This window comes from Actinoallomurus sp. CA-142502, from assembly GCF_050936355.1.
Classification (GTDB): Bacteria; Actinomycetota; Actinomycetes; order Streptosporangiales; family Streptosporangiaceae; genus Actinoallomurus; species Actinoallomurus iriomotensis.
Genome location: NZ_JBNJMY010000001.1, coordinates 4905104 through 4960685, shown reverse-complemented (window position 1 = coordinate 4960685; position 55582 = coordinate 4905104). Strand labels below are relative to the sequence as shown.

Sequence of the window (55582 nt, the reverse complement as noted above, 5' to 3'; positions counted from 1 at the left end):
CTGTCCGGCGGGCAGCAGCAGCGCGCCGCCATCGCCCGCGCGCTGGTGACCCGGCCCGCGGTCGTGTTCGGCGACGAACCGACCGGCGCGCTGGACCTGAAGACCGCGCGTGAGGTGCTCGGCCTGCTGCGGGACCTCGTCTCGGGCCTGGGTCAGACCGTCGTGATGGTGACCCACGACCCGGCCGCCGCCGCCCGCGCCGACCAGGTCCTGGTCATGGCGGACGGACGCCTGCGAGAGACGCTGCACCGGCCCACCGCCACCGAGCTGGCACACCGCATCACCACCCTGGAATCGGAGTAAGCGATGCTGCACCTGGCGTTGCGCATGGCCCGCCACCGGATCGCCGCGTTGGCGGCGATCGCCTGCGCCGCCCTCGGCGGCGCGGCCTTCGTCACCGGCATCGGGGTGCTGGCCGAGTCGGGGTTCCGCTCGCACGCCCCGGTCGAGCGGCTCGCCGGGGCCGATGTCGTCGTCTCGGCCGCCCAGACGTACCGCCCGAAGGGCGACCTGGCCGTCGGGCTGCCCGAGCGCGCCCGGGTGCCGCGTGAGCTGACCGCGCGGCTGGCGCGGCTGCCCGGCGTGACCGCGGCGGTCGGCGACGTGAGCTTCCCGGCCGCCGTCCTCGACCGGCGCGGCGCGGTCCTGCCCGCCGCGGTCACCGGGGACCCGGCCACCGCCGGGCACGGATGGTCCTCGACCGGGCTGCCGGACCGCCTTCGGGTGTCCGGCGCGGCCCCGGCGGGTCCCGGTGACGTCGCCCTGGACGCGCGCACCGCGGCCGCCGCGGGCGTGGCGCCGGGTGGCCGGGTGTCCGTGGTCGCGGCCGGTCACCGCGCGACGTACCGGGTCTCGGCCGTGGTCGGCGGCTCCGGCGGCGGGATCTTCTTCACCGACGCGACCGCGGCGAGCCTGGGCGGGCGGGGCCGGGTCGACCTGGTCGCGCTGCGGACCGCCCCCGGCGCCCGCGACTCCGTCGCGGAGCGGGCCCGTGCCATCGCGGGGCCGGCCGGGCTGGTCGTGTCCACCGGGGCGGCGCGGGGCGACGTCGAGGCCCCCGACGCGATGGCCGGGCGCGGCGCCCTGCCGCTGTTCGCCGGTTCGCTCGCCGGGGTCACCCTGCTCGTCGTCGGGTTCATCGTGGGCGGCTCGCTGGCCGTCTCGATCGGCGCCCAGCGACGGGACCTCGCCCTCCTCCGCGCCGTCGGCGCGACGCCCCGCCAGGTCCGCCGTCTCGCCGCCGCGCAGGCCGTCGTCGTCGCGGCCGCCGCGCTGGTCCCCGGCATCCCCCTCGGGTACCTGCTGGCCGACCGGCTCCGGGCGCTGCTGGTGTTCGCCGGCATGGTCCCCTCCTCGCTGCCGCTGACCTTCAGCCCGCTGCCCGCGGTCGCCGCCGCCCTCCTGCTGCTCCTCGTCGTACGGGCCTCGGCCTGGTGCGCGGCGCTGCGCACGTCGCGGATGGCGGCCACCGAGGCGGTCGCCGAGTCGCGCAGCGAGCCCCGTACGCCGTCCCGTGGCCGTGCCCTCGCCGGGTTCCTGCTGATGGCCGCGGCCACCGTCATGTCCGTCGCCCCCCTGCTGACGCGGACGGAGCAGGGCGCCGCCGTGACCGCCTTCGCCGGCATCGTCGCGACGATCGGCCTCGGGCTCGCCGGGCCGGTGGTGGTCGGCCGGATCAGCCGGACGCTCGCGCGGAGGCTGCCCGCCGGGGTGTCCGCGCCGACGTGGCTGGCCGTGGCGAACAGCCGCGGGTACGCCCTGCGCGTCGCGAGCGCCGTCACCACACTCGCCATGGCGGTGGTGTTCACGCTGACCTACGCGCTGACCCAGACGACGATGCTCAAGGCCACGTCGAACGACGTCGCGTCCGCCACCCGCGCCCAGTTCACGATGACCGCGCCCGGGCTGGGCGGGCTGCCCGACGACCTGGCGGCCGCCGTACGGGCCACGCCTGGCGTGCGGGCCGTCGCCCCGGTCAGCGGCACCACGGTCATCTGGACCTACAAGATGCTGGGCGACGACGAGACCGACTACCACTCCGCGCCGATCCTGTCCCCGGCCGCGTCGTCGGTCCTCGACCTCGGCGTACGGTCCGGCGACCTGGCGCATCTCACCGGCGCGACGGTCGCCGTGGACGCCGGGGCCGCCAGGTCGCGGAACGCGTCGCTGGGCGGCACGGTGAACCTGGTGCTCGGCGACGGCGCCCCGGTCACCGCCCGCGTCGTGGCGATCTACTCGCGCGGCCTGGGATTCGGCCCGGTGGTGATCTCCCGTGACCTCGCCGCCGGGCACACCACCACGGGGCTCGACCAGAGCCTGCTGATCCGCACCGACGGCTCGGACGCGGCCGCGCGCGGCCTGACCGCCCTCGCCTCCGGGCGCCCGGGGCTGGCGCTCGGCCGGGCGTACGGCGCGCCGGACGGCGCGTACGGGGTGCCGCCGGAGCTGTGGATCAACATCGCGATCCTCGCGGTGCTGCTCGGCTACCTCCTCCTCGGCATCGCCAACAAGCTGATCGCGAGTACCGTCCAGCGCCGTCACGAGATCGCCGCGCTGCAGCTGATCGGCGCGACGCCCGGGCAGATCCGCTCGATGATGCGCCGGGAGGCGACGCTGATCTGCGTCGTCGCGCTCGGCACGGGACTGCTGCTGTCCGTCGTACCGCTCGTGCTCCTGGCCGCCGGATTCCTGCACCGCCCGTGGCCGGCCGGGCCGCTGTGGCTGTTCCCCGCCATCGCGGCCGTGGTCGCCGCGCTGGCCTTCCTCACGATGGAGGTGCCCACCCGCCGCGCCCTGCGCACCCCACCGGCCCAGGCGCTCACCCGCGCCTGATGATTAGAACGCCTGCTCGGAGGCAGAAAGGGGCGAGGGCCGGAAACGGGTGTTCCGTGCCCGTACGGGATGTTCGCGGAACGGGAGGAACAGATGCTGATCATCACGCACGGCGGTGCCGGGCGCTTCGACTCCGGGACGCTGGAGCGTGTGCGCGAGCGTCTGCGGGCCGGAGGCGAGGAGCCCGTGACCGTCTGCGAGTGCGATTCGGCCGACGAGCTCGAACGGGCGCTGGACCGGCGAGAGCCCGGTGACGAGACCGTCGTCGCGGCCGGCGGCGACGGGTCGATCAACCGGCTCGTCGCCACCCTCTACGCGCGGGGCGAACTGGACCGGCGGACCGTCGGCCTGCTGCCGCTCGGCACCGGCAACGACCTCGCCCGCAACCTCCGCATCCCCCTGGACCCGGACGAGGCGGCGCGCGTGCTCCGCGAAGGACGCACCCGTGAGCTCGACCTCCTCGCCGACGACGAGAGCGGCGTGGTGCTCAACGCCGTCCACGCCGGAGTGGGCGCCGTCGCCGCGACCCAGGCCGCCCGGTTCAAGCCCTGGCTCAAGTCCGCCGCCTTCCCGGTGGGCGCCGTCCTGGCGGGGGCGCGAGCCGGGGGCTGGCGGCTCAAGGTCGAGGCCGACGGCGAGATCGTCGCCGAGGACAAGCTGCTCATGGTTGGGCTGAGCAACGCGCCGGGCATCGCCGGCGGCAGCGCGCTGCTCGCCCCGGACGCCTCCCCCGGCGACGGCCGCGTCGAACTGGTGGTCTCGGCCGCCACCGGCCCGCTGGCCAGGGTCCGGTACGCGCTCGGCCTGCGCAGTGGCGCGCACAAGCACCACGACGACGTCGTGTACACCGCGGCGACGTGCGCGACCATCAGCGGAGAGGAGTTCCTCGTCAACAGCGACGGCGAGGTGTCCGGGCCGTTCACCGAGCGCTCCTGGCGCGTCGTCCCCAAGGCGTGGCGGATCATCGCCCCACCGGACCGCGACTGAGCGACGAGGCGGGGACGACGCCCATCCGTCGCTCCCCTACGCTGCCCGTATGTGCGACACGACGGCCGGACCGGACGAGCCGGCGGCCTCCCTTCCACGCCCGGCGCCGGGCACGGCGGTCGACCCGATCACGCTGGAGCCGGTCGACGAGGTCGAGATCGTCACTCTGGTGGACAACGTCTTCGACGGGCTGCTGACCGGTGACGAGCGCACCCGCCGGCCTCCGATGGGGATGGGCATGGTGGCCGCGCCGCAGTTCGAGGGCGGCCGCACGCCCGCCGGGATGATCGCCGAGCACGGTTTCTCCGCGCTCGTCCGGGTCCGCCGGGCCGGCCGGGTCACCACGCTGCTGTTCGACACCGGCCTGTCGCCCGACGCGATGGTCGTCAACGCGAGCCGTCTCGGCGTCGCGCTCGACGACATCCACGGCGTCGTGCTCAGCCACGGCCACTTCGACCACGCGGGCGGGCTGGCGGGGCTGGCCGGCCGGCGCGGCGTCCGCTCGCTGCCGATGGTGGTGCATCCGGGAGTGTGGACCCGGCGCCGGCTCGCGGTACCCGGACGCCCGGCGGAGGAGCTGCCGACCCTGAGTCGCCGGTCACTGGACGCGGAGGGCTTCGAGGTCATCGAACGGCGCGACCCCTCACTGCTCGTGGACGGATCCGTGCTGATCACCGGTGAGGTGGACCGCACCACCGAGTTCGAACGCGGCATGCCTCCGCCGCACCAGGCCTGGACCGGCACCGAGTGGGTCCACGACCCGGCCGTAGCCGACGACCAGGCGCTGGTCGTGCACGTCCGCGGCCGTGGCCTGGTGGTCTTGACGGGCTGCGGCCACGCCGGCGCGATCAACATCGTGCGCCACGCCCAGCGGCTGACGGGCGTCGACCGGCTGCACGCGCTGGCCGGCGGCCTCCACCTGGGCGGACCGGCTTTCGAGCCGGTCATCGCGCCCACCGTCGAGGCACTGACCGGACTCGCGCCGGACCTGGTGGTACCGGGCCACTGCACCGGCTGGCGCGCCCAGCACGCGCTCGCGGCGGCGCTGCCCGGCGCCTGGGTGGCGAGCAGCTCGGGCACGACCTATCACCTCACCGCCGCCTGACCCACCCGGCGCGGGTACCGACGTCTCGGGGAGCGGTGCGTCCGGTCCCGCACAGGGGGGTGTCGTCGCGGGGTCTCAGGCGACCCGCGGCGTGGGCCCCTTGCCGCCCAGCGGATCCAGTTCGATCATCTCCGCCGCCTCGACGAGCTTCATCGCGGCGGCCGTCTCGGGACTGCCCTTGATCGCCTCGAGTACGGCGTCCAGCGCGTCCTGGTCGCGCCACAGCTCGGTCACCCAGATGGTGTCGGGCGCGTCCGCCTGCCGGTTGACGAGGTACAGCTCACAGCCCGGCTCCCCCTCCAGACCGGCGGCGGCCGTCAGGAGCAGCTCCGCGGGTTCCGCCCCGCGCCCCTCGTGAGCGACCAACTTCCCGTATCGCGCGATCCGGCTCATGACCGGCAACGCTACCGGGTCCCCCATGCGACGCAGGCGGTCTCACGGCACCTTCGGGGTGGCGCGGCCGGCGAGGTGCAGGTACCGCTCGCCGGTCGGCAGGGCGTAGAAGGTCACGGGCAGCCACATCCCCGTCCGCGGGGCGCGGACGGCGAACAGGTCCTCCTCCACCGGTACCAGGTCGTGCTCCTGCTCCCGCTCGCTCTCGGGGAGGAGCGCGGCCGGCGCTCGGGTGGCGGTCCTTCGCAGGCGCGGGCGCTCGCCTCCGACCATCTCCAGGCGCTCACCCGCCCGTTCGTACGTGCCCGCGTGCCGGTCCACGTCGGCGGAGGCCGGCTCGGCCGGTGCCGCGAACGGCTCGGGCTCCGCCAGCGCCTCGGCGTACTTCGCCAGGCAGTCGTCGCCCCGCCCGGTGTCGGTGAACACGTCGCCGTCGACACCGGTCGTGTGGGTGAGCAGATGACGCATGGTCAGCTTCGCGACGGTCTCCGCGCCGGCCAGCCTCAGCTCGGGGCCGCCCCTCGTCGACGAGTTGCAGGACGAGGGTGGTCGTCCAGACCTTCGAGACCGATCCGATCTGGAACAGCGAGTCGGCGGTCACCGCCACGCCGGTCTCCGGTTGAGGACGCCCGTGGCCGCCTCGGCGACCTCGTCGCCGCCGGGCGTCAGGCGCAGGATGCCGAGTGCGGCCCCGGGGATGCCGTGCCGTTCGTGGTACGGGCCGGAGCCCGGTATCCGTCACGTTACCCCGCGCTGGGGTAGGTGCCGCGGCGGTGTATTCGCACGACCGCCACGTCAAAGTGGAGGCCGGGCTCCGCGCGGTGCGGCGTGTTCGGCGGTGGCGGCGAGGCGGACGGCCGTGGCGGGCACCACGCCCAGCTGCACGAGCTGGCGAGACAGCAGCACGTCGAGCAGCCAGTCGCAGGAGATGCGCAGCCGGTTGTGCGGGACGGCCAGTAGATGGTAGCCGCGGGTGACGGCCTTGGCGGGCACGCCCGCCAGCGACAGCCCCGTCACGTGCGCCGCGGCCTTGGCGCCGCCGAGGTCGACGACGAAGCCCAGATCGTGGTGGCGGTAGGGCCGGCGGTGGCCGTGGCCGTAGGAGGCGGCGACGTTCCTGCCCGCGGTGACGCCCTGTCTGTGCGCGTGCTGCGCCGTCATCGCGGTGATCCGGCCGGGGCGCGTGAGGTCCGGCACGGCCGCGGCGTCGCCGCAGGCGTACACCTCGGGATGGCCCGGCACGCTCAGATACTCGTCCACCACGAGTCGGCCCTGGACGGTGGGCAGGCCCAGCGCCTCGACCAGGGGGTCGGGGCGGACACCGACGCACCAGATCAGCGTGCGGGTCGCCACGAACTCCCCGTCCGACAGGCGCACTCCCTCGTGGGAGGCCTCCTCCACCGTGGTCCGCGTACGGATCTCCACGCCCCGGCGAGTCAGGACATGGTGGGCGGTGGCCGACAGCCGTAGGTCCAGCTCCGGCAACACGCGCTCGGCGAGGTCGACGAGCAGCCATCGGATCGGCCGGCCCCGGAGGTTCGGCCAGCGCCCGGCTGCCTGTTCGGTGAGCAGCTGGCCGTGCGCGGCGACCTCGGTCCCGGTGTATCCCGCGCCCACGACGACGAACGTGCAGCGTGCCCTGCGTTCGGCGGCGTCGTCGGTCGTGCCCGCCAGCTCGATGTCGCGCAGGATGGCGTCGCGCAGGTAGATCGCCTCGGCCAGGCTGCGGAAACCGTACGCGTGCTCGGCGATGCCCGGGATGGGAAGGAGCTTGTTGACGCTGCCCACGGCCAGGATCAGCCGGTCATAGTCCAGCCGACGCCGGCTCCCGTCCGGCGCTGTGCAGACGACCCGGCGACCCGCGATGTCGATGCCGCCCACAGCGCCCAGCACGAGCCGGACACCGGCGTGACATCCGCTGAGCGGGACGGCCACCCGCCGGGGCTCCAGGATCCCGGCGGCGACCTCGGGGAGCAGCGGAAGGTAAAGGAAGTAGTCGGCCGGGTTGATCAACACGACCTCGACCAGATGTCCGGCCAGGCGAGACAAGGTCCGCGCGGCGTGGAACCCGGCGAAACCGGCTCCGACGATCACGACCCGGCCTCTGGACATTCCGTTCTCCTGCCGTTCGCGGCTACGCCTTGTTACGGATATGCCCACCCACGGCCCGACGAGCAGTTCTTTGCCAAGATTGAACCGGCCCTGACCCGGCGCGGCCTCCGTCCACGTAACGCTGGAGGGACACGGCGGTAGCCGATGTGGAAGGGAACCGGCATGGCCGAAGGCAGACCACCATCTCCGTCCGACCTGACGGCGGTCAGGAAACGACTGGGCCGGATCGGCGTCTGGTTCATGACGACCGTCGCGGAGATCTCGGCGGAAGAGGAACAGCAAGGGGCGGCGACCATCGAGGAGCTGGGCTACTCGACGTTCTGGTTCGGTGAGGGCCCGGACACCAGGGAGTCCTTCACGCACGCGGCCGTGCTGCTGTCCGGCACGGAGCGGCTGAACGTCGCCACGGGCATCGCCAACATCTTCGGCCGGGACGCGATCGCGGCGGCCAACGGAGCCAACACGCTGGCCGACGCGTGGCCCGGCCGGTTCACGCTGGGCATGGGGGTGAGCCACGCACCGCTGGTCAACCCTCGGGGCCACGACTACACCAGACCTGTGTCCACCATGCGTGCCTACCTCGACGCCATGGACGCCACCAAGTTCGGGCCACCGCTGCCCGAGGCGCCGCCGCGGCTGCTGGCCGCGCTCCGCCGCTCGATGCTGGAGCTTGCGGCGAGCCGGGCCCAGGGCGCGCACACCTACTTCGTCCCGCCCGAGCACACCAGGCGGGCCCGCGAAATCCTCGGCCCGGAGCCGCTCCTGGTGCCCGAACAGGCCGTCGTGCTCGACACCGACGCGGACCGGGCGCGGGCCGCCGCCCGCGACTACGCGGCCTTCTATCTCGCGCTGCCCAACTACCTCAACAACCTGCGCGAGCTAGGCTTCTCCGACGCCGACTTCAAGAACGGCGGCAGCGACGCGCTCATCGATGCCATCGTGTGCCACGGTGATCCGGACGCCATCACCGAACGTGTCCGCGCCCACCACGACGCCGGCGCCGACCATGTCTGCGTGCAGCCGATCGCCCGGACCTTCGCCGAGCAGGTCGAGCACCTGCGGACCCTCGCACCCGTCCTGGTCGGCTGACCGTGCCGGCCCCGGTCTACGTGACGGTGAGACCATGACCAGGGCGATCGGCCTCGCCGGTACCGGCCGCTCGGCCGCCGAGATCTACGCGCCGTCGCTGGCATCGTGGCCGAAGACCGCGTTCGCGGGCGTGTGGTCGCCGTCTCCCGACGCCACCCGCGCTCTCGCCGAACGCCACTCCGTGCCCGCGTACGACCGGTTCGCCGAGTTGCTCGACCACTGCGACGCCGTCGCGTTCGCCGTGCCGCCGGCCGCGCAGTCGCCCCTGGCCGTGATCGCGGCGGGACGGCACAAGCACGTGCTGCTGAGACCGCCGATCGCCGGTGAGCTGGCCGGTGCCGAGGAGCTGGCGGACGTGGTCGCCGCCACCGATGTGATCTCTCAGATCGCGTTGACCTGGCGTTACTCTCCGACCGTGCGCTCGTTTCTGTCGTCCCAGGTCGAGCGGACGCACCCGCAAGGCGGCACCGGACGGCTCATCTCCGCCGCTCTGGCCGGCGACACTCCAGCCCGGCCCTGGCGGCCCGACCGCGGCGTGCTCATGGACATGGGGGTCGACGTCCTGGACCTGCTCGACGCCGCACTCGGCCACACGGCGTCGATCCGCGCACACGGCGAGCCGTGGGGGTGGGTCGGATTGCTGCTCGAACACGAGGGCGGTCGCTTCAGCGAGGTCTCGCTGTACGCGACCGCGTCGGCGGACGAACCGGCCCGCGCGGAGGTCGAGGTCTTCGGCTCGGGCGGCTCCGCCGTGATCGACGGTGCGGAGGTCACCGGACCGGAGGCGTACGCGACGATGGTCGAAGAGTTCGCGGACGCGATCGAGAGGCATGCGCCGCACCCGCTGGACGTCCGGCACGGCCTCCATCTCCAGCGGCTGCTCGACGCCGCGACCACCGACCTGCTCACCGGCCGCTGACGACCCGCCGCCATCACCCGGCCGCGGCCGTCAGTGGCGGAAGGCTCCTCGATCCGTCCGGCGAGATACGTCGCCACCTCCCGCAGCGCCGCCTGGACCGCGCCGTAACCCTCGTGGCAGAGCCGTAGGAAGGTGTGATGCTGAGCGATGACCTGGGAACAGGCCGGGAGAATGAGGGTGAAGGTCGGCAGATCGCCGCCGAGGTAGTTGACCCGCTCCGGCGACCATGCCGATCGCGTTCTCGTCGCACGCCTCGACGGCCTCCTCGGCGCCGAGGTGGAACCGGTCGCCCTCCATGGGCACGAGGCGGGGTTCGATCTCCCAGTAGTCGCAGAACTTCTTCCAGCACACCTGGACGTTGACGCCCATCACGAGGTTGGGCCGGGCGCCGGCGCCATACCGGCCGGCGTTGCGTCGCGCCCAGCGGCGCTTGAGCGCCAGCCCGCCGAGCATGCACGCCGCTGGAACCGACGGTTGAGGTGCCGATCGGTGCGCTCGCGGATCAGCCGCGCGACGGTCGCCGGCGTCATCGGGCGTCGGGCGGTTCGTGCCGAGGAAGGACCGTCGTGGTGCCGGACGCCGGATCTGCGGCCCCGAACAGCGGGCTCACCTGGAGCGGCCGATGCCGGTGCCGCTCCCGGTCGTTACTCCTCAGCGCCATCTTCGCTCCCCTGGCAGCCGCGCCGAAAAGTCGGTCTCGCAGGCGGCCGTTCGAGTGCGGGCCGACGACGGTCAAAACCCGGGTCTGGAGACGCGCGCCTCCTGCCGCGTCGGGGGCTCGCCGGCCCGAGTCCACAGGCGGCGGTTCCGGCTCGCCCGGGTGAAGGTGGGTCCCGCCTCGCGCGGGTGAACAGGACGATCGGTGAAATCTGCGCGCGATCCCGCTTTCGCGCCGTTCGTCTGGCTCGGGCGTGAGGCCGGAATGGCGCGGGAAGTGGCGCATCGGGCGTGAAGCGCGCCTAGATCTTCCCCAAAACCAGTACACAACCTGGGCGAAGGCCGGATCCGCGGGTAATCAGCGAAACGCGTGGCGATGCCGGTAGCAAGGCACTGGCCTGCACCTACTCACATCTAAGGGGAGACATGGGACTCAAGACAATGGTCCTGGCCGGCACCACGCTGGCGACCATGACCATCGGATTCGCGGCGCCCGCCTTCGCCGCGGCGGCCCCGGCCGCGCAGCCCGGCCGGACGATCGCGGCCCTTCAGACGGGGGGCGACGACGGAAACGACAGCGGCGTCTCGGGCCTCAGCGGGGACTCCCCCGTCTGTTCCGCTCTGGACGCCGAGACCGTTCCGACCGGAGACGTCGTGGGCCGGTGCCTGGCGGGGACGACCCTCGTGTGACCTCTCACCGGTGACGGTCCGCCGTGGCCCGGAGCACGCCTCCCGGACACGACACGGATCGCGGTGCGGGCCGCCTCCCCGGCGGGGCGGCCCGTACGTTCTTCCGGCAGGGCGCGGGAGCCTCGACGGCCGTCACCCGCCCGCCGGATCCGCGCCGCTCACCGCCGCCCCGTGACGCCCGGTGACCGGACCGGGCAGTCCGGCATCGCCTCCAGCAGCTCGGTGAGCCGGCGCGCGCTGCGCGGGGCGTGGTCGCGGTAGGCGTTCTTCATGATCACGTGCGTGCTCGACGTCTCCCGGGCGAGCTCACAGATGCGCGGCGCCCACTCCGCCAGCTCCCGGGTGGAGTACAGGTATCCGTAGCGCTCGTACCGGTCGTCGCCGGTCCACCGGCCACGGCCGTGGAAGCGGACCTCCGCCAGGCCCGCGGTGGCGGCCGTCACGGGCGGAATGGACCAGGGACGGCCCTGGGGCATGTCGACGCACACGTACGCGATGGCGTGCGAGCGGAGGAAGCCGAGCGTCTCCTCCCGGTTCTCCTCGCTCATCCAGGTCCGGTTGCGGAACTCCGCCGCGATCGGCAGCGGTTCGCAGCGCCGCCCGCACTCCACGACGTAGTCCTTGTTGTGCCGGCCGATGGGGAACCAGCGCGGGAAGGAGAACAGCACCGCCCCGAACCGGCCGGCCTCGCGGAGCGGCGTCAGCGCGGTCACGAAGCGCCGCCAGACCTGCTCGACGACCTCCGGGTCGAGGTCGCGGAGGTAGAGGTTCCCCTCCTTGGGCGGCAGCGCCGTGCGCAGGTCCTTCGGGAACGCCGCGGCGCGGGTGGGATGACAGGTGAGCAGGGAGAACGCCTTGACGTCGAATGTGAAGCCGGCCGGCGTCCGCCGCGCCCACAGCCGCGTGGTCCGTTCGCCGGGCAGCGCGTAGTAGGTCGAGTCGACCTCCACCACCGGGAACCGGCTCGCGTAGTAGCGCAGGCGCTCGGCCGGCGTACGGGCCCCGGGCGGATACCACCCCGAGGTGAGCAGTGTCTCGTCGGTCCATGACGCCGTGCCGACCAGCACGTCACCCACGTTCCCACGATAGGCGGATCGCCGGCGTCGCCGCCCGGTTGATCCGTGAGAAACGGCAGTTCATCCCGTTCATCACGATTAGGACGGGAAGACGGGGGAATCCGAAGCATCCCAAAGGAGGGACGCGGATGGACGGAACACCGGTACTGGTCGGGGGCGGGAGTGCGGTCCTGCCGGCAGACGTACTCCCGCTGGCACCCGGGGATCCGGTCACGGTCGGAGGCCACACGCTGATCGGGCGGCTCGGCGCCGGGGGCATGGGCGTGGTGTACCTCGGCCGCGACGAGAACGGCCGCCTGGCGGCGGTCAAGGTCGCGCACACGGGAACGGTCGGCGAGGAGGAGGCGCGGGCCCGGTTCCGGGACGAGGTGGCGTCCCTGATCCGGGTCCCCTCGCACTACACGGCCCGCCCGCTGGCGGACGGCACCGCGCAGACCCCGCCCTACATCGTCACCGAGTACGTCGCGGGCCCCTCGCTGAAGGAGATCATCGCCAGGGACGGCGCGCTGCCGCCGGAACGGCTGCGCACGCTCGCCACGGGCGTGCTGCGCGCGCTGGCCGCGATTCACCGGGCGGGCCTGGTCCACCGCGACCTGAAGCCGGCGAACGTCCTGATGGGACCGACCGGCCCTCGCGTCATCGACTTCGGTATCGCCCAGAGCGTCTCCGCCGCGGGTGGGCCCACCGAGACCGGCAAGGTCGTCGGAAGCGTCGGCTGGATCGCGCCCGAACGCCTGGCCCGCCGGCCCGCCTCGCCCGCCTCCGACGTCTTCTGCTGGGGATGTCTCGTCGCCTACGCCGGCACCGCACGGAACCCGTTCGGCGAGGGCGACGCCCTGGAGATGGCCGGCCGGGCCCTCTTCGAGCAGCCCGACCTGGGCGGCCTCGACCCGTCCCTGCGGTCCCTGGTGACCTCCGCGCTCGCCAAGGACCCCGACGACCGGCCCACCGCCGCCCAGCTGCTCGCCCGCCTGGACCCGGCCGACCCACTCGCGGCCGGCGACCTGGCGGACGACACCGCGACGAACCTGACACCGATCACCGACACCCGCCGGAGGCCGAGGATGCTGGCCGCGGCGTGCGCGGCGTCGGTCGCCGCCGTCGCCGCGGGCACGTGGATCCTGCCGCAGGCGGTACAGCCGGCGACGTCGGCCGGCGGCAGCGCCCCCGTCCAGCAGACGCATCGGCCGCCGAGCGCCGCGGACGTCGCCGTGATCTCCCGCGAGCCGGCCAGGACCCCGCAGCGGGGCACCCGGACCCTCGGCCGGCCGGAGGACACCACCCCCACCACGAAGCCCGCCGGCGGTCACGCGCCCTCGTCGCACGGCAAGGCCAAGGGCAAGCAGCATAACCACAAGAAGGGCCCCAAGTAGCCGGGCGCAGGCGTCAACCGCGAGCTTCGACCACACGAGACGGGTCGTACGGGCTCAGGTCGAGCTCCGGCGTACGGCCGAGGGCGAGTTCGGCCGCCACCGCTCCGGCGTACGGCCCCATCGTCAGGCCGGTCGGGCCGAACCCGGTCGCCACGATGACTCCCGGGGCTCCCGCGACCGCGCCGAGGAGCGGGCGCTCGTCCAGGCTCGCCGGGCGGAAGCCCACGCGGATGTCGGCGACCGTGGCGTCGGCCAGGCCCGGCGCGACGGAGATGGCCTCATCCAGCACCTCGCGCAGTCCCGCGGCGGTCACCCGGTGGTCGAATCCGGTGCCGTGCTCACGGGTCGCCCCGACCACGATCCGTGAGTCGTCGAAGGCCAGCATGTAGTGGTCGCCCTCGGGCAGCACGATCGGCCATCGGCGGGTGTCGGCGCCGGGCAGCCGCAGGTGCACGATCTGCCCCCGCTGCGGGACGACCGGCAGGGGCGTCGCGGGCGACGCGAGAACGTCGGCGGACCAGGCACCCGCCGCCAGGACGACCGCGTCGGCCGGGACGGCGTCTCCGTCGACCGCCACGGTCCACCGGCCGTCCTCGGTCAGCGTGACGCGCGCGGAGCCGCTCCGGCGGACCGTCCCCCGCCGCTCGGCGGCGGCCAGCAGCGTGTCGCGCAGCCGCGCACCGTCCACGCGGGCCGCGCCGGTGACGTGGACCGCCGGCCAGTTATCCCGTAGCGGCGGGAACAGCCGCCTCGCCTCACCGGGGTCGAGCACGGTGACCTCGCCGACCTCCGGCTCGTCGGCCCGTCGGCGCCGGGCCCGTTCGGCGCTCTCCCGTACCCGCTCGGCCGAGCCGGCCACGGCCAGCGCGCCGGTACGGGCGTACCCGGTGTCGGACCGGCCGTCGGCGTTCAGCCGGCCGACCAGCTCCGGGTAGTAGCGCGCGCCCGCGCTCGCGAGCCGGTATCGCGCCGGGTCGGTTCCCCGGGACAGCCACGGGCAGACGATGCCGGCTCCGGCCGCCGTCGCCTGCCCTTCGTCCGCCCGGTCGACCAGCGTCACCCGCCCCCCGGCCGCGGCCAGGTGGTAGGCGGTGCTGGCCCCGACGATGCCCGCGCCGACAACGATGATCTCCACGGCTCTCCCTCCGTGTGGTGGCGCGCCGGTCGCGGCGCGTGTCACCACCGTACGGAGGCAGCGACCTCACACAACGGCGAAGCCGGGCCGAGGGACGATCCCGGCCCGGCTTCGGTGTGTCGTCGGTCAGCTGGAGTTCATGGCCGACATCCGGACGATGAAGCTCAGGATGCCGAGCACGACGGCGACGATGCCGCCGATCCACGCCACCTTGGCGATCGTGTCCGGCCTCCCCTGGGCGCGGAACTGGCTCTGGGCGACGAGCCCGAGCACGATCGCCGCCGGCGAGCAGCAGAACCAGCACACGATGCCGATGATCGCCAGGACCTGAGGCGTGCTGGACTGCGGGGCCTGCTGCGGGTAGCCCGCACCACCGTAACCAGGGGGCGGCGGCTGAGGCGGGTATCCCATAATTCCTCCCGTTAGATAATGCCGAAGCGCTGGAGCTGCCAGATCTCCGCGAAAGCAAGAATCGCGACAATAGCGAATACAGGCAGCAACTGTCGCCATCGATTCGGTAGCTCACGCCAAAAAGTCGCCGCTCTGGAACGCCGGATGAACGGCACGAGAACGAACCCGGCGCACACGGCGACCGCCAAAGGGGAGGCACCGGCCGCCCCGACGAGGTCGGCGTGCCCGAGACGGACCGCGGCCGTGGTGAACCCGCACATCGGGCACGGGATCCCCGTCGCTTCCCGTAGCAGGCACAACGTCGGCGGGCGCGGAACGCGAAGCAGGGCGAGCCCGACGACGACGGCGACGAGCACCGCCGACCGCCAAGCCGCCGCCAGCGGGCGCGAGGTCACCATACGCACAGTGTGCACCACGGACGAGCTGCGTCTCGGTGAATTCCGCACTGATCCCTCGCCGCCGGTCCGGCGGCGAGGAGACGAAGATCACAGCTCGGCACCGGGTTCGGTCACCGGTGGCCGCGCCCGCGGTACGACGACCGGCGAGCCGTCCCCGGGCGCGCGCAGGATGTCGGCCTCCACGGAGTACAGCTCCTTCACCAGCGCCTCGTCCACGGTGTCGCGAGGCGCGCCGGTCGCGATGACCCGGCCGTCCTTCATCGCGGCGACGGTGTCGGCGTAGCGCGCGGCGGCGGCCAGGTCGTGCTGGACCATGACGACCGTACGGCCCGCCGCCGCGACCTCGCGGACCAGTTCGAGGACGTCGACGACGTGGCCGAGGTCGAGGGCGCTGGTGGGCTCGTCGAGCAGGACGACGGGCGTGCGCTGGGCGAGCACCATCGCGAGCCAGCAGCGCTGCCGCTGCCCGCCCGAGAGCCGGTCGAGGCGTTCGCCGGCCAGCTCCGCGGTGCCGGTGGCCTCCAGCGCCTCGCGCACCGCGTCTTCGTCCTCGCGCGACCACTGGCGCAGCAGGCCCTGGTGGGGATGGCGGCCGTACCGGACGAGTCCGGCGACGGTCACGGCCTCGGGGGCGCGCGGTGACTGGGGCAGCAGGGCGATGCGGTGCGCGGCCTGCCGCCGGCTGAGCCGCCAGACGTCGTCCCCGTCCGCGTGGACGGTGCCGGAGCCGGGCCGGTGCAGGCGGGCGACGGCGCGCAGCAGGGTCGACTTCCCGCAGCCGTTGGGGCCGACGATCGCGGCGACCCGCCCGGCGGGGACGGTCAGGTCGACGTCCTTGACGACGGGACGGCCGGGGTAGCCGGCGTGCAGCGACCGCACTTCGAGGCCAGGTGTCATGAGGGAGGTCATGCCTTTTCGGTGGTCCGGTGCGAGCGGAAGAGAACCCAGAGGAGGAACGGCCCGCCGAGGACGCTCGTGACGACGCCCACCGGCAGCTCGACGGGTGCGACGACCCGGCCCAGCGCGTCGGCGGCGGTGACGAGCGCGGCGCCGGTCAGGGCGGAGCCGGTCACCGGGACGCGCGTGGGGCCGGCGAGTCGCTGGGCGAGGATCGGAGCGGCGAGGGCGACGAAGGCGATCGGCCCGCCGACACCGACGGCGACCCCGGCGAGGGCGACCGCGAGGGCGAGGGCCTCGGCCCGTACCCGCTGCAGGTCGACGCCGAGGGAGGCCGCCATGTCGTCGTCGAAGCGCAGGAGCTGGAGGCGGTGCCCTGCCGCGAGCGAGAGCGGCAGGAGGAACAGCAGCGCGATCAGCAGCGGCCCGCCGACGCTCCAGTCGCGCCCGTTGAGGCTGCCGACGGCCCACAGGAACACGCCGCCCGCGGTGTTGTCGTTCTGGCGGGACATGACGAGGTCGCTGACGGCGCCGACGAACGTGGAGACGCCGATGCCGACGACGAGGAGGCGGTGGCCGGCCACGCCGGCGCCGCCCGCGCACAGCACGACCAGCACCGCGGCGGCGACCGCGCCGAGCGGGCCGAGCCACCAGTCACCGACCATGCCGGTCGCCGAGCCGGCCGCGGAGGCGACGACGGCGGCGGTCGCGCCCTCGTTGACGCCGACGAGGTCGGGGGTGGCCAGCCGGTTGCCGGCGAGGGTCTGGGTGAGGCAGCCCGAGACGCCGAGGGCGGCGCCCACCATGAGGCCCGCGAAGACGCGAGGCAGCCGCAGATCCCAGACGATCATGATGCTTCCGGGGTCGCCCGCGCGGAGCAGGCCGGAGACGGTCTGCTCCAGGCTCATGCCGGTCGAGCTCGCCGTCACCGCGACGACGACGAGGACGGCGACGAGGGGCACGAGGAACGCCGCGGCGAGCGCGCTGCGCCGGGGAAAGAGCCACGAGAGGGTCTCCGTGCGCAGGGGCGTGCTGTCGGGCGGAGTGACGTCCGTCATGCCGAGGCTCCCGCGGTCGACAGCCGGGACGATCGGGCGATCCACACGAGCAGCGGACCACCGACGAAGGCGAGCAGCACGCTGACCGGAGTCTCCCAGGGCCGGATGACGATCCGGGCGAGCACGTCGGCGAGGATCATGACATCGGCCGCGATCAGCGCGGACAGGACGAGCTGCGCGGCCATCCGCGCCCCGGTCAGGACCCGCGCGGCGTACGGGGCGAGGAGCCCGAGGAAGGCGATCGGCCCGGCGACGGCGACGGCGCAGCCGACGAGCAGCGACACGGTCCCGGCGACGGCCAGCCGGATCCGGCCGGGGTGGTGGCCGAGCGAGCGGGCGCCGTCGTCGCCGAGGCCGAGCGCCGCCAGGGGCCGGGCGCAGCAGAGCGCCGCGAGCAGGCCAACGGTGGCCAGCGGCAGGAGCGGCGCCAGTTCGGAGGTCCGCACCCCGGCGAGCGAGCCGATCGTCCAGTACCGGTACGTGTCGAAGGTCGACTGCGTGCCGAGCAGGACGTACGAGGTGAGGCCGTGGAAGGTGGCGCCGAGCGCGGAGCCCGCGAGGACCAGCCGCAGCGGCGACCCGGCGGTCCGCCCCGACGCGGCGAGCAGGAGGACCACCGCGCTCGCGGCCATCCCGCCGACCAGGGCCCACACCAGCAGCGCGGCCGACGATGACGCGCCGAAGAAGGTCAGGCCGAGGACGACCGCGAAGGCCGCGCCGGAGTTGACGCCGAGCAGCCCGGTCTCGGCCAGCGGGTTGCGGGTCGCGGCCTGGAGCAGGCATCCGGCCGTGCCGAGACAGGCGCCGACGAGCACGGCGGCGAGGGTGCGCGGCAGGCGTACGCCGACGACGGCGAGCCGCAGCCGGGCGTCGGCGCGGGTGGCGGGATCGCCGGCGAGGTAGTTCCAGGCGTCGCGGGGAGAGCTCGATCCGGTGCCGATGAGCAGGGACGACAACACCAGGACCAGCAGGAGGGCGAGTGCGGCCAGGGCCCAGAAGGCGGGCCGCACCGGCGACGGGCGGGGTCCGTGATGACCGGATCCGGATCTTTTCGGCCGCACCCCTTGCGCGATCGACATGAGGTTAGCCTAACCTAAGTTCGCCCGCCCGAACCTGGCGATTTCGAACGGCAGACGTCTGCCCGAGAACGCCCCTTTCGCCATGCCGGTTTCCGGCCAGTGCCCGGCCTTTCACCGCGTTTCCCCCGCCCGCTCACCGCCGAAACAGGGAGATTCACCGTGCTCTTCTCTTCACGCGGCCGCGCCCGCCCCGCCGTCGCGGCCGCCTTCCTCACCGCCTGCGCGCTGGCCGCGACCGCCTGCGGATCCGCGGACGCCGGTGACGCGAAGGGGGCCACCACCGCGGTGACCGACGCGACCGGTGCGACGGTGGAGGTGCCCGCCGCGCCGAAACGGGTCGTGGTGCTCAGCGAACTCGACCTGGACTCGGCGCTCGCCCTGGGCGTCAGGCCGGTGGGCCTCACCGCGGGCCGCGGCCGGCAGGGCGCGCCGGAGTACCTGGCGGCACAGGCGAAGGGCATCCCGCTCGTGGGCGCGGTGACCGGCCCGGACCTCGAGAAGGTCGTACGGGCCAGACCCGACGTCATCCTCGCCGGGCAGCTCGCCGACAAGCAGGTGCTCGGGCGGCTGCGGAAGGTCGCCCCGACCGTCCTGACGACCGACGCCACCAAGGACTGGAAGAAGTCCGTCCAGCTCACCGGCAAGGTGCTCGGCCGGTCCGCCCAGGCGGAGAAGTTCGTCGCCGACTACGGCACGAAGGTCGCGGCGCTGAAGAAGGACCTCGGCCCGGAGGCCGGCGCGTGCGTGTCCGTGGCCCGCTACTCGGCCAAGGGCACCGCCGTCATGCAGCAGGGCGTGTTCGTCAGCGACGTCCTGGCGGACCTGGGCTTCAAGCGTCCGGGCATCCAGAACGAGAAGGGCGCGGGCCACTCCACCCCGATCAGCGACGAGAACCTCGAGCAGATCGACGGCGACTGGCTGTTCATCGGCACTCTCTCCTCCACCGGCCCGGACGCCGGACTGCTCGGCGAACTGGCCGGCAAGCCCGCCTACCGGCAGCTGAACGCCGTCCGCGACAAGCACGCCACGGTGATCGACGGGTCGAAGTGGACGAGCCTGGGCGGTCCGCAGGCGGCCGTCTCGGTCCTGGACGACATCCGCAAGGCGATGGTCAGGTGAGCGCCGGTCCGGAACTCGACGGACGGTTCGCCCTGATCACCGGGGCGGGCGGGGGGATCGGCGCCGCGGTGGTCGCGCGCCTGGCCGGCGACGGTGCCCGCGTCCTCGCCACCGACCTGGACCTCGAAGGCGCCGAGGCGCTCGCCGGCACGTACCCCGGTCAGGTCACCGCCCGGGCGCTCGACGTCACCGACGCGGCCGCCGTCGAGTCGCTCGTCGAGGAGGCCGAGCGCACGCTCGGCCCGCTGGACGTCGCGGTCAACGTCGCGGGCGTACTGCGCCGCTCGGACGTCACGGAACTGACGGACGAGGACTGGGCGCACACGTTCGCCGTCAACACCGACGGCGTCTTCCACGTCTCACGGTCCGCCGCGCGCCGCATGGCCGCACGCGGCCGCGGCAGCATCGTCACCGTCGCCTCGAACGCGGCCGGCGTGCCTCGGGCGGGCATGTCCGCCTACGCCGCCTCCAAGGCCGCCGCGGTGATGTTCACCAAGTGCCTCGGCCTGGAGGTGGCCGCCCGCGGGGTCCGCTGCAACACCGTCTCGCCCGGCTCGACCCTCACCGACATGCAGCGTTCGATGTGGGCGGCCGCCGGCGTCCAGGACGAGGAGGCCGCCGCGCGGCGTGTCATCGAGGGCGACCTCGCGGCGCACCGCACGGGCATCCCCCTCGGCCGGATCGCCGACCCGGCCGACATCGCCGACGCCGTCCTGTTCCTCGTCTCCGACCGTGCCCGTCACATCACCATGCACGACCTGTACGTCGACGGCGGAGCCACCCTTCGGGCCTGAGCGACCGCCCCCGCTCCGCCGGCTCGTGCCCTCCCCCGACTGGAGACCCCATGTCCACCTCCCTGCACCACGCTCCTCCCCCGGCTTCCGGCCGCCGGCTGCTGTCACCCGGCGAGGCGACCGCCCTGCTCGACGCCTACCAGCCCGGCACCGACCGGTTCCTCGCCTCGCCCCGCGCCACGCTGCTGGGCCGCGGTACCGCCGCCGACGTGCCCCATGACGCCCGGCCGCTCACGCGACGGGTACGGGACGTCCTCGACGCACGGCGGCGCGCGGGCGACCCGGCACCGGTCGTCGTCGGCTCGCTGCCCTTCGCCCCGGACGCGCCGCCCGCGCTGGCCGTGCCCGAGTCCGTACGGTGGGCGCCGCCGCTGCACCAGGACCCGCTGATCGCGCTGCCCGTACGCGAGGACGAGCCCGCCGGCTGGCAGGTGCGGGAGGTGCCCGCGCCGGAGCTTTACGGCGCGGCGGTCGCCGCCGCGGTCGAGCGGATGCGCGCCGGGGAGTTCGCCAAGGTGGTCCTCGCCCGCACGCTCGAGCTGACGGCGCCGCGCGAGCCGGACCTGCCGGCCATGCTGCGCCGCCTGGCCCGCCGCGACCCGGCCGGCTACACGTTCGCCGTGCCCAGCGCGCCGGGCCGGCTGCTGATCGGCGCCAGTCCCGAGCTCCTCGTCGCCCGGCGGAACGGGCGGCTCATCGCCAACCCGCTCGCCGGTTCCGCGCCCCGCAGCGCGGACCTGGCCGAGGACGTCCGGCGCGCGGCCGCGCTCCTGGAGTCGCCGAAGGACCTACACGAGCACGCCGTCGTCGTGGACGCCGTACGCGAGGCGCTCGCGCCGTTCTGCTCCCGCCTGGACGTGCCCGCGCGGCCGACGCTGGCCCGCACCGCGGACATGTGGCACCTGTCCACCACCGTCACCGGCGCGCTCGCCGACCCGGGCGTCACCGCCCTGGACCTGGCCTCGGCCCTGCACCCCACCCCGGCGGTGTGCGGCACGCCGACCGAACTCGCGCACACGGTCATCGCCGAGTCCGAGCCCTTCGACCGCGGCCCGTACACCGGCATGGTCGGCTGGCAGGACGCCGACGGCGACGGCGAGTGGGTCGTGACGATCCGCTGCGCCGAGGCCGAGGGCCGGTCGCTGCGGCTGTTCGCGGGCGCGGGCGTGGTGGCCGCCTCCACGCCGGAGACCGAGACCGCCGAGACGAGCGCCAAGTTCCGCACGTTCCTCAACGCCGTGGGGGCCGCCCTGTGAGTGAGGCACCGGCCACCACGCCGGGTGTCGACGCGCCCACCTGGCCGCCGGAGTTCGCCGAGCGCTACCGCGCGGCGGGCTACTGGCGCGGGGAGACCTTCGGCCGCATGCTGCGCGAGCGCGCCGCCGCGCACCCGGACCGGACCGCGCTGGTCGACCCGGCGCCCGAGCGGCGCACCTGGACGTACCGGGAGCTGGACGAGCGCGCCGACCGGCTGGCCGCCGGGTTCGCGGCGCGCGGGATCGGCCGGGGCGACCGGGTGGTCCTGCAGCTGCCGAATGTCGGCGAGTTCGTCGAGGTCGTCTTCGCGCTGTTCCGGATCGGCGCGCTGCCCGTGTACGCGCTGCCCGCGCACCGCGGCACAGAGATCGGCTACTTCTGCTCCTTCACCGAGGCGGTCGCCTACGTCATCCCCGACCGGCACGCGGGCTTCGACCACCGCGCGCTCGCGGCCCGGGTCCAGGAGCGCACGCCGAGCCTGCGGCACGTCTTCGTCGCCGGCGAGCCGGGCGTCCACACCGCGCTGGCGGACGTGCCCGTCGCCGCGGACCCGCCGGAGGCCGGGCCGGAACCGCACGAACTGGCGTTCCTGCAGCTGTCGGGCGGCACCACCGGCGTGCCGAAGCTCATCCCCCGCACCCACGACGACTACATCTACTCGCTGCGGGGCTCGAACGAGATCTGCGACGTCGGCGCGGACACCCGTTTCCTCGTCGTGCTGCCGGCCGCGCACAACTTCCCGATGAGCTCGCCCGGCTGGCTGGGCACGCTGTACGCCGGGGGCACCGTCGTGCTGTGCCCCCGGCCCGACCCGGCGACCGCCTTCCCGCTGATCGAGCGGGAGGGGATCACGATGACCGGGCTGGTGCCGCCGCTCGCCCTGGTGTGGACGGAGGCCGGCCCGGCCACGAGGTACGACCTGTCGAGCCTGGAGCTCGTGCTCGTCGGCGGCGCCAAGTACGGCGAGGAGGCGGCACGGCGGCTGGCGCCCGCGCTGGGCGGCCGGCTCATGCAGGTGTTCGGCACGGCCGAGGGCCTGGTCAACTACACGCGGCTGGACGACGACGAGGAGACCGTCGTCACGACGCAAGGCCGGCCGATCTCCCCGGACGATGAGATCCGCATCGTCGACGACGCGGGGAACGAGGTCGCCGAGGGCGAGTTCGGGCACCTGCTGACGCGCGGCCCGTACACCGTCCGGGGCTACTGGCGGGCGCCCGCGCACAACGCGACGGCCTTCACCGAGGACGGTTTCTACCGCACCGGAGACATCGTCCGCCGTACCCCGACCGGCCATCTCGTCGTCGAGGGCCGGGCCAAGGACCAGATCAACCGGGGCGGCGAGAAGGTGGCGCCGGCGGAGATCGAGAACATCATCCTCGCCCATCCGTCCGTGCACGACGTGTCGGTCGTCGCGGTGGCCGACGAGTACCTCGGTGAGCGCTCCCTCGCCTACGTCATCCTGCGCGCGGGCGCGGCGCCGCTGAAGCCCGTCGCCATCAAGCGGTTCGTCCGCGAGCGCGGCGTCGCCGCCTACAAGGTCCCCGACCTCGTCGAGTTCGTCGACGCCTTCCCGCACACCGGCGTCGGCAAGGTCAGCAAGAAGCGGTTGCGATCCACCGCGGTCACCTACGAACAGCAGTGAAAGGCCACACCATGGCACTTCCCGCCATCGCCTCCTACCCGCTCCCGGTCGAGGACGAGCTGCCCGCCAACCGCGCCGCCTGGACCGTGGACCCCGCGCGCGCCGTACTACTCGTCCACGACCTGCAGAACCACTTCCTCGGCGCGTTCCCGTCCGGCGAGCAGCCCGTCTCCGGCATGCTCGCCAACACGACCGGCCTGCTGCGGCGCTGCCGCCGCCTCGGCGTGCCGGTCGTCTACTCGGCCCAGCGCGGCGGCCAGACACCGGAGGAGCGCGGGCTCCAGCTCGACTTCTGGGGCCGGGGCGTCGCGGACGACCCGCAGGCGCTCGCCATGCCGGAGCCGGTCGCGCCCGAGGACGGGGACACCGTCATCACCAAGTGGAAGTACAGCGCGTTCGTACGCACCGATCTGGAGGCGCTGCTGCGCGAGTCGGGCCGCGACCAGCTGATCGTCGTCGGCGTGTACGCGCACATCGGGGTGCTGATGAGCGCCTGCGACGCGTGGATGCGGGACATCCAGGCGTTCGTCGTCGCCGACGCCGTCGCCGACTTCTCCCGCGAGGAGCACGACATGGCGCTGCGCTGGGCGGCCGGCCGCTGCGCCGTCGTGACCACCACGGACGCGCTCCTGAGCGGGCCGCTGGGCGGCACGGGCCTCACCGTGGAACGGATCCGCGCCGACGTCGCCGACTCCCTCGGCGAGGACCCCGCGGACATCCCGGTCGACGAGAACCTCGTGGACTACGGCATCGACTCGGTGCGCATCATGACGCTGCTGGAACGCTGGCGCCGCGAGCACGGCGTCGAGGCGGCCTTCGCCGACCTCGCCGAGCAACCGGCCATCGAGTCCTGGGCCCCGCTCCTGGGGGTTTCTTGACGTCCTCCCCCGTTCGAAGGCGGGGGATTTCCAACCCGATCCCCCTACGCAGAGGAGAGAACAGGTTGAGGTTCGCGGTTCAAGGCCCCGCCCAACGGCTGGAGGGCTCCCCGCACGGGAGGTCGGTCGGGGTCGGTTGGTCGGGGCAGGCACGTCACGGCACGTCCTGCCGCGATGTTCTTGGCCGCGTTCACATCCGCGTGATCGACATGCCCGCAGGCGCGACAGCGGAAACCCGTTTGGCTCTCACGGTTGTCCGCTGCGCAATGCCCACAGGCATGACAGGTCTGGGAGGTGTACGCGGGGTTGATCTTTTCGACCCGGCCGACGGCTTTGTGCTCCAGCCGGATCGCCAAGTGGCCCCATCCGGCCGCGTGGATGGAACGGTTGAGTCCCGTTTTGGCCCGCACGTTCACCCCCGGCGCGGCGATCGTGCCGCGCGCCGAACGGACCATGGCCCCGATCTTCAAATCTTCGACGCGGATCAGGTCGAAACGGCGAGCCAGATCGGTGGAAGTCTTTTCGACCCAATCTTTGCGACGGTCGGTTTGGCGGGCTTTCAACCGGGCGATCGCGGTCTTGATACGCCTGCGCCGGTTCGACCCCCGCTGCGCCCGGGCCAGCCGGCGTTGCAGCCGCCCCAGGCGTTCGGCCTCGCTGTCGCGCAGGCCCGGCACCGAGGACAACTCACCGGTAGACAGGGCGGCCGAGACAGCCACACCACGATCCACACCCACGACCGCACCCGTACCCGGCCCCTCGACCGGCGGTGGGATCACCGCAAAACAGACATGCCAGCGGCCCGCCCGATCCCGGTTCACCCGGAACGACCTGGCCTCGTCGGGGACGTCGCGGGACCAGCGGAACCGCACCCAGCCCACCTTCGGAATCCGAACCTCACCGACCTTGCGAGACAGCCGCCGAACATCCCATTGGCCCCCACGGCGGCCCACGATCCGGAACCCCTCATGCACCCCCGCCTTACGCCACCTCGGACGCCGATGAGTCCCAGCGAAGAAACGCGCCATGGCCTGAGCGAAATCCCGCAACGCCTGCTGCTGCACCGTCTGAGACCCCTCCGCCAACCACGCGAAGTCCCTCCTGGCCTCGGTCAACTGCCGAGACTGCTCGACATACCCCGGCGCACTCGCCCGCCCCGGCCGCCAATGCAGATGCTGCTCACACGCCAGATTCCACACATACCGGGCATGCGCACAGTGCTCCAGCAACACCGCCTCCTGAGCGGACGTGGGCTGAAGCCGAAATCGCATACCAGCACGCTAACCACCACCACCGACATTCTGAGGAGGGAGCGGTGTGGGGACCCCGGCCCGAAGGCCGGGGTCCCCACACCGCGGAACCGATGACCGACCCGGCGAACACCGTGCTGCCGCTCACGGCGGCGCAGTCGGGCATGTGGTACGCGCAGGCGCTCGACCCGCTCAGCCCGGCGCAGAACACCGCGGAATGCCTGGAGATCGACGGACCGCTGGACCCGGAGCTGTTCGCCGCGGCCCTGCGGCGGGTGGTGGCCGAGACCGACGCGCTGCGGGTCCGCGTCGAGGACACGCCGGAGGGCCCGCGCCAGCACGTGCGCGCCGCGGTCGAGCCGCCGCTGACCGTACGGGACCTGCACCGGACCGGTGACGCCGGCCGGCGGGCCGAGGAGTGGATGCGCGCCGACCTGGCCGAGCCCGTCGACCTGGCCGCCGGCCCGCTGTTCGGTCACGCCCTGCTCCGCGTCGGCGAGGAGCGGTGGCTGTGGTACCAGCGCATCCACCACATCGTCATGGACGGCTACGGCTACTCCCTGCTCGTGCGGCGGACCGCCGAGGTGTACGGGGCGCTCACACGCGGCGAGGAGCCCGGCCCGCGGACCTTCGGGTCCCTGGCCGAACTCGTCGCGCAGGACGCCGAGTACCGCTCCTCGGACGCCTTCGCCGCCGACCGCGCCCACTGGGCGGAGTCCCTGGCCGACCCGCCCGAGCCTCCGCGGCTCGCCGGACGCGGCGCGGCGTCCTCCCGCACGTTCCTGCGTCACACGGCGTACCTGCCGCCCGAGTCCGCCGAACGCGTGCGCGCTCTCGCCGGCCGGCTCCGCGCGACCTGGCCGGACGTCCTGATCGCCGCGCAGGCCCTCTACACCTCCCGCGCCACCGCACGCACCGACGTGGTGCTCGGGCTGCCCATGATGGGCCGCATGGGGTCGGTCGCGCTGCGCGTGCCCGCGATGGTGATGAACGTGCTGCCGCTGCGGCTCACCGTCTCCCCCGAGGCGACGTTCGCCGAGCTCGTCCGGCAGGTCGTGCTCGGCATCCGGGAGCTGCGCCGTCACCAGCGCTACCGCTACGAGGACATCCGCCGCGACCTGGGCCTCCTCGGCGGGAACCGCGGGCTGGTCGGCCCCCTCGTCAACGTCATGCCCTTCGACTACGGCGTGGACTTCGCCGGCGCGCCCGCGCGGGCGCGGAACCTGTCCGCCGGTCCCGTCGACGACCTCACCGTCAACGTCTACGACCGCGCCGACGGCCGGGGCCTGCGCGTCGACCACGACGGCAACCCGGCGCTGTACGACGGCGCCGCGCTCGCCGCGCACCAGGAGCGCCTCCTCCACCTCGTGGACCGGCTCTCCGGTGCCGACCCGTCGGCCCCGCTGTCCGCGCACGGCATCGCGACGCCGGCCGAACACGTCCGCGTCGTCGAGAAGTTCAACCGCACGGACCACGCGGTGCCGCCGACGACGCTCATCGGGCCCATCGAGTCGCGCGTGATGCGGAGCCCGCACGCGACCGCGCTGGTGTACGGCGACACCCGCCTCACCTACGCGGAGCTGAACGCCCGCGCGAACCGGCTGGCCCGCCACCTGCAGTCCCTCGGCGCCCGGCCCGGGGCGGTGGTGGCGGTGTCGGTGCCGCGCTCGGCGGAGCTGGTCATCGCCCTGCTCGCCGTGCTGAAGACGGGCGCGGCGTACCTGCCGCTCGACCCCGGCTATCCGGCCCCGCGGCTGGCGTTCATGCTGGAGGACGCCGCGCCGGTGTGCGCGGTCACCGACCACGAGGGGCGTCTCCCGGACGACACCGGCACCCCGGTCGTCGCCCTCGACGGCCTCGACGTGTCCGCGTACCCGCCGATCGATCCCGCACGGCCGCTCACGCCCGCACACGCCGCGTACGTCATCTACACCTCCGGTTCGACGGGACGGCCCAAGGGCGTCGTCGTCTCGCACCGGGCGATCGACAACCGGCTGCGCTGGATGCAGCACGAGTACCGGCTGACCGCGGAGGACCGGGTGCTGCAGAAGACACCGTCGTCGTTCGACGTGTCCGTGTGGGAGTTCTTCTGGCCGCTGCGCGAGGGCGCGACGCTCGTCGTCGCCGAGCCCGGCGGCCACCGGGACCCGGCCTACCTGGCCCGCCTGATCCGGGAGCAGGGCGTCACCACCTGCCACTTCGTGCCGGCGATGCTCCAGGTCTTCCTGGCCGAGGCCGACGTGTCGCGGTGCGGCGGCCTGCGCCGGGTCTTCTGCAGCGGCGAGGCGCTGCCGCGCGAGACCGCGAACGCCTTCGGGCGCGCGCTGCCCGGGGTCGAACTGCACAACCTGTACGGGCCGACGGAGGCGGCGGTCGACGTCACCTACCACGCCTGCGCGACGGACGGCTCCGGCCCGGTGCCGATCGGCCGGCCGGTCTGGAACACCCGCCTGTACGTGCTCGACGCGGCGCTGCGGCCCTGCCCGCCGGGCGTGCCGGGCGAGCTCTACCTGGCGGGACGGCAGCTCGCCGACGGTTACCTGAACCGCGCGGAGCTGACGGCGTCACGGTTCGTCGACGACCCGTACGGTCCAGCGGACGGGCGCATGTACCGGACCGGCGACCTGGCCCGCTGGACCGAGCAGGGCGAGGTGGAGTACCTGGGCCGCACCGACCACCAGGTGAAGCTGCGGGGACAGCGCGTCGAGCTAGGCGAGGTCGAGGCGGCGCTGACGGCGCGGCCCGGCGTGGACGGCGCCTGCGCCGTGGTGCGGGAGGACCGGCCGGGACGGCAGTGGCTCGTCGGCTACGTCACGGGCGGCGCCGACCCGGCGTCCGTGCGGGCGGAGCTGGCGCGGGTGCTTCCCGAGCACATGGTCCCGGCGGCGGTCGTCGCCCTCGACGCCTTCCCGCTGAGCCCCAGCGGCAAGCTGGACCGCGACGCGTTGCCCGCCCCGGAGTTCACCGGCGGCGGGGACGCGCGGCCGCCGTCCGGACCGCACGAGGCGACACTGACCCGGCTGTACGCGGAGGTGCTCGGGGTCGAGCGGGTCGGCCCCGACGACGCCTTCTTCGACCTGGGCGGCACGTCACTGCTGGCGGCGCGGCTGGTGTCGCGCGTGCGGGAGGAACTCGGGACCGAGCTGACGATCGGCTCGCTGTTCGAGGCGCCGACCCCGGCCGCGCTCGCCGCGCGCCTCGACGGGGCGGCGCCGGCGTCGCAGGACGCGCTGGACGTCCTGCTGCCGCTGCGCGCCGACGGCGACCGGCCGCCGCTCTTCGCGTTCCATCCGGCGGGCGGCATCGCCTGGTGCTATGCGGGCCTGGCCGCGCGCCTCGGCCCGGACCAGCCCGTGTACGGCGTCCAGGCCCCGGGTCTGGTCCGCGAGGAGCCGCTGCCGCGCACGCTGCGCGAGCAGGCGGCCGGCTACGTCCGCCGCATCCGCGCGGTCCGGCCGCACGGACCGTACCGGCTGCTGGGCTGGTCGGTCGGGGGTGTCCTCGCGCACGAGGTGGCCGTGTCGCTCCAGGAGGCCGGTGAACGGGTCGACCTGGTGGCGCTGCTCGACGCGTTCCCGGCCGAGCAGTGGCGCGAGCGGCCCGCTCCGGAGGAGGGCGACGCCCTCACCGCGGTGCTGCGCATGGCCGGCTTCGAGCGCACGGACGAACGCGACCGCGAGGACGTGCTGGCCACACTGCGCCGGGCGGGCAGCCCCCTCGCCGGCCTCGGCGACCGCACGCTGTCAAGAATCGTCGAGATCGTGCCCGGCCACGCGCGCATGATGCGCGAGCACCGGCACCGGGTCTACGACGGTGACCTGCTGTTCTTCACCGCCGCCGCGCCCCGGGCCGAGGACTGGCTCACCCGCGAGGCGTGGGCACCGCACGTGACCGGTTCGATCGCCGACCACGACCTGCCCTGCACCCATCCCGAGCTGATCCGCGACCGGTGGCTCGACGACATCGCCGCGGTGCTGGCCGCGCGCCTGAAGGAGCTCGGCCCCTGACCGGCCTGGCGGGTGCGTTCCTGCTCAGCCGCCGGACAGCAGGCCCGCCAGGCCGTCGGCCAGTTCCGTACGCCAGCACAGGTAGTCGTGGCCGCCGTTGAACTCGCGGTAGACGGCGTCGTCGTACCCCGCGGCGGCGAGGGTGTCGCGCAGGCGGCGGGCGGCCGGGAGCAGCACCCATTCCTGCTCGCCGGAGGAGAGCCAGAAGCGCACCGGCAGCCGGGGGCCGTGCGCGATGCGGCCGGTGAGCCACTCCGGCTCCGGGCCGTCGGGCCACCAGAACGACCCCGACTGGGCCAGGACGTTGCCGAAACGGTGCGGTGCCGAGAGCCCGGCGAAGGCCGCGGTGAGCCCGCCGAGACTCTGCCCGGCCACCACGGTACGGGCGGGGTCGTCGGTGAGCGGCAGCCGCGCGGCCGCCCAGGGCAGCAGCTCGTCGGTGAGGAAGGCGACGAACTCCGGCCGGCACGTCAGCTCCGCCCACCGGGTGTCGCCGTCCACCGAGTCGGGCAGAACGGCGGCGAGCGGCGGGATCCGCCCGTCCGCGATGAGGTTGTCGAGGAGGCGCGCGACGCCGAGCCGCGGCTGCCAGTGCTCGCCGTCGAGCAGGACGAGGACCGGGAGGCCGGCCGAGGACTCGGCGCCCGGCGGGGTGTACAGCCAGACGCGCCGGTGGCCGCCGAGGTGCTCGCTCGCCACCTCGTGCTCGGCCACGGCGCCGCGCGCGACGTCCGGCCGCGGCTCCCATTGCACCGCGCGCGGCGCGGCCGGCAGCTCGGCGTAGGAGACGGGGTCGCCGCTCCAGCGGCGCGGCAGCGTACGGGCGTTGAACGGGTCGGCCCGGCGCCGCGTGCGGAGCCATCGCCAGTAGTCGGGCCCGCCCGGCTCCGGGCCTCCGCCCTCGTCGACGAAGAAGTCGTAGGTGCCGCGCCAGTCGTCGCGCAGCCGGACCGTCCAGTGCCACACGTCGGTGCCGGGCGCGCGCTCCATCAGGTTGCGCTCGGGGTCACGCGGGTCGCCGAGCTTGTTGGGCAGCACCTGCACGGCGCGCGTGGCGGGAGTGCCCCGCCACAGGAACGTCACGGCCAGCCGGCCCGGGCCGCCCCGCGGGTCGGGCGCGACCAGCGGCGTGCCGCGCCGGCGGACGTCCGCCCAGAACTCCGCGACGTCATCCGGGCCGGGCAGGGCGAGCACCGGATCGGCGAGCCGGGGCACCGGCTGCGGCCGCGCCGATCGGGGCGGATGGCTCGGGGCGCCCACGGGCGGCACGGAGGCGAACATACGGCTGGCTCCCGGAGGACGGCGGGATCGGCGCGGGGGCCGCGTCCCCCGGCCACCTCACGGCCGAGCGTACCGTCCAGATGCCACGGCCCAGGGGGCGGACCGCGCCCCGAGACACCGGCCGCTCGCCCCCGCCGAACGCGAGGTCGGATTCCCGCCAGCGACCGCGGGCCGGTGTCACGCACAGTGGTGACCGGCCCCGGCCGGGGCCGTTCCCTCACCGGACGAGAGACGGAAGAGTGCACATCGATCCCGATCTGAAGGTGCTGTACTTCGGCACCCCGGTCGTACTGATCAGCTCACGCAACGAGGACGGCACCGCGAACCTCGCGCCGATGTCGTCCGCCTGGTGGCTGGGCCGCAACTGCATGCTCGGTCTGGGCGACAGTGGCCAGACGACGGCGAACCTGCGGCGCGAACGCGAGTGCGTCCTGAACCTGCCGTCGTCGGCGATGGCCGAGGCCGTCGACCGGCTCGCGCTCACCACCGGCAAGCCGGTCGTGCCCGAGTACAAGGCGCGGCAGGGCTACCGGCACGAGCCGGGCAAGTTCGCCGTGGCGGGACTGACCGAGCAGCCGTCGGAGCTGGTCGCGCCGCCCCGGGTCGCCGAGTGCCCGATCCAGCTGGAGTGCCGGCTCGTCGCGACGCACCCGTTCGGCGGCGACTCGGCGCACGCGACCGCCTTCGAGGTCGAGGTCGTACGGTCCCACGTCGAGGAGGACCTGGTCATTCCGGGAACGCACTATGTGGACCCGGTCGGCTGGGACCCGCTGATCATGAAGTTCTGCGAGTTCTTCGGCGGCGGCCACAACGTGCACCCGTCGCGGCTCGCCGGCGGCTGGCAGATGCCGCACCGCCTCCGGCCGACCGCCGTCTGAGGCCGCCCGGCGACGCCTCACCGCGACACGACCACGCCGGCCAGCACCAGCGCGCCGCCGACGAGGGTGTTCCAGCCCGGCGGCTCCCCGAGAAGCCAGGCGCCCAGCAGCGTCGACCAGACCGGAGTGACGTAGGTGACCGACGCGGCCACGGTCGTCCCCGCCGCGCGGATCACCGACAGGTTGATGATGTAGGCCAGCCCGGTGCCGGCGGCGCCCAGCACCACCAGGGCGACGCCGGCGCGCACGCCGGGCCATGACGGCGGCCCGGCGAGCAGCGGCGTGACGAGGGCCAGTTCCACGGTCGCGCAGAGGACCTGCGTCAGCGCCAGTGCCGGCGCCGCGTCGCCCCGGCCGGAGAAGTACCTCCGCGTGTAGGCGAACGCCGCGCCGTAACAGGTGGTCGCGCCCAGGCACGCCAGGTCGCCCGAGATCGTGCCGCCCCGGAGCCCGTGCCAGACGCCGAGGACCACCAGGACGCCGCCGAACCCGGTCAGCAGGCCGAGCACGCGCCGTACGGTGGGCCGCTCCCCCGGCATCAGCGCGAGGACGAAGACCAGCGTGGTCAGCGGGGTGGTGGCGTTCCAGACGCCGGCCAGCACCGAGCTGACCCGCGTCTCGCCGTAGGAGAACAGCGCGAACGGCACCGCGTTGAACAGCAGCGCCACCACCAGCGCGTGCGCCCACGTGGCCCGGTCGCGCGGCGGCGCCAGCCGTTGTACGGCGCACACCGCGCCCAGGGCCACGGCCCCGAAGAAGCAGCGCCACAGGGCCACCCACATCGGCGCGACCCCCGCGTCCACCGCGATCTTGATCAGCGCGAAACTCGCACCCCAGACCAGCGACAGCAGTGCGAAGCCCGGAATCCAGCGCAGCCCGGCGCCGTCGCCGGCCGTCCGGCGCGCCGCTCGCGTTCGTCGTATCTCGATCACGGCATCGGATGATGCGCCGGACTGGCACTATGAGTCCAACAAGTAGCGTGCCACCTCTCATGAGAGTCACTCATGACCCTGAATCTCAGCCAGCTGCGGGCGTTCGTGACGGTGCTCGACGAGGGCGGGTTCGGCGCGGCGGCCGAGACGTTGCGGATCAGCCAGTCCGCCGTCTCCCACGCGGTCGCTGCGCTCGAACGCGGCCTCGGCTCGGCCGTGCTCACCCGCCAGGCGCCCCCGCGGCCGACCGCCTTCGGCGAGCGCGTCCTGCCCCACGCTCGTGCCGCGGTCGCGGCGGCGGCCGCCATCCACGACCTCGCGGACGAACGGGACGGGAGGCCGGGCGGCGGTCTCCGGCTCGCCGCGCCCACCACGGTGTGCCAGGGCCTGCTGCCCGAGCTGATGACCCGGTGGCGCGCCGACTTCCCCCGAGTCGACATCGCCCTGTTCGAGGGCGAGGACGATGAGGTCGGCGGCTGGCTCGGCGACGGCACCGTCGACCTCGCCGTCCTCGTCGACCCGCCGCCCGGGCCGGGCGCGACCATCGGCCGGGACCGCTTCCACGCCCTGCTCGCGGCCGACCATCCGCTCGCCGGCGAGGCGGCCGTCGACGTCGCCGACCTCGCCGACGACGCGTTCCTGCTCTCGCTCGGCGGCTGCGAACGCCACATCCGCGAGCTGCACCGCCGGGCGGGCGTTCCGTTCGACCCGACGCACCGCATCCGCGACATGGGCACGCTGATGGCGATGGTCCGGGCCGGGATCGGCGTCTCGATCGTCCCGGCCCTGGCCGGTGCGATGCTCGTCCCACGGCTGGTCATGGTGCCCCTCGCCCAGGAGAGCACCCGCCGGCTGGTGCTCACCGGCCCGCCCGGGCGCCCCTGGCATCCGGCCGTCACCGCGATCGTGGAAGGCCTGGACGGCATGGACGCTGTGCCCGCCTAGAGGTCAGCCGGCGAGGACCTCGCGGAGGGTGGCGGCGAACGCGTCCGGTTCGCCGCCACCGCCGTACTCACCGCCGAGGAACCCGCCGTGGCCGCCCGGGAACGTCACGGGCCTCGTCCCGAGGCGGTCGGCCACCGCCACGGCCGCGCGGCCGGTCAGCACCCGGCCGGACTCGGCGCCCACCCCGATGACGATCCGGGTCGGCGCCGCGCGCAGCGCCGCGAAGTCGTGCCGGTAGTGGTTGCACGACACCATGTTCTGCCCGAGCAGCGGATCGTCGCGGGAGCCGTCGTCCTCGGCCGGCAGGCCGAAGGCGGCGGGGTCGGGCGCCGGCCGGTCGGCGAACCCGTCCGGGACCGGTCCTTCGTGGCTGAGGAGCGCGATGAACTTCGCCATCGCGGGGCCCGTGCCGCCGCGCAGGTACGTCTCGTGGATGTCGACGCACGCGGCCAGCACCGGCGCGCGGTCCGGCAGTTCCTGCGACACGGGCGGCTCGTGCGCCACGAGCGTGCGGACCTGCTCCGGGTGCCGCGCCACCAGGGCCAGGGCGTTGACGGCTCCGCCGCTGCTGGCGAAGATCTCCACCGGGCCGGCGTCCAGCGTGGCGATCAGCCGGTGCAGGTCGTCGGCGTGCTCGTCGGGTGTGGACTCGGCGGCGCCGTCGGTACGCCTGCTGCGCTCGGCCCCGCGCGGGTCGTAGGTCACGACCGTACGGTCGGTGAAGTGCCCGGCCAGGGTGGCGAAATACGCGGCGCCCATCGGCGAGCCGATGAGGAGCAGGACCGGGTGGTCGCCGGAGTCGTGACGCCGGACGTCGTAGTGCAGCACGGCGCCGGGTACGGCCAGCGTGTCCGTCTTCGGTTCGGTCATGGTCGCTCTCCCCTGCCGGTGATCCTCGTCCTTCCCCGGTGCGGACTTCGAGCGCCGGCGAAACTCATCGGTCCGGCCGGGCGAACGACCCGGAATAATGGTTTCAGCGTCACAACGGTTGGATACCCGTAATTCGGAGATGTCCGAAGATCGCGCCAATGAGGGAAGAGTTTCCGTGACCGACGACTCGCTCAGCCCCACCGGGACACCGCAGTCCGCGTTCGACACCGGCGTCCCGCACTCGGCCCGGATCTGGAACTACTGGCTCGGGGGCAAGGACAACTACCCGGCGGACCGCGAGGCCGGTGACGCGTTCTGCGAGATCTTCCCCGGGATGCCGGAGGTCGCGCGAGCGGTCCGGCACTTCCTCGCCCGCGCCGTCCGCCACCTCGCCGATGACGTGGGGATCCGGCAGTTCCTGGACATCGGCACCGGCCTGCCCACGGTCGACAACACCCACGAGATCGCCCAGCGGGTGGCCCCGGAGTCCCGGATCGTCTACGTGGACAACGACCCGCTCGTGCTCGCGCACGCGCGCGCCCTGCTCACGAGCACACCGCCGGGCGCCACCGACTACATCGACGCCGACGTCCGCGCGCCGGAGACGATCCTGGAGGCGGCGGCCCGCACCCTGGACTTCAGCCGGCCCGTCGGCCTGATCCTGCTGGGGATCATGGCGCACATCAGCGATGACGACGAGGCACGGTCGATCCTGGACCGCTTGCTGGACGCCCTGCCGCCCGGCAGCCACCTGGTGCTCAGCGACGGCACCGACGTCGACAAGGCGCGCGAGGAGGCCCACCGGCGCTACAACTCGGGCGGCGCGGTCCCCTACCTGCTCCGCAGTCCCGAGCGGCTCGCCCGCTTCTTCGACGGCCTCGAACTCCTGGAGCCGGGCGTGGTGTCGGTGTCACGCTGGCGGCCCGAGCCCAGCCCGTTCGGCCCGCCGTCCGAGGTGTCCACGTTCGGCGGCGTGGCCCGCAAGGTGTGACGGCCGGCGGGGCGTACGCCGACCGGTTCGCGCATGTCCGTACGCTGATCAGGCCGGTTCGTCGGCCCAGGATCTCGGCCAGTTCCCCGAGGGCGGCGGCGGGCCCTCGATCCCGAGATCCCTGCGCGCGTGGTGATAGAAGGCGTCTCTGGCCTGGCTCGCCCGCCTGAGCGCGCCCTCCCAGCCGGCCGAGTCGTCCTTCAGGCCGCGGGCGTACGACTCCACGGCCCACACGGCCTCATGCCAGGTCCGGGCCGCGGCGACGGTGGACGCGTCGCCGACCAGCAGCATGGACTCCCATTCGGCCGCGCGTCGCGACTCCGCCTCGGCGAGCCTCTGCAGCCCCTCCTCCGGATCCAGGGGATCCACGACATGGTCGAAGCCTCGTGCCGCCCCGATCCTCAGTGAGATGCGGAGCTGGGCCTTCAGAAGGTTGGCGTAACTCGCGTAGGCCTGGAACCTCGGCTGGTCCCAGCGTTCGGCGTGCGCCCGCCGCCATCGGGCCCGCTCGGTGAGACTCGACGCGGCGTACGAGCCGACGGCGCCGACGATCACACCGGCCAGGGTCGGCAGCTGATCCATGAACGTCATGCACTGCTCCTCACGTCCCCTATCGGATGGCCGCGCGACGGTTCCAGGTTCCGCCGGCGGCGACGGCGTTCGCGCCGCGCCGGCGGATGTGGACCGGGCGGTGGCCGTCGCGCGCGCCGCGTTCGACCACGGCCCCTGGCCGCGCACCGGACCGGGCGAGCGCATCGCGCTGATCCGCCGCCTCAACGCTGCGCGAGGAACGCGCCGATGAGATCGCCGCGCTGATCACGGCCGAGAACGGCTCGGCGCTGTGGTTCACCCGCGCCGGGCAGGGCCGCATGGGCCGGCCGGTGAACGCCTACGTCAGGGCGGCGGAGGAGTTCGGCTGGGAGGAGGAACTGACGCCCTCCGACCCCGCGCAGGCGTTCCGCACCGTCGTACGGCGCGAGCCGATCGGCGTGGTCGCGGCGGTGATCCCGTGGAACTCCCCGTTGTCCGCCGCGCTCGCCAAGGTGGTCCCGGCACTCCTCGCGGGCAACACCGTCGTGCTCAAGGTGTCGCCGGAGAACTCCCTCAGCATGGCGCTGTTCGCGGACCTGGTCGACCGGCTCGGCCTGCCCGAGGGCGTGATGAGCGTGCTGCCGGCCGACCGGGAGACCAGCGAGCACCTCGTCGCGCACCCCGGCGTCGACGAGATCTCCTTCACCTGCTCCACCCGCGCGGGCCGCCGCATCGCCGCCATCGCCGGCGAGCAGCTCAAGCGCGTGAGCCTGGAGCTGGCCGGCAAGTCCGCGGCGGTGCTGCTGGACGACGTCGACCTGCGGGCCGAGTACGGCCTGTCCGGCGGCGTCTGGTCGGCCGACGAGGCCCGCGCCGTCGCGGTCGCCCGCCGCCTGCGCACCGGCACGGTCGGCGTCAACGGCAGGCCCATCAGCTTCGACGGACCGTTCGGCGGCCGCAAGTCCAGCGGCCTCGGCCGCGAGTACGGCGCCGCCGGCCTCGCCACGTACGTGTAGCTGAAGACGATGACCGTATGACCGGCCCGGGACACCCCTTCGACAGGCCGGCGGCCGTCCCATCCGGCGGTTAGGGTGACGCTCGTGGACTGGCGGGCCTGGCACGACGAGTACGACCGTCCGGATTCATCGCTGGCCCGGCGGCTGAAAGTGGTGCGACGACAGGTCGGCGCCGCTTTGGACGCCTGCCCGCCCGGGCCGCTGCGGGTCGTCAGCCTGTGCGCCGGCCAGGGCCGGGACCTGCTGGACGTGCTCGACGGCCATTCCCGCCGGGCCGACGTTCGAGCGCGGCTGGTGGAACTGGACGAACGCAACACCGCGTCTGCCTCGGCGGCGGTCGAAGCCGCGGGGCTCGACCAGGTGGAGGTGCTCACGGCCGACGCCGCGCTCATCGACCATTACCGCGGCATGGTCCCGGCCGACGTGGTCCTGATGTGCGGCCTGTTCGGCAACCTCACCGACGAGGACATCCAGCGCACCATCACATTCGGCCCCCAGCTCACCAAGACCGGAGGAACCGTCATCTGGACCCGGCATCGCTCGGCCCCCGACCGCGTGCCGCTGATCTGCGACTGGTTCGAACAGTCCGGGTTCGAGCGGCTCTGGCTGTCGCCGCCCGACGCGGGCTTCGGGGTCGGCGTGCACCGCTTCACGGCCGAACCACGACCTCTGGCGGCGGGCGAGTCCATGTTCACCTTCGTGGGATACGACCTGCTCGGACGGAGGGCGACCGACGCCGAGTAGCGATGCCGCGCGGGTCCGCGCGCCCGGTCTGGGGGAGAATGTCCCGCGCCCGCCTCGTCCGGACGAAAGGGACCCGTGACCGACGCAGCGCTGTTCTGGGACTCACTCGAACTCCAACGACTCGACGGCGATTCGTTCCTCTCCGCCCCGCAGGACGGCGCGCTGGAGCGGTCCTTCGGCGGGCAGGTGGCGGCGCAGGCCCTGCGTGCCGCGGGTCTCACCGTCGACGCGCGACGGCGGGCGCACTCCCTTCACGCCTACTTCCTGCGGCCCGGCCGGCCGGGCCTGCCGCTGCGGTTCGAGGTGACCCGGACGCGCGACGGACGCGCCTTCTCCACGCGCGACGTCACCGCCCGCCAGGAAGGGAAGCCGATCTTCGAGATGATCGCCTCCTTCCACGATCCCGAGCCGGGTGAGGACTGGCAGGCGGCCGCTCCCGCGCCCGTACCGCCGCCCGACGGTCTCCGCCCGGTGCGGCTGTCCCTGCTGTTCGGCGACGACCAGCCGGTCGAGATCCGGCCGGTCGCCCCGCCCGAGGGTCCCTTCCCGGTCGCCCATCCCTTCTGGGCGCGGGTGACGACGCCGGTCGGCGCGGATCCGGCACGGCACGCGTGCGTGCTCACCTACCTGTCGGACCTCGCCGTCGTACGGGCGGCCCGGTCGCCCGAGTCCGGGGCACTGGGAGTGAGCCTCGACCACGCGGTCTGGTTCCACCGCCCGCCGCGCGTCGACCAGTGGCTGCTGTACTCCATGAACCCCGTCGCCCACGTGGGCGCCCGCGGCCTGGCTCAGGGCTCGGTACGGACCCTCGACGGAACCCTGGTCGCCTCGGTGGCCCAGGAGGCCCTCCTGCGGGAACCCGGCGACTCGTCGCGACGATGACCACGGCGCGATGGCGCCGGATGACAACGCACGTAGTCCGGGTTCCGATGAGCTTCCCGAACGCCCGCCTGTCGATCATCTGACCACCTCTTCCCGTAATCGGTTCGACCGATTACGGGGCGTGCCATGCCGATCTGACATCGGCCGAACCGCTTACATGCGACGGGCCCCACCGGAACGCCGAGGAGGCGATCCGGCGGGGCCGGTACGGCCGGAACGGTCAGACGCCGCGGCAGGGAACCCGGTAGGCGGTCAGGTCCAGGTCCTTCTTCAAAGAGTTGAAGTTCTGCGCGTTGGCCTTCGAGCAGAACTTCGAGGTGGCCAGGTCGTACTCGACGTTGAAGACGGCCTTGCCCGCGGCGACGTACTTGTCATAGCCGTAGCCGCCGGTCTGCGCGCTGGTGCACTCGCCGTAGGTCCAGCACTCCTCGTTGAGGGCCCAGTCGAAGTACGGTTGGAGGGTCTTGAGCTGGCCGTTGTCGTTCTTCAGCCCGACCGACAGACCACGGCTGTGCGCCTGGTTCGCCAGCCAGGCGTTGAAGTTCAGCTGGTCGTTCGCGGTGAGCGGGAAGCCGGAGTCGTTGGTGTAGCCGTCGACGTTGTCGAACTCGATGGCGTCGAAGCCCTTGGACGCGCACATGTCCATGCGCGCCTTGAGGATCGTGCCGAGTGTTCCGGCGTACTGCCGGATGTCCAGCCAGCGCTCGCCCGCCCAGCCGTCGACGTCGTCGCCGAGGACGCCGCTCGGGAACTTCCCGGCGTCCGGCCGCCAGTCCTCGTACGTGCCCGCGCTGATGTAGCAGACGACCTTGCGGCCGGACTTGGTGGAGTGCAGCTGGGAGACGTCACCGGCCGTGGCGTCGAAGCCGTCGATGTCGTACATGGTGACGTCCAGGTACGGCGCGGACGGCACCGATGAGAGCTGCCACTGCCAGCTGGTGTTCAAGGCCGGATGCCAGCAGCCGGCACACGAGACCGGAGCCGGGAGGGCGGCGGCGGCCTGGACCGGCACGGCCGGCGCCAGACAGGTGAAGAGGGCCGCGAGAGCGGCGACGATGAGGCGTACTCGATGACGCATGAACGCTCCTCGTGAGACGGAGAACCACGGGGCGGCATGCGTGCTGTTCCGCACTCCCCGTACTCACCGGCCCCGGCATCACCGCGGCGGCAGGGGTGGCGTCGCCCATGGGGATCCGCAGGACTGACGCCAGCACGCGAAAGATCGCTCCTTCCGTCGGCCAGCAGAGAGGATCGCCCATCGACGGGTCTCGCGCAACCCTTTCCGGCGAGAAAGCGAGCGACCTGCCGTTTCGCCGTTTCGCGGCGGCCGCGGCCCACTCCGGGTCGAGTCGGCGAACTTCGTTCGCGGCCCGCGCGTCACGACATGAAAAATTCACGAGTCATCATCGGTAAACCTTTCCGAGCGCGCCCACGTCTTACCCAATGAAACGTTCGGAGGCTTTTCGAAAGGAGCCCGATGATCAAACGACTCGTCGCCGCCGGAGTGACCGCGGCCGGCATCGCCGCGGCCTCGGCCACAATGGCCGCCCCGGCACACGCCGACGTCGTCTGCACTCCCGACACATTCTTCATCCTTTACGCCGGCGGAACGCCGACGAGTGAGTGCACGGAAGGGCACGACGTCACGTATGACATGCCCTCCGTCGGCGTCGACCTCATCCGGTCCGGCGACCACCGCGGCTACCTCGTGCGCGCGGACAACGGCACGCACGTGGGCTTCAAGAAATACCAGGAGAAGTACTTCGGTCCGGCCGGGATAGTGTTCTCACAGATCCATTTCGACTGAAATTGAACTGCGTGGCGGCGCTCCGCGCGCTCCCGCCGCCACGCATCGCTGCATTCCGCGAAAATCAACGAGTCATGGGCTCGCCGTTGACCAGGACGTCGCGAATTGACAGGCCCTCGACGTACTGGATCTGGCTGTCCTGCTGGATTTCGCTGAACACGCAGTCGCGGAGCCGGACATTCGTGATCGGGTCGCGTTCGTAGCCGACCATGCTCGCGACGGCACGCGCCTTGTCACAGGTCAGGTCGCGCACCTCGACGTTGCGCACGATCGGGTCGTGGTCCCCGGTGTCCCCCTCGCCGTGGTTGAGGTTCATGGAGATGAACTCGTGGTTGATGCCGCTGACCGCGATGCCCCTCAGGTAGATGTTCTCGATCAGCCCGCCGCGCACCGAGTTCGTCTTCACGTAGAGGCCGTAGTGCAGATCGGAGCCGCCCATCCGGCAGTTCCTCACGTACACGTTCGCCACGCCGCCCGAGGTCTCGCTGCCGATGGCGATCGCGCCGTACCGGTTGATCATCTCGGTGTCCTCGATGAGCACGTCCGAGCACGGGACGCCGACCCGGCGGCCGTCGGCGTCGCGACCGGACTTGATCGCGATGCAGTCGTCGCCGACGTCGAACGAGCAGCCGCGGATCACCACGGACCGGCAGGACTCCGGGTCGCAGCCGTCGTTGTTCGGGCCCTTGCTGACGACGGTGACGTTCTGGACGGTGACGTTCTCCGAGAGGACCGGGTGGATCTCCCACATCGGTGAGTCGACGATCGTGACCCCGTCGATGAGGACGTTCCGGCACCGGTAGAACTGGATGAAGTTCGGCCGCAGGTCGGATCCGGCGCCGAACACCCGTTGCTTCACCGGGACACCGTCGGCGGCCATCTTCTGCAGCGTGGCCCACGCCGCGTCCGCCGCGTCGTCGCCGTTCCAGGACCACCAGTTGTCGTACCCGGCCTGGCCGTCGAGCGTGCCCGATCCGGTGACCGCGATGTTCTCGCGGCCGTAGGCGTAGATGAGCGACGAGTAGTTGTAACACTCGATGCCCTGCCACCGGCTGTAGACCACCGGCAGGTAGTCGGCGGGGTTCGTGCTGAAGGTGATCCGCGCGCCCTTCTCCAGGTGCAGGTCGACGTTGTCCAGCAGGTGGATCGGCCCGGTCGCGTACGTACCGGCCGGGACGATGACGTGCCCGCCGCCCGCGGCGTTGCAGGCCTTGACGGCCCGGTCGAACGCCTCGGTGCACGCGGTCCGCCCGTCGCCCACCGCGCCGTAGGAGGTGACCGGGAAACGGCGGTCCGGGAACCGCGGCGGCCGCACGCGCCGCGCGATGCCCTCGGCGTACCCCCACCCGGGCCGCCCGTGGCCACCGGTGGTCGCGGCCCCGGCGGGCCCGCTCACCGCCACGGCGGCTCCGGCCAGGAACAGGCCGCCGGCCGTCCCGAGCACCGTCCTGCGCGACCAGTCGTGTGAGGTCATCGGGGGGATTCCTTTCATCGCGAAGAATCGGAGACGGGACCGGCGTAGTCGCCCTCCCGCACGAGCGAGACGTCACCGAGCCCGCCGGAGCCGTCCAGGCCCCAGGCCGCGATCGCGATCGTGTTCTCGCCGTCGGTCCGCAGGATTCCGGCGGGCACCTGGAACACGTGCTGCGGACCCACGTCATTGATGTACCGGCCGACCTGCCAGCCGTTGACGAAGATCAGTGCCCGGTAGTGACGTGCCGCGTCGTCGTCGATCCGGAGCCCGACCGGGACGTCCTGTCCCTTGGGGACGTTCAGCCGGAACGTCGTCCGGTACCAGCCCACGCCGGGGGTCGGCTCCGCGTGCGGCAGGCTCACCGTCGGCCAGGCCGCGTCCTGGCGGCCCGGCAGGTACCAGCCGGCCCGCTCCCCGTACAGGCCACCGTTGTTGTACGGGCCGCGCATCGGGTCGGCCGGCTTCTCGCCGCCCTGGTCGCCCTGGAGCCGCCACTTGACCGTCGTGGCCGAGCCGGTGAGCTCGGCGCCGGTGAGACCGCGCGGCTCCCGGTACGAGTCGTCGGCGGCCCGGTCCTGGTCGTGGCCCATGTTCTCGGCCAGCACGGACACGACGTTGTCCGCGCCCGGCCGGAGCGCCGAGGCGGGGAAGTCGAAGTGCTTGCTCCCGTCGCCGCCGCTGCCGAGGTAGTGGCCGTTCAGCCAGACGGCGTACGCGCCGTGGTCGGTGACCGTGGCGGACAGCGTGATGCCGGTCTGGCCTCCGGTCGCGGTGAAGTGCCCGCGGTACCACGTGTCGCCGTGGTGGAAGCCGTAGTCGTCCGGGTACAGGACCGGCGCCTTGCCGTCCCAGTACGGGTTGTCCGTCGTGGTGTGGTCGGCGGCCCGCCAGGCGGAGTCGTCGAAGCCCGGCTGGGCCTCCGGCGTCTCGTAGCGGTACCGCCAGTTCGTCAGCGCCGGCAGCGACACCGGGCGCGGCCCGGCCAGCTCCCCGCTGAGGCTGCCGGAACTCGTCGGCGTCACGCGGACCGGGCGGCCGTTCCAGCTCACCGAACGCGCGCCCTGCGGGGTGAAGACCTCCAGCGGTCCGGCCCGGTCGGTGTCGCCGGTCAGCGCGACCTCCCCGCTGCGGCCCGAGACGGATCCGCCGCGTACCAGGTAGGGGCCGCGGGCGAGGATCGGCCCGGCGCTCGTGTCGACACGCCAGAAGCTCCCGGCGGCCTGGTCGTCGCCGATCAGCAACAGCAGGTCGCGCGTGCCGCCGTGGACGAGCACGCGGGCCAGGCCGTCGTGCTCGTAGTCGAGTCGCAGGTCGTGCCGGCCGGCGTCCCAGCTCGCCCGCACCGAGCCGGACAGCACGGTGACCTTCGGCTGGGAGGCGTAGCGCAGGACGGTCTCCCCGTCCTGGCCGTGGCGGCCGTACAGCACCGCGATGTTCTGCTCGCCGGTGCCGGAGGGCTGGGCGAACGTCCCCTGCGTCATCAGCTCCGACGTCGAATAGACCAGCTCCTGGCCACCGAACCGGTACGCGGCGACGAGCAGCTTCGAGTCCCGCCCGGCGAGGGTCAGGTCGGTGCCGGGCGCGCTCGGCACGCTCGGGTAGCGGCCCACCGCGCCGAGGTCGAGCGCGAGGTGCGTCCGGTCGTCGGCGGTGGAGGTCGAGTCGGCGTGGCGCACGACGTAGAACCGCGTCCCGGTGTTCGGGTCGACCCGCGCGTCCATCCGGACCGCGGTGTTGTCCGGCGGCGCGGTGGTGAGCGGATCCGTGGTCCGCAGCGGGGCCACGGACTGGACCAGGTAGCCGAGGAACTTCTGCTCGGTGTACTTGGGAGTGAGCCGCCGCGCCTCGTCGATCGCGGCGCCGTAGTCGTAGGACGTGTAGTCGAAGTCCGTGGCGAGCCAGCCCCAGTTCGTACCGCCGTAGGTCATGTAGAAGTTCTGCATCGTCGCGCCCGCGGCGATGTTGGCCTCCTCGAAGACCCGCTCGAAGTCGGGGCCGGTCAGCGTCCGGCAGTTCTCATGGCCCGCGCCGCCCCACTGGTCGAACGCGCCGCCCTGGAACTCGGCGAAGTTCACCGGTGTGTCGGGGAGCCCCGCACGGTACTGCCCGTAGTCGTCGGGGACCGGCTTCCACTTGCCGGGCTCGGCGCAGTTGAAGCTCTGCGGGTAGACCGTGTACCCCTCGAGGTCGGCGGCGCCCGTGCCGGAGGTGAACCTGGCGTCGTTCGCGCCGGTGAACGGCACCGTGATGCCGTCGGAGCGGACCTTCTTCTCCAGCGCGCTCAGGTACGCCCGGCTCTCCTCCTCGCTCTGCTTCACGTTGTAGAGCTCGTTCTCCACCTGGTAGAGGAGCACGGGGCCGCGGCCGTCGGTGACCTGGTGCCGGGCGAGGATCCGGTCGATCCGGCCGAGCCACTCGTTCGCGGCGGCGAGGTAGGCCGGATCGGTGGAGCGGGCCTTGCCCTTGAGCGTCGTCAGCCAGCCGGGGAAGCCGCCGGAGTCGGTCTCGGCGTTGATGTACGGGCCCGGGCGGGCGATGACGTACAGCCCGACCTGGTCGGCGATGTCCAGCAGCCGGTCGACGTCACGCACCCCGGTGAAGTCGTACACGCCCTGGCGCGGTGAGTGGTAGCCCCAGTCGAAGTAGATGGACACCGCGTTGAACCCGGCGGCCTTCATCTTCTCCAGGACGTCACGCCACAGGGCGGGGCTGGGCAACCGCCAGTAGTGGAACTCACCGGACCACAGAAAGATCCGCTTGCCGTCGATCGTCAGCGAGTAACGGTCATAGCCGACCGTGTGCCGTCCGGCCCCGCTCTCGGCGTGCACGGGCCCGGCGAGAAGGCCGGTCGTCAGCAGGCACGCGAGCACCAGGGCCAGAAGAGGCCGCCGGATCGCCATCGGCCCATCCCTTCGTCGGGAAAAGGTTTTCCTAAACCCCGGTCCTATCGTGCGGTGCCACGCAGGTCAATCGTTTGATCCGGATTGGCCGACGTCGGCACCGCCCACGCTCCGGGGCGCCGCGGTCGTCAGTCCTCGGGCGGAGGAGCGGTGGAGGCCCGGGTGATCAGCGCCATCGGGCCGGCGAGGATCTCCTCGACGCTGTCGTCGGGCTTGAGGCCGTTCAGCAGCGAGACACCACGGCGACCCAGCTCCTCCAGCGGCATCCGCACCGTGGTCAGGGGCGGCGCCAGATAGCTGGCGAGGTCCAGGTCGTGCACGGCCACGATGGACATCTGGCGGGGTATCTCCAGCCCCTCCTCGCGCACCCGCTCCATCGCGCCGATGGCGGACGCCACATTGGCCACGAAGACGGCGGTCGGCGGATGGGGGTCGGCGAGCAGCGAGCCCATCGCCGCGGCCCCGCCGGCCGGCGTGTAGTCGGCGGCGGCGATCGGCCCGTCCGGCAGCCCGGCCTCACGCATCGCCGCGGAGTAGCCGGCGAACCGCCGCTGCGCCGTGTCCGCGCCGGACGGGCCGGCGAGATGGGCGATGCGCCGGTGGCCGAGCCCGACGAGATGCCCGACGGCGAGCCGGGCCGCACGCTCGTCGTCCAGGATCACGTAGCGGTCGACGGCCGGGCTGCGCCGGTTGAGCATGATCCATGGCACGGCGGCACGGTCGAGCTGCTCGATCAGCCCGGTGTCCTCCCCCGACCCCGCCAGCAGCAGGCCGTCGATCCGGCCGGGGCCGAGCAGGTCCATGTAGCCGCCCAGCCCGGCGCCGGTGGCGCTGCCGGTGACCAGCACGCACCCCAGCGCCGCGGCGGCGGCCTCGGCGCCCTTGATGATCTCCGCGTACACGGGGTTGGCGAAGTCGGGGATGAACAGCCCGAACATGTGGGCCCGCGCGGTACGGAGACTGCGGGCGGTCACGTTGGGCCGGTAACCGAGCTCCTTGATCGCCGCCAGGACCCGCTGGCGGGTCTCCGGCCGGATGTTGAGGGTGGGATCGTCATTGACCACCCGGGACACGACCGCGCGGTCCACCTTGGCCATCGCGGCGACGTCCGCCAGAGTCACACGGGCCGTTCTCATCGGCTACGTGGCGTGGAGACCCCGGCCTTGCGGCCGGGGTCTAAACGCCGCTCCCTCCTCAGAATGTCGGTGGTGGTGGTTAGCGTGCTGGCATGCGATTTCGGCTCCAGCCCACGCCCGCTCAGGAGGCGGCGTTGCTGGAGCACTGCGCGCATGCCCGGTATGTGTGGAATCTCGCAGTGGAGCAGCATCGGCATTGGCGGCCGGGGCGGGCGAGTGCGCCGGGCTATGCCGAACAGTCCCGTCAGCTGACCGAGGCCAGGAGAGAGTGCGCGTGGCTGGCGGCGGGATCGCAGACGGTGCAGCAGCAGGCGTTGCGGGATTTCGCCCAAGCCATGGCGAACTTCTTCGCTGGGACCCATCGGCGTCCAACATGGCGTAAGACGGGCATCCATGAAGGGTTCCGGATCGTCGGACAGCGCGGTAACCACTGGGATGTACGGCGGCTGTCCCGCAAGGTCGGTGAAGTTCGGATACCGAAGGTGGGCTGGGTACCCGTCCGCTGGTCCCGCGACATGCCCGCCGGACTGGGCCGAGAAGACCTCCACCGATCTGGCCCGCCGCTTCGACCTGATCCGCATCGAAGATTTGAAGATCGGCAATATGGTCCGTTCCGCACGCGGCACCATCGCTGCGCCGGGTGTGAACGTGCGGGCCAAGGCCGGACTCAACCGTTCCATCCACGCGGCCGGATGGGGTCATCTGGCAAGGCGTCTGGAGCACAAAGCGGTCGGCCGGGTGGAGAAGATCAATCCGGCGTATACGTCTCAGACCTGTCATGTTTGTGGGCATTGCGCAGCGGACAGCCGTGAGGGCCAAGCGGTTTTTCGCTGTCGCGCCTGCGGGCATACCGATCACGCGGATGTGAACGCGGCCAAGAACATCGCCGTCGGACGGACGGTGACGTGCCTGCCCCGACCAACCGACCCCGACCGACCTCCCGTGCGGGGAGCCCTCCAGCCGCTGGGCGGGGCCATGAACCGCGAACCTCAACCTGTTCCCTCCTCTCGGTAGGGGAATCGGGTTGGAATCCCCCGCCTTCAGACGGAGGAGGACGTCAAAACGAACCGAGTCTTTCACTCTCTCCGGTCCGCATGGATCGATACAGCGCGTCCATGAGATCGAGGGTACGGAGATTGTCCGCCGCCGCCGTCTCCGGCTCGCCGCCTTCGGCGATCGCGGCCAGCAGCGACCCCATCGGCCCGGCGACGGCGTCGGGCAGCCACCGGGTGGTCACCGGGTAGGGCAGCCAGCCGTCGGTCGGCAGGGTCCGGCTGTTGACCTCCAGGGTGTCGGGACGCCCGTGCGGGTAGTCGTAGAGCAGCCCGAGCGTGCCCTTGATCGCCCCTTCGGCGCCGTCGATCCGGAAGGCGGCCTCGTAGTCGCCCGTCCGGTTCTCGTGTGTGGCGTGGACCAGCGCGCGTACGTCGCCCGGATAGACCAGCGTGCTCATCGTCCGGGTCTCGCCCTTGGCGACCTGGCCGGGCGTGCGGCTCCCGGTGCAGAACACGCGCTCCGGGTCGCCGAGGATCGAGCGGACCGCGTCCAGGTAGTGGATCGAGTGGTAGGCGATCTCCAGCCGGTCGGAGGCGACGAGCCAGTCCCACGCGCTCCAGTCGGTGTAGATGTTCACGGTGAAGGTCATCGCCGTCGGCTCGCCGATCCAGCCGGCCCTGACCATGGCCCGCGCGGCGGCGATTCCCTCGTCGAAGCGCAGCTGCTGGTTCACCGCGACCTTCACGCCGCGTTCGCGGGCGAGGTCGACCAGTTCCCGGCCGGTGGCGGCGTCGGGCGCGAAGGGTTTCTGGCAGAGCAGGTGCTTGCCGGCCTCGATCGCGGTCCTGGCGATGCCCGGCTGGGCGTTCGGCGCGACCGCGATGTCCACGACGGCCACCCGTTCGTCGGCGAGCAGCTCCTCCAGCGATCCGTAGACCCGCTCGATGCCGTGGTCGCGCGCCGTGGCCCGCGCCTTGCCGGTGTCGAGGTCGAACAGGCCGGTGATCTCCAGCCCGGCCGCGCGGTAGGCGGGCAGGTGGGCGACGTCGACGATGGCGCCCGCGCCGACGACGGCGACGGGCAGCCGGTGCTCGGGCGGAATGGTGAGGTCGACGGCGGCGGCGATGGGGGCGAAGACGTCGAGCACGGTCAGCCCCCGATGCCGTAGAAGCGCGCGGCGGTTCCGCCCAGGACGGCGGCCCGTTCGGTCTCCGGCAGGTCCCGCAGCAGCACGCCGGTCTCCCTCCACACCTTGGCGTAGTCGCCGGCCAGTGTCGCCACCGGCCAGTCACCGCCGAACATCAGCCGGTCCGCCCCGAAGAGCCCGAGCGCGTGGTCGACGTACGGCCGCAGGTCCTCGGCGGTCCAGGTCTCGGGGTCGGCGGCGGTGTTCAGCCCGGAGACCTTGGCGTACACGTCGGGGTACTCGGCCGCGCGGGCGAGGAGCGAGGCCCACGGCTCCCACCCCTTCTCCCTGATCGGCGGCTTGGCGAGATGGTCGATGACCATGCGCAGGCCCGGCACGCGTTCGGCGAGCGTCGGCACGTGCTCCAGGTGCCGTGGGAGCACCGCGACCACGTCGAACGGCAGCCCGGCCTCGGCGAGCAGGCCGAGGCCCTCGATCACCGGGTCCTGGACCACCCAGTCGGGATCGGTCTCGTCGTGGATGAGATGCCGCACCCCCGCGAACTTGGGATGCGCGGCGTACCGTTCGAGGGCCCGGGCGGCCTCGGCGGGGCGGTTCAGCGGCACCCAGCCGACGACGGCGGCGATGACGTCATGGGCGTCCGCCTGCGCGAGCATCGCGTCGGTGTCGGCGTAGGTGCCGGCGGCCTGCACCAGCACCACGCGGTCCACTCCCGCGGCGTCGAGCTGTGGGAGCACCTCCGGGGGCGCGAAGGTGCGGAAGATCGAACCGGAGGCGGGCGTCAGCCACGGGTAGGAGCCCGTCTCCAGATCCCAGAAGTGCAGGTGAGCGTCGATCACGGCCATGAGTCCTCCCTCGGCGGCGGCTGTACGAGCTCCAGGGTGATGTCGTCGGGGTCGAGGAAGTAGCAGGCCGCCCCGCCCGCGTTGACTCCCGCGGTGATCTCGTTCGGCGGGGAGACGAACCGGACCCCCGCCGCGGACAGCCGCGTGTACTCCGCCCGTGCGTCCTCGACGGTGAGGGCCATGTGGGCGGCGCCCGGCAGGTGGCGCGCCGGGTCCCGGGGCGCGCCCCGTGGCCGTACGTACTCCACGAGTTCCAGGTCGTGGCTGGAGACGCCGCGGGGCTGGCCGGGGACGGCGAGCTGTGCCACGCGGAGCACGGCGTCGGGGTAGCCGACGAGCCGGCGCGTGTAGTCGTTGTCCTGGTCCTGGCGGTGCACGAGGGTGAAGCCGAGCAGGTCCCGGTAGAAGGCCACCGACCGGTCGAGGTCCGCGACGGTGAAGGAGAAGTGCCAGACGCCGTTCACCGCAGGGCCTCCTGCTTCTTCGGACCGGGTGTGGCCCGCGCCGCCGACCTGCGCCCGCCGCGGGCCTGACGCTGGCGGCCGGCGATCGTGTAGATCGCGGCGGCCACGATGAGGACCGTACCGACGATGACCCCCTGGTAGTTGGCGCCCAGGTTCAGCACGTTGAAGCCGTTGTCGAGAGTGAAAAGTATCAGCGCGCCGACCACGGACTTCAGCACGCTGCCGATGCCGCCGAACAGCGAGGTGCCGCCGAGGATGGCCGCCGCGAGGACGGTCAGCTCGGTGCCCTGCAGGCCGGTCGGGTTGATGGCGAGCAGCTTCGCGGCGAACAGCACGCCGACGAACCCGGAGCCGAGCCCGTTGAGGACGAACGCGCCGATCTTGTACCGGTTGACGTTGATGCCCGACAGGCGGGCCGCCTCGGCGTTGCTGCCCACCGCGTACAGGCGGCGGCCGATCACGGTGTGCCGCAGCACCGCCCACGTGACGGCGGCGATGACGATGAGGTAGTAGGTCGGCTTGCTGAGCCGCACCTCGTACCCGAACACCGGGTCGAGCGCGATCAGCACGACGCCCACCGCCACCGCGACGATGCCGGCCCTGCGGTCCCTCCGGCGGATCAGCACGACGGCCCCGGCCACCAGCGCGAGGACGCCGATGATCGCCAGAAGGTGCGAGAGCGTCCAGTAGCCGGCCTGCAAGGAGATCAGGGACCGCTGCGCGTCCGGGTCCTTGGCGGTGATCGTACGGCCGTTCGTGACGATGAGCACCAGGCCGCGGACGGCCGTCATGGTGCCGAGCGTCACGATGAACGCGTTGATCCCCACCAGTTGGACGATCATGCCGTTGACGACGCCGCACACGAGACCGGCGCCCAGGGCGATGGCCATGGCCAGCGGCAGTCCGAGCGAGCTCACCAGGCTGAGCGCGGTGGCCGCGGAGAACGCCGCGACCGAGGCGATGGACAGGTCGAAGTTCCCGCTGATCAGCACGACCGTCGTGAAGACGGCGAGGATCGCGACCAGCGACGACTGGTCGAGGATGTTGGTGATGTTGGTCGCCGACAGGTAGCTCGGCCGGCCCATCTGGGCGGACAGGGCCGTCAGCACGATGACGATGAGCACGAGGGCGTACACAACGCCGGCGTTGCCGGGCCGGAACGCGGCGGCCAGCCGCGAGCGGGTCGCCACGAGGGTGAGTGAGCGATGACGCGTCTCAGTCGGCATCCGGGGCTCCTCCGCCGTCGAAACCATTGGCGAGCATCAGCAGTTCCTCCTCGGAGGTCTCATGGGCGGCGCGCTCGGCGACGACGCGCCCCTCGCGGATGACGAGGACGCGGGTCGCCACGGCCAGCAGTTCCTCGAACTCGCTGCTCACGATGAGCACGGCGCCGCTCTCGGCGGTGAACCCGCGGATGAGGTCGAGGATGTCGGCCTTGGCACCGACGTCGACCCCGGCCGTGGGTTCGTCGAGCAGGAACACCCGGGCGCCGCCGTACAGCCACTTGCCGAACACGACCTTCTGCGCGTTGCCGCCGGACAGCTCGGTGACGGCGGCGTCGGGTCCCGGGCAGACGATGCCGAGGTCCTCGATGGCCCGGACGGCGCGCCGCCGCTCGGCCCCCTCCTTCGGCAGGGCCCGGCCCGAGGCGAGCGAGCACAGGTCGGGCAGGGAGATGTTCTTCCAGATCGGGAACGCCCCCACCAGGCCCTGCGCGTTCCGGTCCTCGGGGACGAGCGCCATGCCGGCGGCGACCGCGGCACGGGGGCCACGGCGAACGCGCCGCCCGTCGACGAGCACCTCGCCACGCGCGCGGGGGTCGGCCCCGTAGACCGCGTGCAGGATCTCCGACCGGCCGGAGCCGAGCAGTCCGGCGAGGCCGACGACCTCACCGGGCCGTACCTCGAAGGAGACCTCGTGCACGCCGGCCGGCGAGTCGAGGCCGTGGACGGTGAGCAGCGGCGGGCGGCCGGTCTTGACGGGCGTGGGCGCGCGGCGTTCGGCGGCGAGCAGGTCCCGGCCGACGATCGCCTGGACCAGGCGGTCCTCGTCGTACGCGGCGGTCGCGCCGTCCTCCACGACGGTGCCGTCCCGCAGCACCGTCACCTGGTCGGTCAGGTCGAGCACCTCGTCGAGGAAGTGCGAGACGTACAGGAACGCGGTGCCCTGCGCGGACAGCCGCCGGACCACGTCGAAGACCACCTGACGTTCGGCGTCGGCGAGTGAGGCCGTCGGCTCGTCCATGACGACGAGCTCGGCGCCGGTGGCCAGTGCCTGCAGGATCGCCACCATCTGCCGTTCGCCGATGGCCAGGCCGGCCACTTCGGCGTCGGGGTCGATCGCGTAGCCCACGCGGTCCAGCAGCCGGTCCAGCTCCGCGCGCCGGCCGCGCTGGAGCCGCCAGGGGCCCGGGCTGCCGAGGAAGACGTTCTCCAGGACCGTCAGCGCCGGCGCCAGCGGCACGTGCTGCATGATCGTGGCGATGCCGGCGTTCCGGGCGGCCCCGGGATTCCGCCAGCGGGCCTCCTCGCCCTTCCAGCGCATCGTGCCGGCCGTCGGCGCGTGTGCCCCCGCTATGACCTTGATCATCGTCGACTTGCCGGCGCCGTTGGCGCCCACGAGGCCGTGGACGCTGCCGGGCCGGACGTCCAGCCGGACGTCGCGGAGGGCGACGGTGCCGCTCGGGAACGTCTTGCCGACGCCCTCGAGGGACAGCAGCGTGGTCACCATTGCGGCGTGCAGTCGTTGAGGTTGTCCTTGGTGATGACCGGCGTGTCGTAGGTGACGAACGCGGCTTTCTGCTTCTTCTGGCCGGTCAGGTCCTGGTAGAGCGTGTTCAGCGCGAGTTTGCCGAGGTCCTCCGGCTTGAAGCAGACGGTGCCGGCGACCTGACCCGACTTGATCGCGTCGATGCCGAGTTTGCTGCCGCCGATGCCGATGACCTTCGCCTTGGAGCCGGCGGCCGCCACCGCCTTGGCGCAGCCGACCGACATGTCGTCGGACTCGGCGTAGAAGAGGCGGATGTCGGAGTTGGAGGCCAGCATGTTCTGGCACGCCGACTGCGCCTTGTCCTGGACCCAGTCGCCCGGCTGGCGGGCCACGACGGTGAACGTCCCGCCCTTGGACGCGGCCGCCTGGGGGAAGTCCTGCCAGCGGTTCGTGACCTCGGCGAAGCCCGCCTGGCCCTCCACGACGGCCATCTTCCCGCCGCCGGGCACGATCTTGGCCGCGAGTTGCCCCGCCTGGGCGCCGGCGGCGTACTCGTCCTGGGTGGCCAGGGCGACCAGGCTCGGGTAGACGTCCTTGAGCTTGCGCTGCTTGGGATCGCCGACCTGCGAGGCCACGGCGACCGTCGGGATCTTGGCGGCGCTGAGCCGGTCCGCCAGGCCCTGGGCGACACCGGAGTCCACGGGCAGCATGAGGACGCCGTCCGGCTGCTGGGCGATCAGGTCCTGGACGTCGTTGCTCTGCTTGTCGGCCTTGCCCTGCGCGTCCAGCTCGACGAGCCGGACGCCGAGCGTCGCGGCCTGCTCCTTGATCCCCTTGCTGATCGCCGCCGGGAAGGGGAAGCTCAGCCCGAGGTTGGAGACGCCGATCGTGTAGTGCTTCTTCCCTCCGCTCTGCGCGGACGTGGAACCGGTCGAGCTGCTGCAGGCGGTCACGGCGGCCGCGAGGGCGACCGCGACGAGGATTGGCTTGCGCACTGGGTTCTCCTGAAGGTCAAACGATTGACTAATAAAGGCACCCCGAGGCTCCGGACGGTCTGCTCAGGAGGCGCCTCGCACGAGCGCCCGCAGCTCGCGTGCGATGCGCGCGGCATCGGGCACCAGCGCCTCCGCCAGGACCGGCGCGGCCGGCATCCGCGTGTCGGGGGTGCCGACGCGGAGCGGCGGGGCCGACAGTGGCACTCCCGACTCCGTGACGCGCGCCACGACCTCGGCGCCGAACCCTCCGGTGACGTTGGCCTCGTGCACCACCGCGAGCCGGCCCGTGCGGGCGGCGCCGGCCGTGACCGCCTCGGTGTCGAACGGGTTGAGCCAGGGCGTCTCCAGCACCTCCACGTCGACGCCCTCACCGGCGAGGGACTCCGCGGCCTCGAGCACCCGGGCGGTGATCGCGCCCCACGTGACGACCGTGGCGTCGGTGCCGGAGCGGCGGACGCGCGCTCCGCCCATCGGTCCCGCCGCGCCGCCGACCCGTACCTCTTCCTTGGCCCCGAAGTAGAGCGTCCGGTTCTCCACCACCAGCACCGGGTCGTCGCTGTGCACCGCCGTCACCAGCAGGTCGTAGGCGTCCTGCGGGGTGGACGGCATGCAGACCCGAAGGCCCGGGACGTGCAGGAAGAGCGCCTCGAGGCACTGGCTGTGCTGCGCGCACGCGCCCGGGGCGCCGCCCTGCTGGGTGCGGATCGTCAGCGGGGCGGCGAGCCTGCCGTTCGAGACGTACCGGACGTTCGCGGCCTGGTTCACGATCTGGTCGAGGGCCACGAGGGAGAAGTCCGCCCACATGATCTCGACGATCGGGCGCCGGCCCATCATCGCCGCCCCGACCGCGCTGCCCAGGATCGCCGACTCGCTGATCGGGGTGTCGAACGCGCGGTCGCCGTACTGCTTGCGCAAGCCGCGGGTGACGCCGAAGACGCCTCCGGGCTCGCCGACGTCCTCTCCGTAGACCAGGGTCTCGGGGAGTTCCTCCATCAGGCGGTGCAGGGCCGCGTTGACGGCCTCGCCGTAGGAGAGCTTGCGGACCTCACCGGTCCCGCTCATCTCAGGCATACAGGTGCTCCTTCACGGTCGCCGGGTCGGCGAGCGGCGCCGCCAGGGCGGTACGGGCGGCCGTGTCGATCTCGCCTCTGGCCCGCGTCTCGACCGCGTCGATCTCCGCGGCGGGGACGCCGTCGGCGAGCAGGCCCTCCCGCAGCCGGGTGATCGGCTCTCTCCGCCGGATCCGGTCCATCTCCCCCGGGCGCCGGTAGGTCTCGGCGTCGCCGATGTAGTGGCCCGCGATGCGCTCGGTCACGCATTCGAGCAGCGTCGGTCCGCCTCCCTCGCGCGCGACCTCGAGCGCGTCGCGCATGTGGAAGCGGACCGCCTCCGCGTCGTTGCCGTCGATCCGGTGACCGGGCATGCCGTAGGCCGCGGCCCGGCCCGCCAGACGGTCGCTGCGGACCATGTCGGCGATCGGCGTCAGCTCCGAGTAGCCGTTGTTCTCGCAGACGAAGACCACGGGCAGGTCGAAGGCCGCGGCGAAGTTCATCGCCTCGTGCACCGCGCCCTGGTTCATCGCGCCGTCGCCGAACACGGTCACCGCCGCGCGGCCGGAGCCGTCGAACCGGCCCGCGAGCGCGGCGCCGCACGCGATCGGCGCGCCGGCGCCGACGATGGAGTTCTCGCCGTGGAAACCGTGGTCGGCCGCGGTGAAGTAGGCCGAGCCGCCCCGGCCGCCGTTCACGCCGGTGGCCCGGCCCATCAGCTCGGCGAACAGCGGCGTGACCGGCACGCCCCTGGCGATCGCCCAGCCGTGGCCGCGGTACGTCGCGAACAGCGCGTCCTCCGGTTCCAGGGCGTCGCAGGCGCCGACCGGGATGGCCTCCTGGCCGATGCACAGGTGCACGGAGCCGACGATCGACCCCTCGGCCCGCAGGTCGCGCACCTTTTCCTCGAAAGCGCGGATCCGCCACATGGCCAGCAGGTCCGCGAGCCGCCGCTCACTCATCGTCGGCACCCTCCCTTCGCCACGCCGCCAGCGCGGCCGTGCAGATCGCCTCGACGTCACCGAGATAGGAGTCGGGGGCGATCGGGATCTCTTCCAGGGCGGCCGAGTCGCCGGGCGTGGCCAGCTCCCGCAAGGTCTCCGCCAGCGGGCGGCGCTCGGCCCGTGCCCGGTGGGCCGCCTCGTACACCAGATCGTGGGCCCGCTCCCGGCCGAGGGCCGGAGCGAGCCGCATCATGTAGGCCTCGGCCATGATCAGTCCGCCCTCGGCGTCGAGGTTGTCCCTCATCGCCTGGGGGAAGACCCGCAGTCCCCCGGCGACCTGGGCGGCCGTGGCCAGCCCGCCGGCGCCGAGCTCCGCGAGCTGCGGCACGACGTACCACTCGACCTGCCACTCCCCCGCCGCCCGCTCATGGCCCGCCTCCATCGCGCGGAACAGGGCCGAGCTGAGCGCTCCGGCGGTGCCGGACATGCCGATGATCGCCTCGCAGCCGATCGGGTTGGCCTTCTGCGGCATGGTGGAGGAGGCGCCGCGGTGGTGACCGTCGGCCTCGCGGACCTCGGCGACCTCCGTCCTGGACAGGTCGACGACCTCACGCGCGAACCGGGCGGCCGTCGCGGTCACCCCCGCGCAGGCGACGCCGAACTCCACGACGCCGTCCCTGGCCACGTGCCAGGGCACGTCGGTGGTGCGCAGGCCGAGCCGGCGCGCCATCCCCTCCCGTACCGCGCCGGCCTTCTCGCCCAGCGCCGCCGAGGTCCCCCCGGCGCCGAAGAGCGAGACGATCCGTACCGTCCGCGCGGCGGCCCTGAGCCGTTCGCGCTGCCGGGTCACCTCCGCGAGCAGCACGGCGATCTTGGCCCCGAAGG

Annotated in this window: 52 protein-coding genes and 2 pseudogenes (2 of these 54 cut by a window edge); 23 read left to right on the top strand and 31 right to left on the bottom strand. The window is 72.9% G+C overall.

Going from position 1 to position 55582, the window contains the following annotated elements:
- The 4 genes from ACQEV1_RS23660 to ACQEV1_RS23645 form a co-directional block, all read left to right on the top strand.
- Positions 1-303, top strand: the 3' portion of a protein-coding gene (locus ACQEV1_RS23660; RefSeq protein WP_433396168.1) for an ABC transporter ATP-binding protein. The gene continues 459 nt to the left of window position 1, outside the view; 303 of the gene's 762 nt are visible here — the last part of the coding sequence; its start codon lies off the left edge, out of view; its stop codon occupies positions 301-303.
- Between the two features lie 3 nt (positions 304-306).
- Positions 307-2832, top strand: a complete 2526-nt coding sequence (locus ACQEV1_RS23655) for an FtsX-like permease family protein (protein WP_433396166.1) — start codon at positions 307-309, stop codon at positions 2830-2832.
- Between the two features lie 93 nt (positions 2833-2925).
- Positions 2926-3819, top strand: coding sequence for a diacylglycerol/lipid kinase family protein (locus ACQEV1_RS23650; RefSeq protein ID WP_433396164.1), 894 nt, complete (start codon positions 2926-2928; stop codon positions 3817-3819).
- Positions 3820-3868: 49 nt separating this feature from the next.
- Entirely contained in the window at positions 3869-4924 is a 1056-nt protein-coding gene (locus tag ACQEV1_RS23645; protein WP_285619168.1) for an MBL fold metallo-hydrolase, read from the top strand.
- A 75-nt stretch (positions 4925-4999) separates the two neighbouring features.
- Here the strand turns inward: ACQEV1_RS23645 and ACQEV1_RS23640 are convergent, their stop codons facing one another.
- The 4 genes and pseudogenes from ACQEV1_RS23640 to ACQEV1_RS23625 form a co-directional block, all read right to left on the bottom strand.
- Positions 5000-5317 carry a putative quinol monooxygenase gene (locus ACQEV1_RS23640; protein ID WP_433396161.1) on the bottom strand — a complete coding sequence of 106 codons (318 nt, stop codon included), beginning with the start codon at positions 5315-5317 and terminating at the stop codon, positions 5000-5002.
- Between the two features lie 42 nt (positions 5318-5359).
- Positions 5360-5785 (bottom strand): hypothetical protein, encoded by a 426-nt coding sequence (locus ACQEV1_RS23635; protein WP_433406185.1) that lies wholly within the window; start codon positions 5783-5785, stop codon positions 5360-5362.
- Positions 5786-5843: 58 nt separating this feature from the next.
- Positions 5844-6059: pseudogene (locus ACQEV1_RS23630) on the bottom strand (serine hydrolase); the annotation flags it as partial.
- A 53-nt stretch (positions 6060-6112) separates the two neighbouring features.
- Positions 6113-7429, bottom strand: coding sequence for an NAD(P)/FAD-dependent oxidoreductase (locus ACQEV1_RS23625; protein WP_433396160.1), 1317 nt, complete (start codon positions 7427-7429; stop codon positions 6113-6115).
- Positions 7430-7591: 162 nt separating this feature from the next.
- On the opposite strand from ACQEV1_RS23625, the gene ACQEV1_RS23620 reads away from it, so the two are divergent.
- Both ACQEV1_RS23620 and ACQEV1_RS23615 read left to right on the top strand, forming a co-directional pair.
- Positions 7592-8518 carry a TIGR03620 family F420-dependent LLM class oxidoreductase gene (locus ACQEV1_RS23620; RefSeq protein ID WP_433396158.1) on the top strand — a complete coding sequence of 309 codons (927 nt, stop codon included), beginning with the start codon at positions 7592-7594 and terminating at the stop codon, positions 8516-8518.
- Between the two features lie 34 nt (positions 8519-8552).
- The gene (locus ACQEV1_RS23615; RefSeq protein WP_285619178.1) at positions 8553-9437 is read left to right on the top strand and encodes a Gfo/Idh/MocA family protein; all 885 of its coding nucleotides are present in this window, start codon (positions 8553-8555) and stop codon (positions 9435-9437) included.
- 30 nt (positions 9438-9467) lie between these two features.
- On the opposite strand, the gene ACQEV1_RS23610 is transcribed toward ACQEV1_RS23615, so the two are convergent.
- Complete coding sequence (locus ACQEV1_RS23610) at positions 9468-10022, bottom strand: pyridoxal-dependent decarboxylase (protein ID WP_433405957.1); 555 nt, start codon at positions 10020-10022, stop codon at positions 9468-9470.
- 498 nt (positions 10023-10520) lie between these two features.
- On the opposite strand from ACQEV1_RS23610, the gene ACQEV1_RS23605 reads away from it, so the two are divergent.
- Entirely contained in the window at positions 10521-10784 is a 264-nt protein-coding gene (locus tag ACQEV1_RS23605; RefSeq protein ID WP_285619180.1) for a hypothetical protein, read from the top strand.
- A 158-nt stretch (positions 10785-10942) separates the two neighbouring features.
- Here the strand turns inward: ACQEV1_RS23605 and ACQEV1_RS23600 are convergent, their stop codons facing one another.
- Positions 10943-11860 (bottom strand): DUF72 domain-containing protein, encoded by a 918-nt coding sequence (locus ACQEV1_RS23600; protein WP_433396155.1) that lies wholly within the window; start codon positions 11858-11860, stop codon positions 10943-10945.
- 128 nt (positions 11861-11988) lie between these two features.
- Between ACQEV1_RS23600 and ACQEV1_RS23595 the strand changes: the two genes are divergently transcribed.
- The gene (locus tag ACQEV1_RS23595) at positions 11989-13233 is read left to right on the top strand and encodes a serine/threonine-protein kinase (RefSeq protein WP_285619183.1); all 1245 of its coding nucleotides are present in this window, start codon (positions 11989-11991) and stop codon (positions 13231-13233) included.
- A 13-nt stretch (positions 13234-13246) separates the two neighbouring features.
- Here the strand turns inward: ACQEV1_RS23595 and ACQEV1_RS23590 are convergent, their stop codons facing one another.
- The 6 genes from ACQEV1_RS23590 to ACQEV1_RS23565 form a co-directional block, all read right to left on the bottom strand.
- Positions 13247-14368, bottom strand: a complete 1122-nt coding sequence (locus ACQEV1_RS23590; protein WP_433396153.1) for an NAD(P)/FAD-dependent oxidoreductase — start codon at positions 14366-14368, stop codon at positions 13247-13249.
- A 126-nt stretch (positions 14369-14494) separates the two neighbouring features.
- Positions 14495-14779, bottom strand: coding sequence for a hypothetical protein (locus ACQEV1_RS23585; RefSeq protein WP_285581163.1), 285 nt, complete (start codon positions 14777-14779; stop codon positions 14495-14497).
- Positions 14780-14790: 11 nt separating this feature from the next.
- A complete protein-coding gene (locus tag ACQEV1_RS23580; RefSeq protein ID WP_285581161.1) occupies positions 14791-15177 on the bottom strand; it encodes a DUF2752 domain-containing protein in 387 nt (128 codons plus the stop codon).
- An 87-nt stretch (positions 15178-15264) separates the two neighbouring features.
- Positions 15265-16086, bottom strand: coding sequence for an ABC transporter ATP-binding protein (locus ACQEV1_RS23575; RefSeq protein WP_433396150.1), 822 nt, complete (start codon positions 16084-16086; stop codon positions 15265-15267).
- A complete protein-coding gene (locus ACQEV1_RS23570; RefSeq protein WP_433396148.1) occupies positions 16083-17132 on the bottom strand; it encodes a FecCD family ABC transporter permease in 1050 nt (349 codons plus the stop codon). Before ACQEV1_RS23570 ends, ACQEV1_RS23575 begins: the two co-directional genes overlap by 4 nt.
- Positions 17129-18211, bottom strand: coding sequence for a FecCD family ABC transporter permease (locus ACQEV1_RS23565; RefSeq protein ID WP_433396146.1), 1083 nt, complete (start codon positions 18209-18211; stop codon positions 17129-17131). Before ACQEV1_RS23565 ends, ACQEV1_RS23570 begins: the two co-directional genes overlap by 4 nt.
- 159 nt (positions 18212-18370) lie before the next feature.
- On the opposite strand from ACQEV1_RS23565, the gene ACQEV1_RS23560 reads away from it, so the two are divergent.
- From ACQEV1_RS23560 to ACQEV1_RS23540, 5 genes are read left to right on the top strand one after another with little or no spacing between them, the layout of a single operon-like run.
- On the top strand, positions 18371-19330 hold the full coding sequence (locus ACQEV1_RS23560) for an ABC transporter substrate-binding protein (RefSeq protein WP_433396144.1): 960 nt from the start codon (positions 18371-18373) through the stop codon (positions 19328-19330).
- Positions 19327-20124, top strand: coding sequence for a 2,3-dihydro-2,3-dihydroxybenzoate dehydrogenase (locus ACQEV1_RS23555; protein WP_433396142.1), 798 nt, complete (start codon positions 19327-19329; stop codon positions 20122-20124). Before ACQEV1_RS23560 ends, ACQEV1_RS23555 begins: the two co-directional genes overlap by 4 nt.
- Before the next feature lie 50 nt (positions 20125-20174).
- Positions 20175-21380 (top strand): isochorismate synthase, encoded by a 1206-nt coding sequence (locus ACQEV1_RS23550; RefSeq protein WP_433396140.1) that lies wholly within the window; start codon positions 20175-20177, stop codon positions 21378-21380.
- The gene (locus ACQEV1_RS23545) at positions 21377-23026 is read left to right on the top strand and encodes a (2,3-dihydroxybenzoyl)adenylate synthase (protein WP_433396138.1); all 1650 of its coding nucleotides are present in this window, start codon (positions 21377-21379) and stop codon (positions 23024-23026) included. The genes ACQEV1_RS23550 and ACQEV1_RS23545 overlap by 4 nt, the downstream gene beginning before the upstream one ends.
- Before the next feature lie 11 nt (positions 23027-23037).
- Positions 23038-23904 carry an isochorismatase family protein gene (locus tag ACQEV1_RS23540; protein ID WP_349497952.1) on the top strand — a complete coding sequence of 289 codons (867 nt, stop codon included), beginning with the start codon at positions 23038-23040 and terminating at the stop codon, positions 23902-23904.
- 44 nt (positions 23905-23948) lie between these two features.
- Here ACQEV1_RS23540 and ACQEV1_RS23535 read toward each other — a convergent pair whose 3' ends face one another.
- Entirely contained in the window at positions 23949-25175 is a 1227-nt protein-coding gene (locus ACQEV1_RS23535) for an RNA-guided endonuclease InsQ/TnpB family protein (RefSeq protein ID WP_433396136.1), read from the bottom strand.
- 92 nt (positions 25176-25267) lie between these two features.
- Between ACQEV1_RS23535 and ACQEV1_RS23530 the strand changes: the two genes are divergently transcribed.
- The gene (locus tag ACQEV1_RS23530) at positions 25268-29161 is read left to right on the top strand and encodes an amino acid adenylation domain-containing protein (RefSeq protein ID WP_433396134.1); all 3894 of its coding nucleotides are present in this window, start codon (positions 25268-25270) and stop codon (positions 29159-29161) included.
- A 24-nt stretch (positions 29162-29185) separates the two neighbouring features.
- On the opposite strand, the gene fes is transcribed toward ACQEV1_RS23530, so the two are convergent.
- The gene (fes, locus tag ACQEV1_RS23525) at positions 29186-30430 is read right to left on the bottom strand and encodes an enterochelin esterase (RefSeq protein ID WP_433396132.1); all 1245 of its coding nucleotides are present in this window, start codon (positions 30428-30430) and stop codon (positions 29186-29188) included.
- Positions 30431-30681: 251 nt separating this feature from the next.
- Here fes and ACQEV1_RS23520 point away from each other — a divergent pair, with 251 nt between their 5' ends.
- On the top strand, positions 30682-31320 hold the full coding sequence (locus tag ACQEV1_RS23520) for a flavin reductase family protein (protein ID WP_433396130.1): 639 nt from the start codon (positions 30682-30684) through the stop codon (positions 31318-31320).
- Positions 31321-31337: 17 nt separating this feature from the next.
- Here the strand turns inward: ACQEV1_RS23520 and ACQEV1_RS23515 are convergent, their stop codons facing one another.
- A complete protein-coding gene (locus ACQEV1_RS23515; protein ID WP_433396128.1) occupies positions 31338-32252 on the bottom strand; it encodes a DMT family transporter in 915 nt (304 codons plus the stop codon).
- A gap of 72 nt (positions 32253-32324) precedes the next feature.
- Here ACQEV1_RS23515 and ACQEV1_RS23510 point away from each other — a divergent pair, with 72 nt between their 5' ends.
- On the top strand, positions 32325-33197 hold the full coding sequence (locus tag ACQEV1_RS23510; RefSeq protein ID WP_433396126.1) for a LysR family transcriptional regulator: 873 nt from the start codon (positions 32325-32327) through the stop codon (positions 33195-33197).
- A gap of 3 nt (positions 33198-33200) precedes the next feature.
- Here ACQEV1_RS23510 and ACQEV1_RS23505 read toward each other — a convergent pair whose 3' ends face one another.
- Positions 33201-34067 (bottom strand): alpha/beta fold hydrolase, encoded by an 867-nt coding sequence (locus ACQEV1_RS23505; protein WP_285619206.1) that lies wholly within the window; start codon positions 34065-34067, stop codon positions 33201-33203.
- A 175-nt stretch (positions 34068-34242) separates the two neighbouring features.
- On the opposite strand from ACQEV1_RS23505, the gene ACQEV1_RS23500 reads away from it, so the two are divergent.
- Positions 34243-35058, top strand: a complete 816-nt coding sequence (locus tag ACQEV1_RS23500; protein WP_433396124.1) for an SAM-dependent methyltransferase — start codon at positions 34243-34245, stop codon at positions 35056-35058.
- Positions 35059-35106: 48 nt separating this feature from the next.
- On the opposite strand, the gene ACQEV1_RS23495 is transcribed toward ACQEV1_RS23500, so the two are convergent.
- Positions 35107-35649, bottom strand: a complete 543-nt coding sequence (locus ACQEV1_RS23495; protein WP_285619207.1) for a hypothetical protein — start codon at positions 35647-35649, stop codon at positions 35107-35109.
- 19 nt (positions 35650-35668) lie between these two features.
- Positions 35669-35908, bottom strand: coding sequence for a hypothetical protein (locus ACQEV1_RS23490; RefSeq protein ID WP_433396122.1), 240 nt, complete (start codon positions 35906-35908; stop codon positions 35669-35671).
- On the opposite strand from ACQEV1_RS23490, the gene ACQEV1_RS23485 reads away from it, so the two are divergent.
- The 3 genes from ACQEV1_RS23485 to ACQEV1_RS23475 all read left to right on the top strand — a co-directional run bounded on the left by ACQEV1_RS23485 (position 35838) and on the right by ACQEV1_RS23475 (position 38231).
- A complete protein-coding gene (locus ACQEV1_RS23485) occupies positions 35838-36605 on the top strand; it encodes an aldehyde dehydrogenase family protein (protein ID WP_433405955.1) in 768 nt (255 codons plus the stop codon). The genes ACQEV1_RS23490 and ACQEV1_RS23485 overlap by 71 nt on opposite strands.
- A gap of 84 nt (positions 36606-36689) precedes the next feature.
- Positions 36690-37349, top strand: coding sequence for a class I SAM-dependent methyltransferase (locus tag ACQEV1_RS23480; RefSeq protein ID WP_433396120.1), 660 nt, complete (start codon positions 36690-36692; stop codon positions 37347-37349).
- Between the two features lie 75 nt (positions 37350-37424).
- Complete coding sequence (locus tag ACQEV1_RS23475) at positions 37425-38231, top strand: acyl-CoA thioesterase (RefSeq protein WP_433396119.1); 807 nt, start codon at positions 37425-37427, stop codon at positions 38229-38231.
- A gap of 220 nt (positions 38232-38451) precedes the next feature.
- Here the strand turns inward: ACQEV1_RS23475 and ACQEV1_RS23470 are convergent, their stop codons facing one another.
- Positions 38452-39309 (bottom strand): endo alpha-1,4 polygalactosaminidase, encoded by an 858-nt coding sequence (locus ACQEV1_RS23470; protein ID WP_285619212.1) that lies wholly within the window; start codon positions 39307-39309, stop codon positions 38452-38454.
- Between the two features lie 399 nt (positions 39310-39708).
- Here ACQEV1_RS23470 and ACQEV1_RS23465 point away from each other — a divergent pair, with 399 nt between their 5' ends.
- Complete coding sequence (locus ACQEV1_RS23465) at positions 39709-40038, top strand: hypothetical protein (RefSeq protein WP_433396116.1); 330 nt, start codon at positions 39709-39711, stop codon at positions 40036-40038.
- A gap of 64 nt (positions 40039-40102) precedes the next feature.
- Here the strand turns inward: ACQEV1_RS23465 and ACQEV1_RS23460 are convergent, their stop codons facing one another.
- The 3 genes from ACQEV1_RS23460 to ACQEV1_RS23450 all read right to left on the bottom strand — a co-directional run bounded on the left by ACQEV1_RS23460 (position 40103) and on the right by ACQEV1_RS23450 (position 45533).
- Positions 40103-41512 (bottom strand): glycoside hydrolase family 28 protein, encoded by a 1410-nt coding sequence (locus ACQEV1_RS23460; protein WP_433396114.1) that lies wholly within the window; start codon positions 41510-41512, stop codon positions 40103-40105.
- Between the two features lie 14 nt (positions 41513-41526).
- A complete protein-coding gene (locus ACQEV1_RS23455; RefSeq protein ID WP_433396112.1) occupies positions 41527-44412 on the bottom strand; it encodes a glycoside hydrolase family 35 protein in 2886 nt (961 codons plus the stop codon).
- A 128-nt stretch (positions 44413-44540) separates the two neighbouring features.
- Positions 44541-45533: a LacI family DNA-binding transcriptional regulator gene (locus ACQEV1_RS23450; protein ID WP_433396110.1), complete on the bottom strand. Its 993-nt coding sequence runs from the start codon at positions 45531-45533 to the stop codon at positions 44541-44543.
- Positions 45534-45640: 107 nt separating this feature from the next.
- Here ACQEV1_RS23450 and ACQEV1_RS23445 point away from each other — a divergent pair.
- Positions 45641-45736: pseudogene (locus tag ACQEV1_RS23445) on the top strand (helix-turn-helix domain-containing protein); the annotation flags it as partial.
- A gap of 274 nt (positions 45737-46010) precedes the next feature.
- Positions 46011-46562 carry an RNA-guided endonuclease InsQ/TnpB family protein gene (locus tag ACQEV1_RS23440; protein WP_433396108.1) on the top strand — a complete coding sequence of 184 codons (552 nt, stop codon included), beginning with the start codon at positions 46011-46013 and terminating at the stop codon, positions 46560-46562.
- Between the two features lie 43 nt (positions 46563-46605).
- On the opposite strand, the gene ACQEV1_RS23435 is transcribed toward ACQEV1_RS23440, so the two are convergent.
- From ACQEV1_RS23435 to ACQEV1_RS23395, 9 genes are all read right to left on the bottom strand, one after another.
- Positions 46606-47691, bottom strand: coding sequence for a Gfo/Idh/MocA family protein (locus tag ACQEV1_RS23435; protein WP_433396106.1), 1086 nt, complete (start codon positions 47689-47691; stop codon positions 46606-46608).
- A 2-nt stretch (positions 47692-47693) separates the two neighbouring features.
- Complete coding sequence (locus ACQEV1_RS23430; RefSeq protein ID WP_285619224.1) at positions 47694-48536, bottom strand: amidohydrolase family protein; 843 nt, start codon at positions 48534-48536, stop codon at positions 47694-47696.
- Entirely contained in the window at positions 48527-49000 is a 474-nt protein-coding gene (locus ACQEV1_RS23425) for a VOC family protein (RefSeq protein WP_433396103.1), read from the bottom strand. Before ACQEV1_RS23425 ends, ACQEV1_RS23430 begins: the two co-directional genes overlap by 10 nt.
- Positions 48997-50226: an ABC transporter permease gene (locus ACQEV1_RS23420; protein WP_433396101.1), complete on the bottom strand. Its 1230-nt coding sequence runs from the start codon at positions 50224-50226 to the stop codon at positions 48997-48999. The genes ACQEV1_RS23425 and ACQEV1_RS23420 overlap by 4 nt, the downstream gene beginning before the upstream one ends.
- Positions 50216-51730 (bottom strand): sugar ABC transporter ATP-binding protein, encoded by a 1515-nt coding sequence (locus ACQEV1_RS23415; protein ID WP_433396099.1) that lies wholly within the window; start codon positions 51728-51730, stop codon positions 50216-50218. Before ACQEV1_RS23415 ends, ACQEV1_RS23420 begins: the two co-directional genes overlap by 11 nt.
- On the bottom strand, positions 51724-52704 hold the full coding sequence (locus ACQEV1_RS23410; protein WP_285619231.1) for a sugar ABC transporter substrate-binding protein: 981 nt from the start codon (positions 52702-52704) through the stop codon (positions 51724-51726). The genes ACQEV1_RS23415 and ACQEV1_RS23410 overlap by 7 nt, the downstream gene beginning before the upstream one ends.
- Positions 52705-52767: 63 nt before the next feature.
- Positions 52768-53775: an alpha-ketoacid dehydrogenase subunit beta gene (locus ACQEV1_RS23405; RefSeq protein ID WP_433396097.1), complete on the bottom strand. Its 1008-nt coding sequence runs from the start codon at positions 53773-53775 to the stop codon at positions 52768-52770.
- A complete protein-coding gene (locus tag ACQEV1_RS23400; RefSeq protein ID WP_285619234.1) occupies positions 53768-54715 on the bottom strand; it encodes a thiamine pyrophosphate-dependent dehydrogenase E1 component subunit alpha in 948 nt (315 codons plus the stop codon). The genes ACQEV1_RS23405 and ACQEV1_RS23400 overlap by 8 nt, the downstream gene beginning before the upstream one ends.
- Positions 54708-55582: the 3' portion of a class-II fumarase/aspartase family protein gene (locus ACQEV1_RS23395; protein ID WP_433396094.1), read on the bottom strand. Its footprint extends 493 nt past the window's final position; only the last 875 of its 1368 coding nucleotides appear in the window; its start codon lies off the right edge, out of view; it ends in the stop codon at positions 54708-54710. The genes ACQEV1_RS23400 and ACQEV1_RS23395 overlap by 8 nt, the downstream gene beginning before the upstream one ends.

Bases quoted from the DNA above. Each gene is read 5' to 3' on its own strand.
- ACQEV1_RS23655 (WP_433396166.1), top strand. From the start codon at position 307: ATGCTGCACCTGGCGTTGCGCATGGCCCGCCACCGGATCGCCGCGTTG.
- ACQEV1_RS23650 (WP_433396164.1), top strand. From the start codon at position 2,926: ATGCTGATCATCACGCACGGCGGTGCCGGGCGCTTCGACTCCGGGACG.
- ACQEV1_RS23645 (WP_285619168.1), top strand. From the start codon at position 3,869: ATGTGCGACACGACGGCCGGACCGGACGAGCCGGCGGCCTCCCTTCCA.
- ACQEV1_RS23640 (WP_433396161.1), bottom strand. From the start codon at position 5,317: ATGAGCCGGATCGCGCGATACGGGAAGTTGGTCGCTCACGAGGGGCGC.
- ACQEV1_RS23635 (WP_433406185.1), bottom strand. From the start codon at position 5,785: ATGCGTCATCTGCTCACCCACACGACCGGTGTCGACGGCGACGTGTTC.
- ACQEV1_RS23625 (WP_433396160.1), bottom strand. From the start codon at position 7,429: ATGTCCAGAGGCCGGGTCGTGATCGTCGGAGCCGGTTTCGCCGGGTTC.
- ACQEV1_RS23620 (WP_433396158.1), top strand. From the start codon at position 7,592: ATGGCCGAAGGCAGACCACCATCTCCGTCCGACCTGACGGCGGTCAGG.
- ACQEV1_RS23615 (WP_285619178.1), top strand. From the start codon at position 8,553: ATGACCAGGGCGATCGGCCTCGCCGGTACCGGCCGCTCGGCCGCCGAG.
- ACQEV1_RS23605 (WP_285619180.1), top strand. From the start codon at position 10,521: ATGGGACTCAAGACAATGGTCCTGGCCGGCACCACGCTGGCGACCATG.
- ACQEV1_RS23595 (WP_285619183.1), top strand. From the start codon at position 11,989: ATGGACGGAACACCGGTACTGGTCGGGGGCGGGAGTGCGGTCCTGCCG.
- ACQEV1_RS23585 (WP_285581163.1), bottom strand. From the start codon at position 14,779: ATGGGATACCCGCCTCAGCCGCCGCCCCCTGGTTACGGTGGTGCGGGC.
- ACQEV1_RS23580 (WP_285581161.1), bottom strand. From the start codon at position 15,177: ATGGTGACCTCGCGCCCGCTGGCGGCGGCTTGGCGGTCGGCGGTGCTC.
- ACQEV1_RS23575 (WP_433396150.1), bottom strand. From the start codon at position 16,086: ATGACCTCCCTCATGACACCTGGCCTCGAAGTGCGGTCGCTGCACGCC.
- ACQEV1_RS23570 (WP_433396148.1), bottom strand. From the start codon at position 17,132: ATGACGGACGTCACTCCGCCCGACAGCACGCCCCTGCGCACGGAGACC.
- ACQEV1_RS23565 (WP_433396146.1), bottom strand. From the start codon at position 18,211: ATGTCGATCGCGCAAGGGGTGCGGCCGAAAAGATCCGGATCCGGTCAT.
- ACQEV1_RS23550 (WP_433396140.1), top strand. From the start codon at position 20,175: ATGTCCACCTCCCTGCACCACGCTCCTCCCCCGGCTTCCGGCCGCCGG.
- ACQEV1_RS23540 (WP_349497952.1), top strand. From the start codon at position 23,038: ATGGCACTTCCCGCCATCGCCTCCTACCCGCTCCCGGTCGAGGACGAG.
- ACQEV1_RS23535 (WP_433396136.1), bottom strand. From the start codon at position 25,175: ATGCGATTTCGGCTTCAGCCCACGTCCGCTCAGGAGGCGGTGTTGCTG.
- ACQEV1_RS23530 (WP_433396134.1), top strand. From the start codon at position 25,268: ATGACCGACCCGGCGAACACCGTGCTGCCGCTCACGGCGGCGCAGTCG.
- ACQEV1_RS23510 (WP_433396126.1), top strand. From the start codon at position 32,325: ATGACCCTGAATCTCAGCCAGCTGCGGGCGTTCGTGACGGTGCTCGAC.
- ACQEV1_RS23505 (WP_285619206.1), bottom strand. From the start codon at position 34,067: ATGACCGAACCGAAGACGGACACGCTGGCCGTACCCGGCGCCGTGCTG.
- ACQEV1_RS23495 (WP_285619207.1), bottom strand. From the start codon at position 35,649: ATGACGTTCATGGATCAGCTGCCGACCCTGGCCGGTGTGATCGTCGGC.
- ACQEV1_RS23470 (WP_285619212.1), bottom strand. From the start codon at position 39,309: ATGCGTCATCGAGTACGCCTCATCGTCGCCGCTCTCGCGGCCCTCTTC.
- ACQEV1_RS23465 (WP_433396116.1), top strand. From the start codon at position 39,709: ATGATCAAACGACTCGTCGCCGCCGGAGTGACCGCGGCCGGCATCGCC.
- ACQEV1_RS23460 (WP_433396114.1), bottom strand. From the start codon at position 41,512: ATGACCTCACACGACTGGTCGCGCAGGACGGTGCTCGGGACGGCCGGC.
- ACQEV1_RS23455 (WP_433396112.1), bottom strand. From the start codon at position 44,412: ATGGCGATCCGGCGGCCTCTTCTGGCCCTGGTGCTCGCGTGCCTGCTG.
- ACQEV1_RS23430 (WP_285619224.1), bottom strand. From the start codon at position 48,536: ATGGCCGTGATCGACGCTCACCTGCACTTCTGGGATCTGGAGACGGGC.
- ACQEV1_RS23420 (WP_433396101.1), bottom strand. From the start codon at position 50,226: ATGCCGACTGAGACGCGTCATCGCTCACTCACCCTCGTGGCGACCCGC.
- ACQEV1_RS23415 (WP_433396099.1), bottom strand. From the start codon at position 51,730: ATGGTGACCACGCTGCTGTCCCTCGAGGGCGTCGGCAAGACGTTCCCG.
- ACQEV1_RS23405 (WP_433396097.1), bottom strand. From the start codon at position 53,775: ATGCCTGAGATGAGCGGGACCGGTGAGGTCCGCAAGCTCTCCTACGGC.
- ACQEV1_RS23400 (WP_285619234.1), bottom strand. From the start codon at position 54,715: ATGAGTGAGCGGCGGCTCGCGGACCTGCTGGCCATGTGGCGGATCCGC.